The following is a 57671-nucleotide window of genomic DNA, read 5'->3' as shown; positions in this document are numbered from 1 at the left end:
GGCTGGTTAATCGCAGCACTTTTGAGAAACACTTACAACAAGCTATCAAGCGTAGCCTCAGACACGGCCGGGAGTTTTCGCTATTACACCTCGATCTGGATCACTTTAAACAAGTCAATGACCAGTTTGGCCATGAAGTGGGTGATATTTTACTTCAGGAAGTGGGTCACCGGATTGTAAAAACGGTCAGTGACGGTGATATTGTTGCCCGCATAGGTGGCGATGAGTATGTTATTTTACTGGAGAATTTTATTGAGCAACATGTCAGGAATGAGGCTGCGCTTGCGGAGCAATTATTGAGTCACCTGTCGGGCGCCTACCTTATTCGCGGTAACGAGATCTACATTGGCCCCAGTATTGGGATCGCACGCTTCCCGGGAGCTGGCGAGGACAGCGTTAGTGTTCTAAGGGCGGTTGAACTGGCTATGTACCGGGCCAAAAAGCAGGGTGGGCAGAACTTTCAGTTCTTTACCGAAGAGCTGCATTTACAGGCTCTGGCATCACTGGAGCTGGAGCAAAAGCTCCGTGTAGCCATAGAACATGATGAGTTTACTCTGTTTTATCAGCCTCAGTGGGATATTGCCAATAACCAGGTCAGCAAAGTTGAAGCGTTGTTACGGTGGTTTCCGGCGGATGGCAGCAGACTGAGTCCTGATGTGTTTATACCCAAGCTTGAAGAAATAGGACTGATCAATAAAGTCGGTGAATGGGTCGTCGAGCAAGCTTGTCGACAGGCGAAGAAATGGCGAGAGGAATACACTAACCCACCTTGTATTGCGGTAAATTTGTCGATGGAACAATTACGGCGAGAGGAATTGCCCGAAATGGTATTTTACCTGCTGCAGAAATATCAGTTACCAGCCGATGCCATAGAAGTTGAGGTAACGGAGGGAATGATGATGCAAAGTCCACAGCAGGCAATTGAGATCCTAAACGCCTTTCAGCGTCTGGGAATAGCAGTGGCGATTGATGACTTTGGCACGGGTTACTCGTCGTTTAGTTATCTGGTACATCTGCCGATCAACACTTTAAAAATTGACCGTGAGTTTATCCGCAAACTGGGAGAAGATGAAAAGTGCGAGATGGTGGTGCGGGCCATTATCAGTCTTGCACATAATATGCATTTGAAAGTGGTGGCTGAAGGGGTCGAAACAGAGCAGCAGCTGGCGTTTCTGCTTGAGCAAAAATGTGACCATATTCAGGGATACTATTTTGCAAAACCGGCACCTGCGGCACAAGTTCGACTTGAACCATGAGCTCGGGCAAGTGCCACCAAGGGTAAATGGATCACGATGGCCTGGGATGTAATATAAAACACCCAGTTAATTGCTCTGATCTGGGGATAGTAGCCCAGGCCCCCATTGCCAAAGATCCAAAACTGCCCGATCAGCGCATCTGCGACCGTGGCAAGTATCAGTGCGGCTGCCAGACTATATCTGGGCGTCTCAGGGAAGTTTTTATTGATCAGCAAGCATAAGCCGAGCAGTGCGGCCTGCGCAATAAATACAGCATAGAAGCCAGTCATCAGAGAGACGTACCAGCCACTCCCGGGTATGTGCATATTTAAATAGCTGAGTAAACCCAGCGTTGCCGTAATCAATGTAGCAATAATAAAATAGCGAGTCTGGCGAGCAGAATAGTCCATCAGGCGCCAGCAAGCGATAAACATTAAGGTATAGCCTGGCACAAAAAACCACACAGAGTCTGCCAGGTAGTCATGTTTGACCACATCACCATGTTGAAAGTAGCTCTGTGTCAGGTTGAAGTTAGTCACGTCGCCAGCCAGGCAAAAGAGTAAAGAAAAGACCATCAGACTTGCAAGAAATCGGTTTTGGCGCGTATTTTTATAATGACAGACTGAGCGCCTTATCATTATGCTGTTGATGAGCAAAACACTCAGAGTCATGGCTTCGAAACTGAGCACCCAGGTGCGGGTTACTCCCTCCACAGACCAAACACCGAGCAGGGTTAACAGCAAGTCGAGTATCGCACAGGCGATGATAAAAACACTGATTTTGAACGAATTCCAACGGATTTCCATCCTGAGTCCTTGTTCAATTGCCAAAGATGAAGGTACAACTTTTAACAGGATTGTCGATGCAAAAGCAATGCTTTTTGTGTAGATTGCCAGAGTTGAGAGGAAAACTATGTCGCAATTTAAAACCACACTGTCTTTAGCTTTGTCTGTCTGTGCCCTGGGCATGGCGATTTATGGTCAGGTTACCCGGCCACCTACACTGGCCATTGAGTCTGGTCACCCTGAGTCACCTCCGTTTCAGGCGACTCAAAGCGAACCGCTTACTGCCAGTCGTATGGGCGAATACCGTCCAGAGCAAGCAGATATTCAGCAGTTAACAGAGCAAATTCACTATCTTCAGGGGCGCGTACTCGAGTTGGAAAACCGTGCGTTTTCAACATCGCATTCACCTCAGTCCCTTGAAGAGTCCGTGTTGGCAATTTTGGAAGAAAAAGAACAACAAGAGCGTGCTGCGCACAGAGAAAGTAACCCGGTTTATGGTTTTTATGAAGACTTACCCGACGACTACGAAATGCGCCTGAAAACTGATCCTGAGTATGCGGATAAACTCAGCGGGCAGCTACAACAAAAAGTGCTGAATGAGAGTTTGCCCGTGATTGAGCGCCTGTCGGCGATGGGTCAGTTGCAGATGAATATGTATGTGTTAAATCGCACTCAAATGGATGCTATGAGCTACGATACCGTGGACGCCGTTATAAAAATCAGTCGCGGCCAGTATGATGATAAGTTACGTGTTCAAGCGTTAGACGTGGTGGCGCAAACGCCAGTGGTGGATGCACGTATTGCACGTTCGTTGCTGGATATTGTGGAAAAGGAAAGTAACGACTATATGCGAGCAACGGCGGCAGAGGGCCTGATGTCGCAGTATTATCAAGCGAATGACGAGCAGTATCCGGGTCTCAAACGTCAATTGGCGAATGATATTCTGAAGTTGTACAACAATGATGTTGATAATCAGGTATATAACCTCATGCAGCGTATGATAGGAGATGAGGATCTGCTGGAACAGATCCGTAAAGATGCCAACAAATAGCCGGGTGCCGCCAAAGGCACCTGTTCTGCCTCGAAAATCTGCAAATTTGTTTCTAAATACCATAAATACGTCTATTTTTATGTTATACATATTAAAGAACAATGCTAATAATTAGTGCCGTCGCCTGGAATAGGTCAGACGTCGGCAAAGGAAGGTGTTGCCATGTTGCCGTTGCGGCTTTCCATAAAACACAAAATTACCCTTGGCTTTGGTGGCATCGGTATGCTGTTGGTCATTGCCAGTGCCCTGGCTTATTGGGCGCTGTTGGAGATCCAGCGTGCCAATCATAAAGTAACTGACACTGCTCAACCTATCTTGCACGCAGCCGAGCAATTTCAACAACAACAATTGAGGATCAGTAATCTGGTTTCCAAGGCATACAGTGCGGACGATGAAGCCAGTGTACGACAGATCCAGCAGACTTTTGGTCAGGCTGAATCCCGTGCTCAGCAGCTGCTGGCAGATCTGGAAAATCGCTCGACAGATAATCCGGGGGTGGTACAGCCGCTGCAGCAAGTAGCTGAAGTCCGTGCGGCGTTACGGCAATTTTCAGAGGCATTGTTCGCGGCGCGGTTGAACCAGTTTCAGGCAACAAAACACATTCAGCAAGGGATCACTGACTTCTTCGATTACAGAAACGCCGCAGGCGCTGCCATGCTGGATATCGAGTTAATAGAAACCACGAACAGTCGGCTAAGGGATGAGGTGGCAGGAACCGGGATCCGAATTGATGACCTGCTGTTTACACTGGAAAATAATGTGCAGTCTCTTGCGCAGGTTGGTCCTGATAAGCTGGCCACTCACCGTGAAGACGTGGGTTTTATCGTTGATAACATCAGTGACAACCTGGCCTATCTGAAGCGCCAGTCGGTCGGCTTGCCAATTGAGCCCTTGTTACAGCAGTTTGAGCCAGCCTGGGATAATGTAATGCGTCAGCTGAAGGCCCCGGGTACTTTGTATCAGGCGCTGGAGCGCCGTCACGCGGGCCAGAAAACGGCGATTCAAAGCTATCACAGTGCAGAACAGGCCTTTGCAGCACTATTTGCCCGAATAGATATAATTCAAAATCAGGCACAGAGTCAGTTTGATCTGTATCAGCAAGAGTCTGATCAGTTGATTGAGCAAGCGCAAAATGCGGCTCTGATGTTGGTACTGGTATTTGCTGTTCTGGCGATTGGGATAGCACTGTCCACCAGCCGAGCGATGTTGATCCCGCTTGCAGCCGTAAACAAAATGCTCAGATATATAGCCGATGGTGATTTTTCCCGGCAAATTGTTAAACGTCAGGATGATGAGTTTGGTACGCTGACCGACAACATAAATCAGGTAAAGCAAAATCTCAGCAGTCTGTTGGAAGAAATAGATACTCAGGTGCACGAACTTAAAAGTCTAGCCGGCTCGTCGCTGGAACGTAGTCAGACTTTGACCCGCCGGGCAACGGGCCAGGTTGAGCGCACAGACAATGCCCTGCGTATTGCATCTACAATAGCCAGCAGTGCGGTCGATGTGTCTGAGCAATCAGAACATGGCGTCAGTGGGCTTAAACGAGCTCAGCAGTTAAACCAGGAAACGGCGCGCAGTGTCACGCAAAATAAACAAAAAATCATGTCGCTGAGTAGCACTATGTCCGAATCTGTGGGGGCGATGGAGGGGCTCAGATCGCACAGTGAGCATATAGGTAAAATACTGGATACAATCGTTGCAATTGCTGAGCAGACCAATTTATTGGCATTGAATGCAGCAATAGAGGCTGCAAGGGCAGGTGAACAAGGCAGGGGATTTGCAGTGGTTGCCGACGAAGTAAGGCAGCTTGCGATCCGCACACAAAATGCGACTCAGGAAATTAATAAAATGATTGCGGCTTTGCAAGCCGATACGCATGCGACAGCTACTTTGATCCAAAACGGTGAGCTGGATGTACGAGAATGTGCTGAGCAAAGTGAGGTGTTGGCAAACAATATGGCACAGGTAAGTGAAGCCATAGAGCAGGCTACGGCACTAAGCGAACAGGTGCTTGGTGCGGCAAACCATCAGGCAACACACTGTGAAAACATTGCGAGCCTGATGAAAGACGTGCAGGAAACAGCCGCTCGTAACTCACAGGAAATGGGCTTTATGGCCAAAGACAGTGAGTCTTTAAGCGGGTTTGCAGCACGACTGACACAGCTGATTGAGCGCTTTAAGCTCTAATTTTGATTCCGCTCGTGGTCATGGTCAATGTGGCCCAGTGATCGTGCTGGGTCGAGCTGATCTCTCACCCGACGTTTCAGAATTTTGGCTTCCGGAAAGCCACCATCACGCTCCCGGCACCAGATCAAGGTGTTGTTATAATGGATCTTAAAGACGCCTTTACTGGCCGGAACCAAGGCGACCTCTGCTAACTCATCAGCAAAGGTCGACAGTAACTCTTGTGCCAGCCAGCCGCTGCGAAGCAGCCATTGACATAAAACACAGTACTGGATTGCTATTTTGGGTTTGCTCATATTGGTTCCTGATTGTCATCTATGCTTCGGGCATGTTGCACAAACTCTGAATAAATTGAATCTTTGATCAGCCTGTCGGGTGTAAAAGCGTAGTAGTTTTGATAGACGTTTTCGATAGCCCCAATAAAATTCACGTCATAATGCCGCTCTATTTCCTCGCGAACAGACAAAGGCGCCGGGAATACCCCAAACCCTTGTTGTCCCAGCGCTTTCATTAAAGCGCTGTCGTCTACGTGACCTGCGACAGAAATTTCGATTTTGAGTTCATTGAGCCAATATTGAATGGCGCTGGTAACCGGACTATTCTTTGCTGGCAATATGATTGGTGTGTCGGCTAGTGCAGCTGGGAAGTTATCACAAGTCAGAGCCTGATCTTGTTTCCTACCGTAAAAGCCAATCTGGCTCTTGCCAATTTCATGGCAGAAGAGCTTAAACGGGGCATCACTGTCTAAGGGTTTATCCGCTAACACCAGGTCCAGTTTATGCGTTGCCATTTGCGCCAGAAGTTCGGCTTGTTGCCCGTCTATACAGTGCAGGTTTGAGATGCGCTCGTTATCTATTAATGGTGCCAGCCATTTTGATACCAGAGATTTTGGCAGGGCATCGGAAATGCCGACTTTCAGGGTGCGATTGATAGAGGCCAGATCGCCTTTAGTGGTTTCCAGCCACTCCTCGGCAATGGCAAACATATCATCAGCATACTGCTGCGTTAGCTGCCCATATTCCGTCAACCGTAGTCCTCGTCCTTCTCTTAAAAACAATGATTTACCAAGGCGCTGCTCCAGGCTTGTGATCTGGGCACTGATGGTCTGTGGTGTCAGGTGCAATATTTTGCTTGCCGCGGCAATACTCCCGTGGCGACTTACCTGCCAGAAGTAGTACAGGTGGTTATAATTGATGTTCGTTATCATTCGTAATATTCGAGGTTTCGCTAAGAATTAATCAGCTTTTTTCTTTTTAAATACATTAGTAGATTAGCCTCATCGACGCAACAATATGAGTTCAATTCCCAGTAATTAACTGGTTTTGCACAAGAGGTTGATAGCAATATGAAACTAAATTTCAGAGCAACGGGAAAACGCATTGCAGAGGCGACTAAGGCGCAGCTCTCTAAGTTGGCAGCCAACAAGTTTATGAGATATGCGGCCCATATTCGCAAAGTGCGAATTGATGTGGATGAGCAACCCTGTCAGCGCCACGGTGTTTTGACTATCTGTAAAGTAGAAGTGTTATTGCCAGGATTACCCAGTGTATCTGTTCGGGCCAAAGGCAAGAATATGATGCAAGTGATTAAACGTGCACTGCGAGACAGCGAATTGCTACTTGCGCGTCAGTTTAACAGAGCGGCGTAGCGATTCCCCAAGCGCGGCGACCAGCTTTAGTTGAAAAGTAGAAAAATTATCCGACCCAAACTGAACCAATAGGAGGTGGCGTCCAGGTTAGAATATGATTATGCAGTATTTACAGTTATTCCCAAGCACTTGCGGCGGCATGGAGGCCGCGCTTTATCGTTTTTTCCTTCATTACTTTTTTAACAAGCCTACCTCTTTCACCTACTAATTTGGTTATTTGGCATGAAAATTAGCCAAATAAGGTAAATAATGTACCCGAATTAAAATTCAAACCGATTAAGTTATTAATAAAATGTTTATTGATGGTGACATTTAGATTGATTTTTGCTATTTTCAGGCACTGGTATTGATCAACATTTTTATTTTCAAGGACGTAGTGCATGCAGTATATCGACGATACCAGTGCTCAGGACAGCCAGCTAGAGAAAAAACACAACTACAAGCTCTACTTCCTGATCATCGCTGGTGTATTTATTTCATTGTATTTTGTTGTTCCTCAGATACTTGCCTGGGCAAGTGGAGAGAGTGCTGTCAGAATGGACAACATTCATGTGGCGCAAGTGCGCCGTGGTGAATTTATCAGGGACATTTCCGTACAAGGTCGTGTGATCGCAGCGCGTCGCCCTACTCTTTACAGTCCGGCAGAGGGCACTGTTACTTATTTGGTAACAGCCGGTGACTCAGTCGCAATTAATCAGCCGCTGGCTCAGATAGACAGCCCTGAGCTTAAAAGCTTGCTGGCACAGGAGCTGGCAGAGTTAACGCGTCTCGGAACTCAGCTTGAGCGGGAAAAAATTCAGGCAAAAAAGCAAGACCTGGCGCAGGAAAATTATCTCGGTAAGGCAATCGTGGCGCTGAACGCTGCTAAGCGTGAAATGCGTAGAAACGAAGAAGGTAAGAAAAATCAAGTTGTTAGTGATATAGACTATCAAAAAGCCAAAGATGAGTTAGAAAATGCGCAGCGGGAGCACCGTCTGGCGGTAAAAGAGGTCGCGTTGCTGAAGGAAAGCCAGAAGTTTGAGATCCAAACCCGTGCGATTGAATTACAGGCGCAGCAGGTACTGGTTGATGAATTGCAACGGCGTGTTGCCTCACTGGAGATCCGCTCTCCGGTTAATGGCATTGTTGGTAATCTGAGTGTTGATCAGAAAAACACTGTAGCGAAAAACCAGCCACTCCTGAGTGTGGTGGATTTGTCACACTACGAGGTAGAGGTCAATATCCCTGAAAATTACGCTGACGACCTGGCATTGGGTATGCCCGCTCAGATTACTTTAAATGGTCGGGCGTATGAAGGTGAATTAACCGCCATTTCACCCGAGATTGTGCGCGGTCAGGTGGAAGGTAAAATCCGCTTTAAGGAAACTGAAATTACTGGCCTGCGACAAAATCAGCGTCTGACCAGCCGCATTGTGTTGGAAGAAAAAACGGGCGTTACCTACCTGCCCAGAGGCCAGTTTGTTGATGCATACAGTGGTAAATATGCATATGTCCTGGATGAGGACAGTGCAGTGAAAAAGCCTATAAGTCTGGGATCGAAAAGCCTGGGTCAGGTAGAGATCCTATCCGGGCTGGTTGAAGGCGATACGGTCATAATTTCTGACACCCGCATGTTTAATAGTGCCGAACGTGTACGAGTTGTTCAGTAATTTTATCAATGCGATAGCACTATCATAGCGATGGTGGTGCGACCCGGCATTATTTCCGGGGGACAAGATGATGGAGGAAGCAAGCTGATGAGATACTATTTCAAACTGGCCTGGATAAGCTTCAAACAAACTCCCCTATTAAGTTCCTTAATTGTGGTCACGATTGCGGTCGGTATTGCAGCGACGATGACCACCTACACAATCAATTACATGATGAATCAGGAGCCGGTGCCCGGAAAAGCCGACTCACTGTTTCTGGTCCAGCTCAATAGCTGGGGCCCGCAAAAAGCGTATTACAGCCAGGGTGAGGAAGAGCGGGTACCCCCTTATCTGACCTTTCAGGATGTTCAAAACCTATGGCGTGCGAACCGTGCCCAGTCCCACATTCCCATCAGTGGGTATCGTGATCAGCTGAAGCTGCCGACTCAATCTGACTCTGAAGCAAAAACCGCATTGGTACGTTCTACCAGCCGGGATTTTTTTAGTGCTTTTAATGCCCCCATTAAATTTGGAAGTGCCTGGTCAATTGATGCCGATCAGCAAGGAGAGCGAGTGGCAGTGATCGGTGCTGAGGTCAATCAGCGACTCTTTAATGGCGAAAATTCAGTGGGCCAGCATATTGCGTTAGGCGGGTTGGAATATCGCATTATCGGGGTCATGGACAACTGGCCTATTCTGCCTCGCTTTTATGGCGAATCCATGCATGCTTTTCGTAAACCCAGAGATGTGTTTATTCCGTTCGAAACCCAGGTGCGTAATGGACTTTGGTCGTCAAATTTACAACCGTTTGAATGCTGGCAGGACCCGCAAGACAGTTCTTTTGAGGCACTGATGGCGTCGGAATGTGTGTGGATTTACTTTTGGGTTGAATTGCAAGACGCCAGTCAGCGTCGCGCTTATCAGGAGTTTCTTTATACCTATGTTCAGGAGCAACGCGCCTTGGGTCGGTTTCAGCGTAAAATCGTTAATAAGCTGAGCACCCCCCGTGAATACCTTACTGAGCGTGAAGCTATTTCCGATGATAGTTTGGTGGCGCTCGGGTTGTCACTGTGCTTTCTACTGTTGTGCTTGCTCAATAGCACCAATCTCATGATGGCCAAGTTTCATGGCAAGGCCAGTGAAATTGGTTTGCGCCGCGCTGTGGGTGCCAGCAGGCAACAGGTGTTTGTTCAATTCAGTGTAGAAACCGGGTTGATGGGGATCTTTGGCGGTGTATTGGGCCTGTTACTCGCCCAGCTGGGACTCACTGTTTGCAGCCGGATTTATCAGCATTTGAGCAGTGATTTGATGCACATGGATATGTATATTCTGGTGCTGACACCACTGGTAGCGATATCGGTGAGTGTGCTTTTTGGTTTGTTGCCTGTCTATCGTGCCAGTTGTATAGAGCCTGCCAGCCAACTCAACAGTGTGTAAGGGGCAATCATGCGAGACTTGTTACCCATTCTTAAGACGTTGAATCATAGTCGTACTGCGCCTGTGTTGTTTGTCTTGCAAATAGCGGTCACGTTTATGATTCTAGTCAATGCTGCCTATCTGGCATTACAAAAGCAAAGCTTGTTGTCCCGACCTAGTGGCCTGGACGAACAAAACACCTTTTTTGTCCTCACTAATTTGCCGGGTGACGCGTCTGCCAGAGCGTCCGATATAGAGCAAGATCTGCTGGCATTAAAGGAGGTGTCCGGGGTTCGGAGTGTGTCTGTCACCTCAGGCGTGCCGTTAAGCGGCTGGGGAAACTTCTTGGAGGTCGCGACTCAGGCTGAGGGGGATTATGATACCTTCAGTGGGTATTACGGAGGCGACAATGCGCTGCTGGACACCATGGGGCTGGAACTGGTAGCAGGAGAGGGTTTTGAGCAAGCCCCTCACTATGCCGAAACTGACGGGTTTCGGGTGGCGACAGAAATCATGATTACACAAGCGCTTGCTCAATCACTGTATCCAGATGACTGGCGTCAGGTGGTAGGCAAGACGATATTCATTGATAAGCGCCCCCAACAAGTCCGTGGTGTGGTCAAAACCTTGCAGGCCGCCTGGAGTTTTTGGGTGGTTGTCGAGCACAGTGTGTTGGCACCTGTGATTGAAACCAGTGAGTACGTGTATTATCTGGTACGCCACGAGCCGGGCCAACAGGCCCGGGCGATGGCGGATACCGTAGAGTATCTGATGCGCCGACATGGACGTAAGATCGAGGAATTAAAGACGTTTGAACACGTCAAAGCACAAAGTTATCAGGCTGAATATGCGGCGAGTATGACGTTACTCTGGGTTGTTGCTTGTCTCTCTCTGGTTACGGCTTTGGGTATATTTGGTCAGGCACGTTTTGCTGTGACCCGGCGGCGTCGACAAATCGGGATCCGTCGTGCACTGGGTGCACAGCAAGGGCAGATTGTAAGTTACTTTATGCTTGAAAATGCCCTGCTAACGGTATTTGGTGTCGGAGTAGGTTGTATTGCGGCAATCCTGCTAAATGTACAATTCAGTAACTGGTTTGAGCTGGCTACTGTACCACTTGACTTTTTTGCCATTGGAGCGGTGTGTATGGTGCTACTAGGTCAGGTCGCGACACTGGCACCTGCATGTCGGGCTGCCAGAGTGTCTCCTGCAATTGCAAGCCGTCTTGGCGAACCCAGATAGACGGGCATGCTCACGACTTGCTATGATATCGCCTGGTAAGGCAAATCGTAGTCACTATGTTAAAGCTATCAAACAATGTCGAACTGGCGGCATGGGAAATTGAATTGTCGGCTATCCGTTCACAAGGTGCGGGTGGCCAGAATGTCAACAAGGTCGCTTCTGCCATTCATCTGAGGTTTGATATTCAGCGCTCCACACTACCATCTTTTTATAAAGAACGCTTACTCGCGCTACAAGACAACCGTATCAGCAAAGACGGTGTGATTGTGATTAAAGCTCAGAACTTTCGCACTCAGGAGCAGAATCGCGAAGATGCGCTGGCCCGATTGAAAGCCTTGATCCTCAGTGCAATAAAAGTAGAAAAAACGCGCCGGGCAACTAAACCCACTCGAAGCTCACAACGCAAGCGTCTTGATAGTAAGAATAAACGGGCGCAGACTAAAGCGATGCGTGGTGCTGTGAAGTTTTAATCTGAGTACGAGTTACGGCACAAGCGGCAATCTGAGTGTAAAACGGGCACCACCCAGCTCTGAGTCGTCAATGAGACAACTGGTACTGTGCCAGGAAAGAATTTTACTGACGATGGCCAGGCCCAATCCAAATCCGCCGGTTTCTTTATTGCGGCTCTTATCCAATCTGGAAAACGGTTGAAATACCTGTTCACGTTTGGATTCAGGGATGCCCGAACCATCGTCTTCCACACTAAATACCGCCATATTTTGCTGTTTGCTCAGTGTGATCCGAATGGTGCTCTGACCATACTTATCAGCGTTTTGCAGCAGGTTCTGAATGACCCGGGTTAACTGGTGAGGATCGCAATGAACCGGGAGCTCATTGGCAATGCTCGTTATCAGTTGTTTGTTGGTTGTGCGTGCCAGTTTGTCAAGCTGGTCCAGTATCAGTGGAGCCAGGTCACATTGCTGCATGTGCAACTGCTGATTGGCAAACTCCAGTCGGGCATAGCTGAGCATTTCGTCAATCAGCACCTCCATTTCTATGACGTCTTCTTCCATCGCTGCGACCTGTTCAGGTGCTTTGGGCGCCAGCATCGCCAGGGCAAACTTCAAACGTGCCAATGGAGTTCTCAGTTCATGAGAGACTGCATTAACCAGTTGCTTTTGGTTGCTCATCAGGCTGGCTGTTTTCAACGCCATGCTTTCAATTTGCTGAGTCAGAGTATAGATGGCTGAAAACCGCGACCTGGTTGTTGTGAGGTCAAGCGAGCCAGAAGCCAGCTTTTCGGATGTCCGTTTAAGTTGAACCAGGTCAATCCAGAGCGGTCTCAACCAAATGACCAGTAACAAGGCCAGTACCGAGTATGAGAGGAATTTGATAGTGTACTGCTTTACTCTGGCTGACTTTGCCGGTGCAAACGGACCGAGTTGTACGACAGAGGTACCATTGTTGGCCATAAAGAGTAGCTGGGCGTTTCCTGTATCATCAAAAGAGGTGATGATTTCACCTTGTCTGAGTGCCGTCAACTGCTCAGGTAGCCAGGCTACATCTTCGTATGGAAACACGGTCAGCTGTGGTTGCGCAGTGAGAAAAGAGGCAAACTCGTCTTCTTTGATGTAGTTGAGTGCTTGCTTATATTGTTTGGCTACCGCTGTTGCATGTCGCAGGTCGTCAGGAGCTTGTTCAACCCAGTTTCGCCATATCGTCTCACTGCCCAAATTGATCGCAATAATACTGGCAAATACCACAATATAAAGGCTGACAAGCAAACGCAGCATAGTGAATTAGTCCCAGGCGGATTTCGAGCACAAATATCCCTTACCCCAAACAGTGATCAGTCTGTAGGGTTGTTCCAGGTTGTCATTGAGCTTTTTACGCAATCGGGAGACTCGTACATCCACGCTACGATCCAATCCATCGTATGGTCTTCCGACGACCTGGTTATAAATATGTTCGCGGCTAAGGGTATCACCAGCATTTCGGGCGAGCTCCCACAGCAGATCAAACTCGTAACTGGTCAGGTCTATTTCTTGCTCATTTAAATAGGTCTTGCGGGCAGCTTTGTCGATCCGCAACTGGCCAAGTGTTAGTTGGTCGGAACTGTCAGTTTGTTTACCCTGGCGGCGTAAAAGTGCATTTAGTCTGGCCAGTAACACATAGGGTTCAACAGGCTTGATAACATAATCGTCAGCGCCAATTTCCAGACCTCTGACATGATCAAAGTCACTGTCTTTAGCGGTTAGAAATAGCACAGGCCCCTGGTAGTCAGGTCTGATCCGGCGGCAAATTTCGAAACCATCCAGATTAGGCAGCATAATGTCGAGGATCACCACATCGGGTTGTTCACTGATGATTTTATCCGGTGCCAGTGCGCCATCATGGATCAGGGTCACGTTATAATTATTGCTCTGTAAAAACTGTCCGGTAAGTTGAGCCAGTCTCTCATCATCTTCTACCAGTATGACTTTGATCATTAGAATAAACTCCAATCTGTTTTAAGTTTCCTGCGATACTTAGTGCTGACGACAGCATTGACTTTAACCGTCTTTTTGGCAAGTGTGTTTTGATATGGATCTCTCAGGCTAAACTCCATATTTTGTGCAAGCTTGATAGCCAGCTTAATGCTGCCCTGGCGACTGTCTGCCCAGCAGTGCAGCTGAGTGTTTGCCTGATATAGACAAAGTTTTTCCGGTTTGCCATGTTGCCAGTTGACCCGGATCGTCATCTGGCAGGTCTGTCCTTGTGTTTTGACCATACAGACTTGAGGTTTTATCTCAAACAGCGGCGGAGGCTCTGATGTGGCTTGCGCCGAATGCGAGCACCATATTAATGTCCCCATAGACAGGCTATACAGGGCAAGGTTAAAACGCATACACGCCTCCGATGAAGACAGAGGTTGTGTAGCCTTCGTCGACGATTGGGCTATTTGCGATGCTGGAGCCGAGCCATTGGTGTTTTGCCGTGAATTTAAATTGCCAGTTTTTGCTCAGTCGGTGATTGTAGGCTACCCCGAAATAAGGATTAAAGGTACTGTTTACCTGGTAGCGGTAATGTGCGAGTTCCGTATCTCTGTGTGTGATGCCGTAGTAATAACTGCCTAACTTTGCGTCTTTATAATCGACCCCAAATTTCAACTGGAACTGAGCAAATTTAGGGTCTCCAAAAGGCAGCTTGTAGCTATATTCTACAGAGCCGTGAAAACCATTATAAATGCCCCGTACATCGTGTAGTAATCGAGCCTTCAGCTTGTGTTGTTCAGAAATATACCAGTGTGCCAGTATGCCACTGTCGATAGCCCATTTACGCTTGGCCAGGTCATCAAAGGTAAGGGAAGGGGGCACGACCGTTTCCTTATCTTGATCTAAGTCTGTATCAGGTACTTGTACACTGACATCATTGGGTACATTGACATTGTCCCCGCCACTGGCGCTATCCCCGGTGGAGACTTCTATCTGAGGCAAGTTGATTTGCTCATTGATGTTTGGGGAAAGTGTATTTGAGCGCAATACCGTACCGGGTCTGGAGCGACTAAAGAAGGCTTGCTCTGAATTGAGTTCCGCAATCCAGCTTACATCAAAGGTCCGGTGATCGTAAAATGTGTAACCTATGGCCGTATTGTCAAGAAAAAAGCGGTCACTATAATAGCGCACATAGGGTAAGACGATAAGCGGCGAATGGGTGCCATCTTTTAGCGGATTGGTTGCAACACCTGCGCCCAGTGCTACCGAAATTTCCCATTGGGACACTGCAATGCAGTTTTCTGGGTTGGTTTCACAGTTTGCCAAAGCCATGCCGCTAAACAACACAGAACCAATCACACCTGACAGACGTTTCACTTTTACCCGCTCCCTAATTTAAACACTTGTACTTTACCAATAAAATTACTAATTACCATAAAGGGTTACATTAAATAACATTTCCAATAGCTGGAGTAACAGCAAGTCTTTGGCATTTGAGTAAAGTTAGATACATACTTAATCCCAAGGAGACAGCCAATGTTATATTCTACTCAGCTAAAGCTTTGTGCTGCGGCGCTTACTTTATCGCTACTCGGTGCATGTGGCACAGGGGGTGATAATGCGACTTCCGTTCAGGGCCCAGGTAACGGAGGCAAGCAAACGCTGCCGGATAAAGTGCCTGATTTATCCACGGGCGAGGCGAGTGCGAAAAAACTGCGTAAGGCCAGCGCCGCGGATTTTTCGACTTATCTTAAAAATGGTATTTACCTGGCGCAAGGTACGACAAACCCGCAGGATAGTAGTGAGCAGGCGAATGTGCCGGATGCTGATGCTGCCACGCCAACGTATTCAACCACCAATGTACAGGAGCAAGCGGTTGACGAAAGCGACAGAATTAAATACGACGGTACGTATTTGTATGTTGCTAATAATGCAGATTTTCAGGCCGCGCAGGGAGAGCATAAGCAGTCTGTACGCATCTTAAAGCGTGACGAAAGTGGTGCGATCAGCTCATCAACCAGCCTGATCACTAGTACAGATTTCTATGCGAAACAGCGATTGTATTTACAAGAAAGCAGCCTGGCCGTTGTGCTCAGTAATGACAGAGGTGGGTTTTTTATTACTCCCATGTCTACCGCTGAGATAGCAGTAGATGCAACATCTATGCCCTTCACTGGTTCTCAGGACTTCGCGCTGACGCTGGTTGATATTAAAGACCCTTCACAGACGCATATCACCCATCAGTTTCGTTTTGACGGCCAGCTGGTTGATACACGGGTTATTGGTGACTCGTTTTATCTGATCAGCGAGTTTGCAGCCAGTTTTGACGGCTTTGAACAAGAGGGAGAGGACCTGAACTTATTCAATTACCAAAAAATCACTGAGACAGACATCGCTGAACTGCTGCCTAAAGTGACCGATATTAAAGCCGGAACAGAACGCTTACTGGTTGATCCGGCGACTTGTTATGTGCCGGATGAAGCATCCAGTCTGCATGGGTATCACCATATAACATCCGTGACTCGATTGTCACTCAGTGATCCAGATTCGTTATCCACGACCTGTATCGCCAGCCGAACTGAGGGGATCTATATGTCACAGAACAATGTCTATCTTTATGGCTATTATTATGACACCGAGGAAACTTCTTTCGATGAGGCAACTCAGACGGTGATCCACCAGTTTAACCTGGCTGAAAAAGCGGTAAGTTACACTGTGTCGGGCAAAGTGGCCGGTCATTTAGGGCGCAGCAATCATAACCTCAGGTTGAGTGAACACGCCGGGGTATTGCGTGTGGTGACGTCACGTTTTACCGAGGCAAATGGTATGTTGCACAAGCTCTATTTGTTGGAACAGCAAGATGATAGTCTGGCGGTGGTAGCTCAGTTACCCAATCAAACACGTACCACACCAATCGGCAAAGTCTCAGACAATGGCTTGGTTGAAGAAGATATCTATGCTGTACGCTTTTTTGAAGAGAAAGCCTATATCGTGACGTTTCGTCAGATTGACCCTCTGTATGTCGTGGATTTAAGCGACAAGCGCGACCCTAAAATAGCCGGTGCACTGGAGATCCCGGGCTATTCGGCGTACCTCCACCCTGTATCGGCGCAATTACTCATAGGTATTGGCCAGAACGTACAAAACTGGTTTCTGGACGGCCCTTTGGAAAATGAGGGTGACTTTGGCGCTAAAGTGAGCCTGTTCGATGTCAGTGACATGAGTGCGCCGTCATTGGTTGATGAAACAGTGTTCAGTGGCGGGTTCAGTCCGGTTGAGTTTGATTATCACGCTTTTAGTTACATAAAACATAGTGATGAGGTGTTTCGAATGACGCTCCCTGTGGAAAGCTGGCTTTCTGAGAATGACAGTGAAAACAGTGTGAGCTGGTATAAGCGTAATGAGCTGGCAGCATTTGAGGTGCACACAGGCGAAACGCCGAAGTTGTTGTATATGGGCAGTAGTGTGGCTGAACAACAGCCAGAGGCGGATAATTCTCAGTATGTGTGGGCCGGTGATGATCGCGGCATCTTGCACGACGATCATATTTACTACGTGCATGGTAACTTTGTCTGGTCAAGCCTGTGGCAAACGCCACAAGACAGCACGGGGCCATTTTAACGTGAGTTCACGCAGCCAGGTTCACTGTGTGCTGGCTGCGTGATACAGGTTAGAATGGTGTGATCAGGCCCAGCTTTTGGTCATGGCACCACTGTCCGCCGATCAAATAGTTATCTTTGAGTGTGCCCTCATGCTCAAAGCCCAGGTTGGTTAGCAAGTTAAATGAGGCTTCATTCCCCTCTGTAACGGTGGCTGTCAGTTTATGGTAACCACACTGATTAAACGCAAACTCAATCACCGCGCTGGTCGACTCTTTGGCGTATCCTTTACCCTGATGCTCAGGAGTGAGCATAAATCCTAGCTCCGCTTGTTGATAAGGAACCCAGCTCGATAAAAAACCATGTAGTCCAACCGGTTTTCCAGTGATTTGTTCCTCAATAAGCAAAGTCAGCCACGCATCGCACTCTTTCTGCCAGTCGATTAGGCGGCTGTCAAATTGTTCTCGGATGTGACTTTGCTCAGGGATGTCCCTGATAAAACGCATCACCTGAGGGTGCTGATGGAGGCGAAGAAAAAACGGCCAGTCATATTGAATGAGTGGTCTGAGCCGCAGTCGGGAGGTTTCTATCACAGTGTAATCCTTTTGATACTAGCTGCTATTGGGTTTTGAGTAATGCGTTAATGGCAACAATTTGCTTAATGCTGTCCATGTTGTCGCCATGGACACAGAGTGTATCTGCTTTTAGTGGCAAAGCCTGGCCACTGGCCGTGGTGACTGTACCGTGCCTCAGCAATTGTTTTACCTGTGCCAGTACATTCGCCTCGTTGTGAACGGCATTTGGCTGGCTACGCGAACTGAGTTGCCCTTCGTCTGTATACAGCCTGTCCGCAAAGGCTTCAAACAGTAACTCGACCCCGAACTGCGACGCAAGACGGGCATGCTCCGCTTGTTTTGCTGTTGCCAACACCATCAGTTTAAGTGGCTTTGGAAAGTCACTGAGCGTTTTGAGTACCTGAGTGAGTATGACGTCATTGCGCATCATGTCGTTGTACAGGGCTCCGTGGGGTTTTACATAACTCAGTGTCATACCTTGCACCTGCGCCATGCCGTCCAGTGCGGCGATTTGATAATGCAATGTGTTTCTGAGGTCAATGTCACTCAAAGCCATGGAACGACGTCCAAATCCTGGTAGATCGGGGTAACCGGGATGTGCACCAATGCCGACATTGTGTGCTTTGGCAAGTGAGAGCGTGTTTGCCATCACTGTGGGATCTCCGGCGTGAAATCCGCAGGCAATGTTAGCCAGGTCAATGTGGGGCATAACCTGGCTGTCGAGTCCCATTTTCCAGGCACCGTAGCTTTCGCCCAGGTCGCAATTTAACAGCATATATTACTCTTCTGTTAGGTTTTTTCAGACCTTAACACGGATTGAAGCGCAAAGGTTAGCGCCATACGTGTAATGAAATGCACTGTATCTGTCCATCGGCATTAGCGAATCACCAGGCTAAGATCTGCTTTGTCTGTGACTAACAAATGTTGCGGGCTATTAATAATGCACAACTCGGGCGCTGCCCGGGTGATAGCCAGGTGAGCAGTTAAGCTGGTTGTCCAAAATACGGGCAATTTATGCGCGGTAAAGGCGAGCGGCTCGCCAAAGTTTGGCTTGCTGAGGTTTTTTATACCAATGTCACCGGGCTCACCAAAGTGTACCGGAATACCATGAGGCACCCGACTGACTGAACCGGCCTGAATGGCTTTGATCAGCTCCTGTTTATTCATTGGGCGCATGCAAACGACTTTATTACCACCAAAGGGCCCTACCAGGTTACTTTCGAGATTACTGATATACATAGGTAATGAGTGTGTTGGGTTAGCCAGAGGGCTATGGATACCAAAGGAGTTGAGTACAGTATCAAAGGCCAGGTAGCTGGCCAGCGCAAAGGTGACAAAGTCATCTCGCCATAAATGGGTGATATCAGACACTTCTTCTGTCAGCTGACCTTGTTTGAGAATACGATAACGGGGCACATCCGTACGTATGTCAATATTCTGGCCCAACTGATCCAGATGATAATTACCCGGCATGATACTGGTTGCGAGCAAAGGGCAGCAATCTGCATTGTGCTGACAATAATTCTGAAACTCGAACGCATTTGCCTCGGGTAGGATCAGAATATCACATTGAGTAAAGCCGGGCACAAAGCCGTTGGTGGGGCCGGAATAATCACCGGCCCGGATCATGGCGCGAATGGCGTTAGGAGCCGTGAGTGATGCCTGTGGGTCCATACATGTCCTCATCAGATAAGTGGCTGATTCAACAACACCTCACTCAATATTATAGGCAGCTACGATTAATCTGCCTGTTTGTTTAGCGTGACGGGGAGTATTCCTTTGGCTTTTTCCTGACCTAAAATAACTTTAGCAAGTGCGGTGTATGCCGGCCCACTGACTTCCCGTGTTGTTTCAACATCGACATTATAGGCGTAGCTTGCCAGCACAGCCTGGCTGTAAGGGGCAAACCGGGTGATTTCATAAGGGGCACGCAAACTGATGAACAGGGTTGGTTTATGGTGTGACTGCGCAAAGGTTAATAACTCTTTCAGAGCATCAGGCTGGGCCCGGGCTGCTACTGAGAATTGCGCCAGTGTGGTCACATCTTCCATACCGCCTATTTCTACGGCACTTTGTGCAGGCGTCGCGTGACCGGCAATGATCCAGTCGGCATTTTCTATATCTGCCTTTGCCCGTGCAGGGTTGAAACCTTGCAAACTAGACAATGTAATGGTGAGTGGATGAGAAGAGTGTGCCAGCAGCGCTTGTTTCAGCGCGAGGGCTTTTTGTTTGTCTGGCATGATCAGGTGAATGTGTTGGTTGGCGCGGGTTGCCAAAGGCAGCAGTTTATCATTTTTAACTTCAGTGATTGCGGCCAGTGCCAGTTCGGCTTCCAGTTTGCGGTGTTGTGGATTGCCCAGCACCGATTGGGCAATCGTCGAAGACAGGTGGCGCTTTGAGGGTAAAAAACGGGCCTTAAGTGTCTGTATTCTCTGGGCGGACGTCCTCAGCTCGGTGGCATCAAGCTGGCTTGAGGCGCGCAGGCATAGATTTTCCATAAACTCTCTGAATCCATGGATATCTTGCGCACTGCGGATCGCAAAGGGCATCAGTGCAATGTCTACACCCGCTGCAAAGGTTTCTATGACGGCCTGCTCGGGTTCAAAAAAGTCGCTGATCCCAGCCATATCCAGCGCATCTGTGATGGTGACACCCTGGTATCCCAGATCACCTCTGAGTAAGTCGTGCATAATTTTGCGCGACATCGTCGCCGGACGGAGCATTTTTGCGCCGTGTTTGTTGAGTATTTGCGTATCGTCCAGTGCTGGGTATTGGATGTGTGCCGTCATTATCATGCCTGGCGCTTGCTGCTTGATGATCGTGGCAAAAGGCGCGATGTCCTGTTGGTGAATTTGAGCCAAAGTGTGATTTACGCGTGGTAATCCGGTGTGGCTGTCAACATTAGTATCGCCGTGGCCAGGAAAGTGCTTAATGGCGGATATTACTCCTTGTTGCTCGAATGCGTTGACTTGTGCAGCGCCCAGCTTTGCGACCATTTGGGGATCTTCGCCAAAAGACCGGACATTAATAACCGGGTTATCCGGGTTGGCATTTACATCAACGGTTGGGGCAAAGTTGACATTGATCCCCAGCACTGCCAGCTCTTTACCTATGGCCGATGCGACCTGATGCGCATAGTGCGTGCCATGCTGGGCATAGCTGGCGCCAATACTCATATTACCAGTAAAGGAGGTGGCTTCAGCCCGGTTGATTCTGGCAACCCGACCGCCTTCCTGATCGATGGCAATAAATGGCGGCTGCTCCGTTGCGCCATGTAATTGTTCAGTTAAAGCAACGATTTGCTCTATGTCCTGAACGTTTTCAGCAAACAGGATCACACCGCCAATCTGGTATTCGTGGAGCAGGTTTTTTAACTCCGGCGGTAAACTGGTCATGGGCTCCCGGCACTGAGCCCCTTTGCCTTGTTGACAAAAGTATCGTAAATCAAGCATCAGTTTTTGGCCGATCAAGGCGCGCATTTCAGTGGCAGATTGGGTACTGTGGCTCGGGGTTGTGAGGGTCATGAGCAAACCTATTAACGTGAAGCGAAACAAGGTAATCATTATAAATATGCTATTTTTGCTGGCACTTTATCATGCCACAGCGCTAAGATGGAGCCAATTCAGTTTAATCGTTTGCCGGTTATAGCATGTACAGGTGAATGGCCATTGAATATAAAAAACTAAAAGGAGAGACTATGACACATCATACACTGAACTATGTGGAATTTGCTGCAGCGGATTTAGCGGCGACACAAGCATTTTTTGAGTCGGCGTTTGGCTGGCAGTTTCAGTCATATGGTCCGGAATATGTGGCATTTTGTGAATCCGGACTGGAAGGCGGCTTTTTTCAAAGTAATCTGGTAGCCAGTCAGGCACAAGGTGCGCCATTGCTAGTGCTTTACAGTGACGACCTGGAGCAGACGCAGCAAGTCGTAGAGCAGGCTGGCGCCACCATTAACAAAGCAATATTCAGCTTTCCCGGTGGCAGGCGGTTTCATTTTATTGAGCCCAGCGGCAACGAGTTGGCAGTATGGAGCGATAAGTGATCCTCAGGTAGCGATTCCGACATCCAGCTTTGCAAACCACTCCAGGAATTCAGTCACGGCCTCACCTTTGAATAAACGGCCGTGCTGAGGTGCCATAATCTCGATGTTGAGTTCTTTTACCCGCGCTATCCAGTTGGCTTTTGCTCGATTAGATGGCATCCAGCGGCGATGAAAATATTCCATATGCTTTACATGAGCGCCAAAGTCTTCGACAAAAATTGGCGCATTGGTTTTTTCCAATGCTGCACCGACGTCACCACTCATTAATATCTTTGCCTGTGGATCATAAACATGAAAGTTACCAGAGGAGTGCAGGTAATGCGCAGGTATGAGTTTCAGGCTGATATCATTGAGGCGGATATCACCACCTTCGTCTTTGATCCCTTGATACTTAATGTTGCTCATACCAAAATGGCGAATAAACCCTTCCCACAACCAGGGGGCATGCAGCGTGGCGCCGGGCAAGGCCTTATCCCAAAGTCCAAGTGAAGAAATGATATCCGGGTCCTGATGCGAGGCGAACAAGGTCGTGAGTTCTTGCAGCTCAATATGCTGTAATATAGCTGCCAGCATCGGTGAAAAAAGTTCAGTACCGCCGGGGTCGAGTAGCACGGCCTGCCCTTTGCCTTTGACCAGGTATTGGTTGGTATCAATAATTTTTTCCGGCTTACCTTCATCTCGACCGAACATGAGCCAGCTGTGACTGGCAGCCTGGTACAATTGTGTTGCTTTCAATGCAAAGTGCCTCTCAGAGTGTGGATTTCGTTTAGGTTGACGGTGACCGATTGCTTGATTGTTCTGGCTGCACTGGCAATAAAATCAGAAACCGACTGCAGACTGTCACTGAATTCTCCCGCATTTGACGCCTCGACCCGACTGGTAACCGCAATGTATTCTGCGCTTCGCATCTGCTTATTTATCTCTTCAAAAAAGCTCTCCAGTTCCAGCAGGGCGATTTCCAGCTTTTTGGTCTGCTGCTGTCTATCCAGTTTAGCTTTGTGCTGTAAAGTCACAAGTTGCGGGGTCGACATCAGAATTGTGGCATCACCAACGTGAATGTCGAACTGGGTACTTCTGACCGCTTCAAGGGCGATTTTGAACAACTGATTGGATAGCGTGGAGATATGCGTTGTGGTTTTGATTGTTTGCTCTGAAAACTCGTCAATAAAATTGGTGATTGGCTTAAAGCCTGAGGCTGAATCCCCCGCTCTGAGCGCAACAACACGGGCATTTTTTGCGGTTAACGAGAGGTTTTTAGCTTCGGCCAGGATTGCATCAAGGTTGGCAATAATACGCGCAACGCGAATGAAGCTATCTACTATGTTCTTGTCGCTCAATGCGAAACTCCACTGTCAACAGGTTGCTTTCAAGACACTAGAATAAAATGCGCCGAAATTCCAGAAATCGGCATAATTGGATATACCGCATTTATCTTAGTCGGGGCTTTAAACCCTTTCATTAACAAAGGCTTCAAAAACACCTGGTTGTATTACCAAAGTATCGCGATAGCGACTACGCTTGATAAGTGCAACATTAAACAAACGATCGGAGTCTGAGTGAAACTCTCTGCTTTGCAATATTGTGTGGGCTTGTGTTTGTCTGCTTTGGTGTGGCAGGTGAGCGCCGCGACTCACCCACCTTCCATGTTTGACGTGCTCATTGGCTGGACAGCCAACCCGGTGGCACTGGCGCTGATCATTGGTGGCCTGCTGGCGGTCATGGCTGGGGGGATCGTTTGGTTTGTGAGCCGTCAGTCAGGGCGGCAACAAAGTAATGACCATCATGAAGCGCACCACTTTTATCTGGAGGCATTTCAGGCCAACCCCGGCTTTGAGTTTGTGTTTAGCTCAGATGCCAGCCTGATCAGCATGAGCAACGGGTTGACCTCTGCGCTGGCAAAAAGTCATAAAGCACTCTTTGCGTACAATTTACATGAGCTGCTGGAGCCCGAAAGCTGGGCGCGGCTGGCTGCCTGGCTGGAATCACCTAAAGATGGTCAGGTGGTCAAACTCACGCTCGTCAGTACACAAAGCGAACGAGTGACGGGGTTGTTTGAATTGCAAAGCTCTGAGCATCGCAATCTGCACTTGGCTCGTTATTTACACTTATCACCGCATCTTGGTCAGGCAGATACGGACAGTGAGTTACTGGCGGTAACCCTGAGCTCGATTGGTGATGGTGTTATCTGCTGCGACGTGAACAGCCATGTGATATTTATGAACCCGGTTGCCGAGGCGGTGCTGGCGCTGCTTACTGAAGAGGTGAAAGGGCAGCCAATCAGCGAAGTTATGCCGCTCTATCATGAAGGGAACAATCGCCCCATTGAAGATCAAATGGCAGTGTGTATGCGTAATCAGCAAACGGTTAGCCTGCCGGATTCTACATGCTTTCGCAACCATCTCGGGCTGGAATTTGCGATTGATGACTCCTGCTCTCCGGTATACAACAATTCAGGTAAAGTGATTGGTGCCGTGATGATTTTTCAGGATGTGACTGAGTCACGGGCACTCAAACGTAAAATGAATCATCTGGCTCACCATGATGCCCTGACAGGTCTGCCGAATCGACTGCTGCTTCAGGACAGGTTGATCCAGGCGTGTAAACGGGCGTTACGCAACCGCCACCAGTTTGCTGTTGTGTTTATGGACCTCAATAAATTCAAAAAAATCAATGACTCATTGGGACATGATTTTGGTGATCTGCTGCTGAAACAGATTGCACAACGGCTGACCGACGCCATTCGGGCATGTGATACTGTGTCCCGAATGGGGGGTGATGAGTTTGTGTTGTTACTGGATGCTATAGAAGACAAACGGCATGTTGGCAGCGTCATTAAAAAAGTGCTTGATAGGGTGTGCGGTCAGTATGAGATCAAAGGAGTAGAAGTACAGGCGACTCTGAGTGCCGGTGTGGCTTTGTACCCAGATGATGGCGATAACGCTGAGGTGCTAATGAAACATGCAGACAGCGCTATGTATCGGGCCAAGAAGTCCGGCAAAGGGGGCTTGCAGTTTTACTGCTCGCAACTGGACGATGAAGCTGAACAGAATCAGGCACTAGAGCAGGCCATTTTAGACGCTATATCACAGGACCAGTTTGTGCCTTATTTTCAGCCCGTTATTAATGCAGTTGATGGTCATATTGTCCAGCTGGAGATGTTAGCACGCTGGCACAAAGAGGGCGCCTTGGTTGAAGCCAGTCGCTTTATCAGTGAAATAGATGATGTGGGCGCGTTGATGACTTTGCAGGTTAAGCTTTGGGGGCAAGCATTACGCCACTTTGCCCAGTGGCAATCACGATATCCTAAGCTCAGGTTGAGTATCAACCTTGCAGTGAAAACGTTGCAGCAAGAAGAAGCCCTGCAGGTACTCAAGAGCTGTCTAGCCTCATACGAATTGCAACCTCAATATATTGAAATTGAAATTACTGAAAAGCAGCTATCGGTATTGGGCGCTGAGTTGAACTCGGTGGTTGATGTTTGGCGTGAGGCTGGCTTTACACTGGCGATTGACGATTTTGATGCTGCTCATACCAGTATTGGTCAGCTTCATGCGTTCAATATTGATGTTCTGAAACTAGACCCGGGGCTGCTGGACGGGTTAGCAGGGGGTGAGACAACGAGTGTGGTAAGCTCGATACTTACCCTGGCCAGTAATCTTGACATTGTGTGCTGTGCTGAGGGCGTAGAAACAGCTGAACAGGCCAGGTTACTCGCCAGGATGGGTTGTCCTTTGCTACAGGGTTACTATCTTGGCGAGCCGCTCAATGCCCAGGACCTCGATACGTATCTGACGCATCATATTGAGTTATAACAGTTAGATTCTTCCCAATTCGAAGCCTAAAAGTTGTTTTAATTTTCCAGTGCTAAGCGGCACGTAAGTTAATATTTCCGAATTGCGAATGGTGGCTCAGGTTTAAGCACTGGGAACGGCGATTAAACTGTATACCTGGGAAGATGGATTTGTGGCTAAGTTTAGCCGTGCGCGTAAAGAGCTGTGCGCCAGGTTGGTCATGGAGATTGAATTTTAAATTGGAGTGTTCAGGCTATACTCAAAGAACAAGCTTGGGAGGTATATTGCCAACAGAGGGCTTGTCAGGAGCAGGCGCGTGAACACCAACACTTTATCAGACGAACTGGTCGTACAATGGAACGAGCTATTAACTCGGGTGGCTGAGTTGCTGGAGGTACCAGTTGCCTTGATCATGAAACTTAATGGCGCCCAACTGGGTGTGTTTAATAAAAGTCTCAATAGTGAAAACCCCTATGAGATTGGGGACAGTGAATGTTGGGAGCAGTCCGGATTGTATTGTGAAACCGTAATTAAAACCCAGTGTGAATTACGAGTTCCCAACGCGTGCAAAGACCCAAAGTGGGATCATAATCCGGATATCAAGCTGGGTATGATAGCCTACCTTGGCTTACCTATTAAGAATGTCGATGACTCTGTTTTTGGCACAGTGTGTGTACTGGATGTTAAAGAAAATAGCTTTGACGGTAAAACCAGAGCCATGCTCAGTTCACTGAAACACCTGTTTGAGTTGCAATTGAGAATGCTGGCGGAACAAAAGGAACAAGACCATAAAGAGGCATTCAAGGAGCAGACATTGATGACCATGGGATTGGCTCACGAACTCAATACTCCTTTGGGTGTGAGTGTAACTTCTGCGTCCATGTTGGTGGAGTCAGCCAGCCGGCTTCTGCAGGCATTAGATGACGTGCCAGAGACCATGAATGAAGTCCGCAAACAGGCAGATTGCATTGGACAGGCAGCAGCCATACTCTCACGCAACTTGTATCAGATTGACGATAAAATTGATCGACTTAAGCAGTCTATTGTACAGTGCCATAATGGGGTTTCGACAATATGCCGTATTACGGATGTTTTTAATTCCCTGGCAGAAGTATGGACGCCTTCTTTGGCTGAGCAGGGGATCAAACTGGAAATTGAAACCGACCCCAGCGCAGATATTTTACTCCACCTGAAGCCCGCAAGTTTGGTTGAAGCCCTTAATCACCTAATTACCAACGCAGTTGAGCACGCCTTCGATGGGGTTGAACTGCCAATTATCAAAATTAGTGCAAAGGTTAAACATCAGGAACTCAAACTCAGGGTGACTGACAATGGTGCAGGCGTAAGCCTGGCCCATCCGGAAGATATTTTTGCGCCATTTTACTCTACAAAGACCCAGGTTGCAGGGTCGGGGCTAGGCCTGGCACATGTCAAACGCATTGCGTTGAATGATTTGAGCGGTACAGTGTACGTCAGTCGTTATCAAAATGGTCTGGGTGTTGTACTAAGGTTTCCTGTGTCCAGCTCGATTTCACAACTGTGAGCTGGCGTGCGAAGAAACTTTATTAAAGACCTTTTTGTGCCTTGATGGTTGCGATAGCCAATGACAGTTGCGCCGCCAATGAAGCATGTTTCTTATGCAGTACATGATAGGCTTTTGAGCTAAACAGGTGATGCACATTCAAATGCGCGAGCGAGTCGGGGAGCGGCCACTGAGTTGAGACCACGAAGATGGCGTAGTCAAAGCGGTGCACATTCAGCAATTCAGGTAACTTACCTAAATTGTTAATCTGATAGAAATGATTTCTTTGCGCTTGAGGGTATTTGGTGAATAGCACCCGTTTGGATTGATCGGTAGCGACTATGGTACTTGGCGTTGCCACCAACACTGAGTTGTTGCAAGGTACACTCGCAACGCACAGGAGCACAAACTCTACTTCCGTTAATGCCGGGCCCACAGAGATAACGTCTTTAAACGGGGCGAATATCTCTTGTGCCAGAATAACATCCCCATCGGTATGCTCCGCCGTAATTTCGTGTAGGACACGGTGTGCGGGCATGGCAATAAAGTTAGCTTTGATGCCGGCCTGAGCATAAGCAGCCCGGACTAATGGCAAGGCCTGATCGCGGACGCTGGGGTGTTGCAGGTAGGATATGGTTAATGGGGCAGCACTCAGCGGCACACTGATAGCGTACAACACAACAACCTGGGTCAATCGCAGAAAAATATCTTTGAGCATAAAAAGCGCCTTCGTGGTTCTGCGCCGAATTATACCCAGTTTAGTTGCAAAGCATAGTCTCTAAAGGTGTTATTTCCGGTTAAATTAACCACAATTTGCCTTCGATCATATACCTGCTAAATAGACAAATTAAAAAAGGTACACCCTTGCCAGCTCTGCCTTGAAAGCGACTTGTTAGTGTCATTAAGAATTAACAAATATGATTAAAAATTAGTTGACTTAGAGGGGCAGCCCGATAAGATGAACGTAGACAGAATTTGGGTCAGTGTTTATAAATCTCCATTACGTTGTTGTATAAGTTTTTGCTTGTAGTAGTACCGTCCTGAAGTTTTATCACCGGCAAAATTTAGGTCTATGCGCCCACATGGGCATAGGTTTGCCAGTTTTTTGTATAGAAGGATCCTTTGCAACAGGGCAGAGGTTAGCTTTTAGGGATTGGCATCATTTTAATATTCAGGATTTACTATTATGTCTAATACTTTAACAGGTACCGTAAAGTGGTTTAACGAATCAAAAGGTTTTGGTTTCATCGCTCAGGAAAATGGCCCAGATGTATTCGCACACTTCAGTGCAATCAAAGGTGACGGCTTCCGCACACTCGCTGAAGGCGAGCGTGTTGAGTTTAAACTGACTCAAGGCCAGAAAGGTCCTCAGGCAGAAGAAATCGTTAAGCTGTAATTAACGGTTTATGCTTGAAGAGAAAAAGCAGGCTAAGGCTTGCTTTTTTTGTGTCTGTAACCCGGCACAACATACCTTTCACTTAGCTGGCTGTGGTAAGATCGCATCATAATCCCCTGATGTGTTTTACTCCATGGACCTGACTCAATTCTGGCAACTCATTGCCATCGACAACCAAAGTAAAGATAAAGCGGCACAACTAAAAACCAGGCTGGAAACACTGCCTGATACAGACATTGCCGATTTTGACACTCACTACAGCAAGCAACTCAGACGCTTATGGCACTGGGATATCTGGGGTGCAGCTTATGTGACCTGCGGCTGTAACAGTGAGTATGACTTTCTGGATTTCTGCAACTGGTTGCTGACCCAGGGCGAAGCCGTGGTAGAGCAGGTGCTGGCCCAGCCTGATACCCTGGCAAGCATTGAAGATATGCCCCTGCGCGACAACCTGCCTTATCCCTATTGCGACGAACTGGACCTGACAGCAGGGCTGCTCTATGAGCAAAAAACGGAGCAGGAGCTGCCCTATCACAACACGGTGAACTATGCACCACAGGGCAAACAGTTTAAAAATAAACCCAAAGTGTTAAAGCAAACCTACCCACAATTGTTTGCTAAGTACTGGCAGGGGTAATTTACCCCTGACTTAAAGGGTCTGGCACTGTTTTTGTAGTTACGAGTCCGATGTATGTAATGTGTAAAGCGCCGGTACAGGCAGATTATTAACTGCACGCCGGCCGCTGTGATTGAAAGCGCACATAGCTAAATGCGCTTTTTTTCAATCTCGCATAGGTGGTTGCTTGTACCACAGTGCTGAAAAAGCAAATAGACTTTCCGAAAAACCATGGAGACTCTTTTTAACGTATTGAAATATAGAACAAATTGCTACCTTTTTAATTTCTAATGTTTAAATATCAGAGATAATCCTATTTATATACAAAAAGTACCGTACCACATGGTCCTTTTGTATTATGCTTGCCTGCATTATCAGATAGTGTTGAGAGTTCAGAAGTGAATATGAAAATTTAACAGGTTGTTTGTTTTTTGTTTCATTTTTAAGGTTTGTCCATTACGCTTTTATTACGCAATACGTTAGGTTTGTATCCTTGTTCAAAAGTGGCTCTAGCTACAAATTGTTAGCGCCGAACTAAGTGTCAAACTTAAAAGGAAACTGTCTTATTTGTAAACAATATGAATTCAGGGAGAGAGTGAATGCCGATAAAAAAAGCCTCTTTGGCGGCCTTTCTGTGTGGTGTCAGTTGTCTGAGCAACGCCGCGACACAGTGGGTAGACACACATTCATTATTAAACCAAAAGCACCTGTGGCATGAAGTTGAGAACCAGCTTAAGAAACAGGCTCGAGCCAAAACCGCTGACGTGGGTGGAGCACTTAGTGATAACGGATTACGTTATCAGCGGGTGAAAACCATAGGGAATATCAAGCGCTTCGAACATTACCAAGTTTATTATCGTGGTATACCAGTCATCGGTGGTCAATTTGTACTATTCAGAGACAGTACCGGTAAAGTCTTGCAGGGGCTGGGTGCAACTTTGAGAGCGCAAGAGCTACCTGGTGCCACTGATGGACGTTATTTCCGTTTGCCCTCGGCTGACATAGAGCAACGACTGATGGCAGGTTCCGACTTAACGCCCGAGACCAAATTGAAAGATCTCAGGCGTGCGTATTTGACTTGGCAAGGCCGTTTAATGGGAGTGTTTCAGGTCACAGCTACGTCGAAGGAGGGCATACGCACTCTTACCATCGATGCGGATACCCTGAATGTCCTTAAGTCTGATCAAGGCATTATGCACTTTTCCCGTGAAGAGCAAGGCGCAGAGCAGCTTTCTGGTGACGGGCAATACGTTGCTGCTGGTGGCATAGGCGGCAACGAGAAAATGGGGGCTATATGTTATTCACCGCAGCCTTCGACAATGGAGGCTTGCCTCAGATATCAATATGATGAAACGACCAGCCCTTCAACGGAACTACTTTTTAATGATGTCAGCGACACTGCTCGCCCGCTCATTTTTGCCGACTTTGATGGTTACCCCTTTGTTGTTAGAAAAGAAGGAGGGCGCTGCTTTCTAGAAAATCCGTATGTGCAGACAATTGACAATCTAATTCATGAAACAGAGCCTAGTGAATTTGACTGCAATGATAAGCTTGAAAATTTTGATCGAAATATGGTCGATGAACTTTATTATCACCGGTTTAGTTATGGTCCTGTGAATGATGCCCATTTTTATGGTGGGCTGACCATGCAGTTTTTTCACAAACAGCTGGGTGAGCTATTTCCAGAGCAAGACGCTTATTGTGCTGAAAACGGTTACTGTCTCAATAAACTAAAACAGAGAGTACATCAGAATTTTTTTGGCATGAACAATGCGTATTGGGATGGTACCTATACTAATTTTGGTAGTGGCGACAGCTATTCTAATTATGCGCTAACTGTGTCAAGCGTAGTTGCCCACGAGTCAGCGTATGCGTTGACACACTGGAATAGTCAGCTGAATAGCCAGGGGGAAGCAGGCGCTTTTTATCAAGCGTTTTCTGATATTGCCAGCCTTGCCGTGCTGGACTACTTACAGTACAGAGTGTCTGGCAGCTTTAGCACCTCAGAGCCATTTTTATCACAAATACTGGATGACACCGGTCGCCCGCAAGACGATAAAAAGTGGTGGCTCGGCTGGGATGTTAAAACCCAGGACGTAGGGCACCGCTATTTTGCACTTCCGTCAATGGATGGCCGTGGCATTGACCATCTGATCATGTATCGTGCGAACATGTCGAGCTACAGCGTGGGTGGTATTTTCAGAAAAGCGTTTTATGAGCTGGTAAAAACCTACGGCTGGACAATCAAAGAAGCGTTCAAGTTATATCTGAAAGCGAATGTATCCTGCCTTCCGGCCAATGCCAGTTTTGATGATGCTGCAGCCTGCTTGATACTGGTTGCAGATTCGGATGTGGTGAATAAGCCCGTACAGGAAGCACAAAATAATGTTGATGGGGCGTTGCATCTGGTGGGGCTGGTGGCGCAATCATCGGAGATTTCCAGTCTGGCAGTCACGGCGGTACCTCAGTATGACGAGTTCAGGTATTTAATTGGGACCCTACCTATTAGTGAAATAGAGCGTATCCTTGTTGATTGGGGTGATGGGGCCACTGAAGGCTGGTCCCGTGATTCCGGTAGTGCGATTTATCCGTTTATACAAAGGGCGCATGTTATTGAGCCTGATTTACTGACGCGCTTTAAGATCAACGTAGTCAAAACAGACGGTGAGGAGTTGCTTGCTTACCGTGATTATTATTCGCGCACTCTGGGAGTGGTTTGCCCACCGTGGTTTAGAGAAGAAAATGCAGAACCGATGAGTCATGTGTTGATTAATGGTCACAATTTACAGTTACTGCCACAGAACTATCAAGAGATTTTGGACCAGCCCTTGAATTTATACCTTAAACAGCGGAACACCATTGAACTCGGTGCCTATTCTGTTGGTCAAGAAGTAACGGTATTACTGGATACCAACCGCAATGGTGCTTATGAAAAGCAAGAAGTCTATCTAGTCGAAGAGATAATGGATACTGGGCTGCTCACTTTTTCTTTGCCTGAAGGCTTCCTGCCGGGCAAAATAATGATGCGTGTGGTTGTCGGCTCCAGATATGGTTTTTTCTTTTCATGTGGTGAAGTAGATGAAGGCCAAGTTTTCGATGTAAAAGTCGATTTCCAAAGTGCGGACGAGTGGTCGCCCACTGATTTTAACTTTGAAATTCAAAGCGGTAACAAAGTTAAATTCACTAACAGTCTTATGCCAGATAATGAGCAGCCTTCGGGTGATGTTGAGCAAGCGGTGAATACAAATGGCTCAGCGGATGTACCATTCACCGACGCTATCTCGTATCCTTTTGGTATTCAGACTTGCTTTGAGTTGGTATCTGAAACGAGTCCACTACTTTATACACATACTGATTTATCAAGTTTATTAACCTGTCAAACAAAAAAGCCATATCACGAGCCAATAACGCGCTCCACCTGACTTAATTGAATGAATTGCTGTAGGGTTTCGCCGGCATATCGTTGGCGGGACCTGAGCGTTTGCTCAAAAAACTCTCCATATTAAGGGAATAAAATATGAAACCTCTGTATTTATCCATTGCTCTTGCACTGGGGACGGTATCCGTCATGCCTGACGCTTTTGCTAGTTCATTACAAGCGGCCAGTGATGCAGCTTTCCAACAAGACATGCTGATTAAAAATGAGCGTTTAAAAGCGCGACTGGCACGGCACGGTCTGAGCAGAAAAAACCGGCCTCAGTTATTTTCGCTGATTGAGCAAAGGCTGGAGCAAGACACTTTGGCAACAGAAAATCCGAGCCTTAGCGCATTACAAAACTGCTCGAGTGGCAGGCCTGAACTGTGCTCTTTCTTTAAACATATGGGTATTGAAGTCGCCACTAGTAATGCAAATGGTGAGTCCTATTTTGTGTTATCTGCGTTAAACAGTAAAACGGTGTCGACCGATTATACACTGATAGATCTGCATCTAACCAATGAGAAAGGCAAGCAGCTCACTAAACTGGCATACAATGAATACTTTGGCGACGGGCAGGAGGCTAAACGTAAATCCGTATACTCCTACGCGAAAGTACAAGATATTTTCTCAAAGCTTGCTGCTTCAGAGCGCATTTTTGCGGATGGTTGGGTCACGGTAGTTTACAGGGATGCTAATAACAAGCAGGTTATGGAAGACCGTAATATTATGGTGGAGTATTCAAAGGATACTTTGCTGGCAAAGTTAGGCAGCTTTGCTCAGCCGAGAGCTGGCGTGTCTGGCACTGAGGGCATCTCGCTACTTCCTCTGGCGGGGCGAGATGGTTTTGAAACAGCCATTCAAAAGCCCATTGATAACCGCTCTGAAGGCGGTGCGGATGTGCCTGATGGTAAGATCATTATTTGTCTGAATCGAAATTATGGCGATTGTGATTATGAAAATATTTACGCACCAGACACACCAACCAGTGAAACTAAATTAAAGGTCCCGTTTCAAGGGAGCTTTGATGTGACAGGTAAGGTGACACGTATCTACCTGCCGGATTTTACGACACTGGAAGTTCAGGAAGAAAACGGTGCAATAACCCTAGTCGAGAGCCCGGTAGTTGATAAACCTGCTTTCATGAATCACGGGACCAATATCTTTATCCAGACGAAGGAGGGGGGTGGAGCCGTAGCAATTGGTGATTCTGATTATCAGGATATCAGCGACCTTTTTGCAAAGAGTTTGAAACTACAGTACGGCAAGTTTGGTGTAATGGATAAGACGACTATATCCTGGGATATCCCGCAAGATGAGGGGGTGTTTGGAGACGCCACATTATTTGGCAGATACCAGGATACCCACTGGATAATGAACTTTGCGCTTGATCATGTAATACGTCCAGGCAGACCGCCACTAACGGCTTCTTTTGTGATTGGCTCTACGGACATGGACAGTGGCTGGAGTGATATAGGCCACCCTCAGATGCAAATTGTCTACAGTTGTCTGGCCGAAGGCTCACTAATCACGTTACCCAATGGTAAGCAGCTTCCTATTGAGCGGCTTGAAGTGGGCGATCAGGTGCTGGGTGCCAGTGAGTTTGCGCCATCCAATCATCTTGCGCTGACGATTGAAGATATTTCTGTGGGTGTTGAAACCATTCCTATGGTCCAACTCAAAACTAAGTCGGGTAAAACACTCTTATTGACTGAGTCTCACCCTGTTGTGATGCAATCAGGCAACGCTGTGTGGGCGAGCAAGGTCGAGCAAGGTGCGCAGATCTTAACCGAAAACGGGCTCGAAATGATCACCCATATAGAGGAGGTTGAGTTTACCGATAAAGTATATAACCTCCGCCTGGGGCGCAGCAAAGATGACCCGGATTATCAACCAGGAGAGTCTTTCAGCATGTTTGCCAATGGCCTGCAAGTGGGTGACCTGGCAATGCAAAGCGAGCATGAGTTTAGCAATAAGGTAGAAACGACAGAAGATGTACTAAATCGTCTGCCACAGGCATGGCACCAGGATTATCTGAACAGCCTTAAGCAAATAGTCATGGATTGACAAACCAGGGCCCGACAGGGCCTTTCATGGAGATAAGATAATGAAAATACGTAATGTGGTTTCGTTTATGTTGTTATTGGGGGCGGCTTTATTATTGATAAAAGCGCATGCTCAGACTTTAGCTGTCCATGAAGTAGAAGAGCGAACGGCCATAGGTCAGAGCAGAGACCTTGTGCCGCTCGGTACAGCCTATCAAAGCAAAGGTGGGCTTTTGTTAGGGCTGCAATCAGTTCTTGGTCGGCAGGTGGAACACCTTGGAAACACCCACATAGATTTCAGAGTGGGTGTTGACCTGAGCTATCAGCAAGCCCTGAAACTGGTCGATGGTAAGGTTGATGCGGGTTTTGACTTACCGGCAGTGAGAATGGATGCCGGCGCAAACTACGCCAAAGATATCAGTGCAGACAGATATACAGGTACTTACACTGTTTATTCTTCAATCAAACCAAAGTCTAGCATATTGGTTCCTATTGACGATACAGGGTATCAGCCGACATTGGCCGCGAAAGAATTAGCAACCGCGTATCCCGGCAATAAGGCAAGCAATCTGGGGGATGGATTCGTTCAGGGCTTTGCGTACGGCTCAAATGTCGTGATTAACATGAAAATTGAGTACAGGAATGAAACGGATAAGCGTGCAATCGGAGGCTACCTGAGCGTTGACTGGATTGGCAAAGTTAAAGTCGACGGTGAACTTCAGAAAATAGCCGAAGATAAACGAAAGTCAGTGAAGATCACGATAAGCGGCATGCAAAGTGGGGGAGACCCAAACAGGTTATTGCAAGTCATACCGAATGGCATTATGCACTGCACATTGCTCAATCCTGAGCCCTGTTTTAACTTGTTTGAAGCGGCGGTGCATTACCTAAAAACGGATTATATTAACCAGTTTGATTCATTGGCTGATTACAACATCACCGATGTTTATACTACCAGGTATTTGGATTCAGGCGCAGGCCTTCAGCCACTAATCCCCGACAATGGCTATGCACCGGTCAATTACCTGACTCGCTTGATCATTAAAGAGCTAACGGCACGCTGGATAGAGGAGCGGCTGGTGTATCGGCGTGCAAAGAATCTGCAACGTTACTACGCGTCTCAATTTTCTGCAGAGCAACTTATGCAACTACAGGATATTGAGAGCAAAAGTCGTGCTAACGCCAACTTGTTTGCTGATTTAGTAGATTATTGTGAACGCAACCCAGAAGGCAATCATTGTATTAATTACGAGGCGGATAATCTGGTTTATTTTCGTGATTATAGCGCCATCAGTGATGTACTAAGATAAGGATATCCCATGCATATAATCAAATTTTTGTTGGCTTTACTCTTATTGGTCGCCGCCTTAAATGAGCGGGCTGAGGCTTCAGTGCCAGGCCATAGCAATGACACGCATCAACAGGCAAAGTTCAGCGAGTTAGGTGATTTACTCACAGTTGAACAGGCACAAGGCCGATTTGCCTGGCTAAGCAAGTGCTACGATGGTTTGCTGGTCGAGCTGTGGGAGCGGATGTATGAATCGACTGATGTTGTCAAAAAAGAGGAAAAGCTTCGCCAACTTAAAGCGTTGTGGCTTTCCGATACTGCGTTGGCAGCAGGTAAAGCACAATACGTGACTTTTGCAAATACCGATTTTACTAACCCTTATCAGTGGTATGCGGGGACCAGCGCGAATGAAGCGTGTACCATTATGCCCCCGGAGTATGAGCCAATAGCGCTAAAGACGACAGTGTTGCCAAGATCCTATTGTGAGAATCGCAGTTATGACCATGAATGGGAATGGATCTCAGAAGTCACAGTCGATGATTTCACGCACCAATCTGAAAAACATGCACATAGCATAGTTTCGGGCAAAGTGCTTGTATTGCGGGCTAATCAGGCATCAAAAGTCACCATTAAGCCGGGCAATAAAGAACCTGAGTTTCCATCGTATGTGGCAGCTCGGGTATGGCTTGACTGGAATCACAACGGTCAGTTTGAGTCTTCAGAAATGGTCTATCGCTCTGCATCATCAGGAGTTTTCCGGTTTTTGCTAGACGTGCCGGCAACGGTACCAGAGGGCTTGACGTTAATGCGCGTTGCTACTGATGCTGGTGGGGGGTCTGATAATGCGTGTACTCGTATTCACTACGGTGAAGTGGAAGATTACCTGGTAACAGTTCGTTAAGGAAGATGATATGAATCCAATTTACTCTACATTATTGGCACTGAAGCTTGTAGTGGCCAGTGGTTATGCGCAAAGTGCAGATACCCAGGTGACCGATAGCGCCTTGACCGGCTCAGTTATTTCAGGGTTGATAAATGACCACATTGAAGTGGGTACGGCTTATGACAGCCAAAAGAAACGTTTTCTAAATGTGCAGCCAGTAAGTGGTGTTATTGATGAAAGCTTTGGTAACACTGAGCTACAGTTCAAAACGGGCATCGACATGGGTTATGACGACATGCTGAGCATTCTCAATGGCAGTGTTGATATCGATGTGAACTTTCCTGTAGTGCGAGTATCGGCTGGCGCTTCGCTTGCAAAAGAGATGGCGTCCAGCACTTATTCAAGCTCTTATACTTTCAGTGCATCCAGCACTCCGAAAAAGCGCTTGCTGTTGCCAGTGAGTCAAAATAGCGGATTTACTCTTTCACAAGTTGGCGACGAGATTGCCAGTAACCACCAGACTCAGTTGCAAACTTTGGTCGGCGATGAGTTTGTTACTGGTATTGAGTATGGCGCAAATGTACTGGTTAATTTAAAGATTGATTATGGCAGTAACAAAGATAAGTCAGATATAGGGGGCTATCTGGATGTGGATTTGTATGGTGGGGTATTCAATGTCGGCGGGCAACTAAAGTATTTGCAGAGCGACATAAAGTCGTCGGTCAAAATAACGGTAAGAGCCGTCCAACAAGGTGGTGACCCAAAACAACTATTGACCATCATACCTAACAATATCATCACTTGCTCTTTGGATAACCCAAAGCCTTGTTTTGATATGTTTTATGAGGCGGTCAAGTACGCAAAAACGGGCTTTAATAGTCAGCTGTCATCGCTGAGTGATTATAATGTTGTGCGTTACTATACGACGCGTTACGACAAATCCTCTCTGGCACTGCGCGCATTGGTGCCCGATTATCAGGTAGTCAGAAATGCAACTAAGTGGCTGATCACCGATCTTGAGGATGATTTTAAACAAGCCATAATGGATGAACAAAGAGCGGTTAATTTGCTCAACAGTTATTATGCTTACTTGCCTGAGGCACAGCGTTTGGCGGTAGAGCGCATTAAAGGACTGGCCTACGACAATGCCTGGTTTTTATTCACAGCTGCCCGGTTTTGCCGCGACAACCCATTTGGCTATGCCTGTGAAAATAAGGTGCTGGAAATGAAAAACGCCTGTGTTCAGAGAGGAAAGTCCTGCCCCGCCAGCTACGATATTACTGACTTACAATTACCCTCTAGTGACGGCCAGGATTGGAAACAATGTGAACTGGCCCGGCAAGAGGCCGTTCGCTCCGGGGTCGTCTCAGAAATTAATAGTGCACGGTTTCGCAACCTAAGGTGGGCTCCGACGTTCATTGATGCAAGTGCACCAGCTCGAGGGATCCTGAATTGGCGATTGTGCGAGGGGGCATTAAGCACTTACGGTATGACATTTCAGCAGTAGGAAAAGCACATGCCTGATTGCAGGCATGTGCTTTATAGCAAGATGACTGTCTTTAGTCATTTCAATCTGCTGGTAAACTCATGCCTAATACAAGCTGAGCATATTTTGGCATCTGAGCTGGTACTATTGGATGAATTATGTGACTCATTTGGTTTTGTTTTTTAACTATTATGTTACAATGATTGCAGTCATACGGGAGCCGTGAGTCGCAGTTTAGCAATGAGGTCTTGGCGTCGCGTATGGCTCAATATCACCATCAGGGAGTGACTATGTACAAAGTAATGACCGGTCTTTTATTTATATTAACTTGCACAGTATCTGCAAGTGACGCCCAGTACTTTTGGCGATTCGGCGATGGTTCAGTATCGCATGAAGCAGAGCCTGAGCATGAATACACACAACCCGGTATTTATACGGTGACCCGAGAAGTATATCAGGACGGAAAATTACTGGAATCTTCTCAAAAGCAAGTTGATCTTATTTCTCCAAAAATTGTAGGGCTGGTTATTTTGCAGCCAGCTGAAGTGGTACAGGGACAGAACGTCGAATTTCTGGCAAACCTGACATCCAGCGAGCCGCTTGATTTGCACTACCAGTGGTACGTTGCTGGTGAACCTATCAATATAGAGGCTGGTACTGGCAAGTTAACAACCCGGTTTGCAGAGTCTGGCGATATCGAATTGTCGGTTGATGCGATGTGGCAGCAAACCGTGGTTTCGAGTGCAAGCACGCAGTTGAAGGTCATTGAAGCTGATAGTGACAATGAAAAGCCTGACGATGGAAATGATAATCCAGACGACAATAATGACGGTGATTCACCTGATAACGGTACTGGTGATGATGGAAATGGTTCACCGGGCAATGACAAAGGTAGTGACAACAAAACACCTGATAACGGCAATGCAAAAGGAGGCGATTCGGGAGGTAGTCTGAGTTTTCTGATTTTGTGTATGGCTGGGGTTTTCATTAGTCGCAAACGTGACTGATATCCACTGGCTTAGGCTTGATGACAGCTACTCGTTTTTAAACAGGTGGCTGTCCACTCCCGATTTTGAATCTGCATTTAATTTATTGTTTTAAAATGGTTTAGTTTGTTACTCATAGAGCGCCTTACGATATAAGGGCGTATCAACCAGTTTTTGATAGGCGGTACGCAGCCTGGTGACCAGTTCCGGGGGGGTTGCTAAGCTGGCTGCCAGATAACCCCTGACGCTGAGTGCGTCAATATCCAGCAAATAGCGAAAATGATTGTCCGGTAAATTCATTGTCTGCGCCATGGCGTTAATATAACGTGGGTCGTCCACAACCAGCTCTACTTTATTGGCCGCCAGTAACCGGTAGGATTGTTGAATATCAGCGGTTTCGATAAATTCAAAGCCCAGTGAATGTAATACCTGCGCTGCTACATCCTCTCTTTGTACCGCAAGCCGGTATTGCTTGGCGTCTTCCAGCGTTTTAATTTGAATTTTTCGGGGCGATTGGTTTGTTACAAAACCGAGGTTAAAAAGCGCTACAGGGCCAATCCACTGGAACAAAGCTTCCCGCTGTGGGGTTTTCGCCATACTGTAGATTAGGGTGTTGGGCTGACTTCTGGCGCTGTTCAACGCGCGTGCCCAGGGGTACATGTAAAACTCCCCCTCAAGCGCAGCTGTATCTAAAATGGCTTTCACCAGTTCCGTGCTTACACCGGCGACCTGATCGTTGAGCCAGGTTTGATTGGGTGGGGATAACTCAGTGACGATAGTAAGCTTAGCCCAACAATGAAAACTGCTCAGGAATAGGGCTAGCATCAGGGTAACGACTGTTTTTGCCATTAAAAACATACCTGTTAGATTAATATCGATAAAAGTGTAGCAGCATCAGAGTATCTTGCCTGTTTAGGCAAAGCCTTAGCCCGGCTACACCTAAAGTAGCCATAAATTTCGTGAATACCCTCTATACCCAAAATTGTCGACAATCTGCCGAGGTTCAGGTTGACGTACACGTAAAGCAGCACTATATTGTCTACAACTTTTAACAAGACCGGAAGGCAAAGACATAATGAGCTTTATGCATGAAAGTGCCGTAACTGCTTCTGATAAAGCATTTTTCCGGCTTAGAAAAGAGATTGTTGAAGGTGATATTCCGGCTGGCTCCAAGTTGAGTGAAATGGAATTGTCGACAAAGTATGAAGTAAGCCGGGCGGTTGTTCGGGAAGCGATAAACCGCCTGGAAGCCTGTCATCTGGTTGAGCGTCGTCCGAATGTGGGGGCCAGAGTGGTCTCGCTGAGCGAAGAAGGCCTGATGGAGCTGTATCAGGTGCGTGAAGCCCTTGAAGGCATGGCTGCGCGTCTGGCGGCACAACACATGCCAGATGAAGAAGTTGCTAAACTCAACAGCCTGTTGAACGAGCAGTTCGACGAAGTCAAAGGCGGCGAATCTTATTACCAGGAAGCGGGCGATCTGGACTTTCATTACCGTATCATTGTCGGCAGTCAGAATCAGCAGCTTATTGCCATGCTAAGCAATGGTATTTATCACCTGGCGCGAATGTATCGGGTACAACTCGGCATGGCCGGGCCGCGCGTCACAACAGCCTACGACGAACACAAACACATAGTGCGTGCCATCGCAAATCGGGATGCCGAGCTGGCAGAAATGCTGATGCGCCGCCATATTCAATATTCTAAAAATAATATTGCCACCAAATTAACGAAACAGCATCAGCCATAATTGGGGAGACACACTTATGAGTACAGGGATCATCAGCGCAGGTAAAAGATTTCGCGACGCGCTAAAAGCCAATCAGCCACTACAGATAGTTGGCACGATTAACGCCTACAGTGCCATCATGGCGAAAAAAATCGGTCATCAGGCTATCTACCTGTCTGGCGGCGGTGTTGCGAATGCATCTTACGGTCTGCCTGATTTGGGCATCACCTCTTTAAACGATGTGATTGCAGACGTTCAGCGTATTACCTCTGCTTGTGACTTGCCCCTGATGGTCGACATCGACACGGGCTGGGGTGGCGCATTTAACATTGCTAAAACCATTCAGGAGATGCAAAAAGCGGGTGCCGCTGCCGTGCATATGGAAGATCAGGTTGCTCAAAAGCGCTGTGGTCACCGTCCTAACAAAGAGATTGTGTCGACAGACGAAATGGTCGACCGCATCAAAGCAGCCGTAGATGCGCGTACCGATCCAGACTTCTTCATCATGGCGCGTACCGACGCATTCGCGCAGGAAGGCCTTGAAGCGGCCATTGAGCGCGCCAAAGCCTATGTTGCAGCTGGTGCAGATGGTATTTTCGCAGAAGCTGTTCAAACCGAAGAACATTATCGTGCATTTGCCGAAGCGCTGGATGTGCCTATCCTGGCGAATATCACCGAGTTCGGTAAAACAGAGCTGTGGAACAAAAAAGAGCTGGGAGAGTGGGGCGTCGACATGGTGCTTTACCCGCTGAGTGCGTTCCGCGCAATGAACAAAGCCGCAGAAATGGTGTATCAGTCAATTTTAGAAAACGGCGATCAGAAAGCCGTCATCGACAGCATGCAAACTCGTATGGACTTGTATGATTATCTTGGCTATCACGAGTATGAGCAAAAACTCGACGCATTGTTTGCGCAAGGTAAGAACAAATAAAAAGTTTAAAGGATAAAGATAAAGCCGCGTTCTTGCGGCTTTTATCACAATGAAATTAACCAGCAGGTAAAAATTCAGGAGACAACAAAATGGCTAAAGTATTAAGCGGTGCGGGCCTTCGCGGTCAGGTTGCAGGTAAAACGGCACTTTCAACAGTGGGTAAATCAGGCTCAGGCCTGACCTATCGAGGTTACGACGTAAAAGACCTGGCTGAACACTGTCAGTTTGAGGAAGTCGCATATCTGATCCTAAAGGGTAAACTGCCTAACCAGCAGGAGCTGGACAGCTACAAGGCACTACTAAAATCTCAGCGTGGTTTGCCACAGGCATTAAAAGAAGTGCTGGAGCGCATTCCGGCCGACGCACACCCAATGGACGTACTTCGCACCGGTTGTTCTATGTTGGGTAACCTGGAAGGTGAGCACGACTTTGAACAACAGCAGGCCATCACAGATCGTATGCTGGCCTGTTTCCCAAGCATCATCTGTTACTGGTATCGCTTTAGCCATGACGGTGTGCGTGTTGATGTTGAAACAGACGACGATTCAATCGGTGCGCACTTCCTGCATATGCTGCATGGCGAAAAACCAAGCGAGTTACATGAGCGCGTTATGCACGTTTCGCTTATTCTGTATGCAGAGCATGAGTTTAATGCCTCTACCTTCACTGCACGTGTGTGTGCTTCTACCCTGTCAGACATGCATTCTTGTATCACAGGTGCCATCGGCTCGCTGCGTGGTCCTCTGCACGGTGGTGCGAACGAAGCGGCAATGGAAATGATTGAGCGTTTTGAGTCGGCCGATCACGCTGAGCAGGAAATGATGGGCATGCTGGAGCGTAAAGAAAAGATCATGGGCTTTGGTCACGCTATCTACTCTGAGTCTGATCCGCGTAACGAAATCATCAAAGGCTGGTCTGAAAAGCTAGCTGCCGATGTGGGTGATACCGTTCTTTATCCGGTTTCTGTACGGTGTGAAGCGGTTATGTGGCGCGAGAAAAAATTGTTCTGTAATGCGGACTTCTTCCACGCATCGGCTTATCACTTTATGAAGATCCCAACTAAGCTGTTCACGCCTATCTTTGTGATGTCGCGTTTGACAGGCTGGGCAGGTCACGTAATGGAGCAAAGAGCAGACAACCGTATCATCCGTCCGTCAGCGGAATATACTGGTGAGGAATTGCGTCCGGTTCCAGCTATGTCTGAGCGTTAATACCCAAACTTAACATTCGTCACTGTATGGCACAGATCACCGACAATAACCATAAAGATCTGTGCCGTTGAGCCAATGAGCAATTCTGGAAGTAGTTATGAACAGCCAATTTCGCAAAAAATTACCTGACTCTTCGCTGTGTTTTTACGACACGCGCGAAGCAGTCGAAGCCATCAAGCCCGGTGCGTATGATGGCTTGCCTTATACCTCTAAAGTCCTGGCAGAAAACCTGGTGCGCCGCGCCGAGCCTGAAAAACTCAACGATTATCTGAGTCAAATTATTGAGCGTCGTCGTGATTTGGATTTCCCCTGGTTTCCGGCACGTGTGGTCTGTCATGATATTTTGGGCCAGACAGCGCTGGTAGACCTTGCCGGTCTGCGTGATGCCATTGCTGAAAAAGGCGGCGACCCGGCCAAAGTAAACCCGGTGGTGCCAACTCAGCTGATCGTTGATCACAGCCTGGCAGTAGAGCACGCCGGTTATGAAGAAAACGCCTTTGAGAAAAACCGGGCGATTGAAGACCGCCGTAACGACGACCGCTTCCACTTTATTAACTGGACCAAAACGGCCTTTAAAAACGTTGATGTGATCCCGCCGGGCAATGGTATTTTGCACCAGATCAATCTGGAGAAAATGTCGCCGGTTATCCAGGCGCGTGATGGCGTGGCATTCCCCGATACTCTGGTTGGAACCGACAGCCATACCCCGCATGTGGATGCACTGGGCGTAATTGCCGTGGGTGTAGGGGGTCTTGAAGCCGAGAGTGTGATGCTGGGTCGTGCTTCTTATATGCGCCTGCCGGATATCGTGGGTGTAGAGCTGGTCGGCACACGTCAGCCAGGGATCACTGCCACAGACATCGTGCTGGCCATCACGGAATTTTTACGTCAGGAACGCGTGGTTTCTTCTTACCTGGAGTTCTTCGGCGAAGGCTGCGAGGGTTTGTCATTAGGTGATCGGGCAACCATTTCGAACATGACTCCTGAGTATGGCGCCACGGCTGCCATGTTCTATATTGACCAGCAAACCATTGATTATCTGCGTCTGACCGGCCGTGATGACGAGCAAATCAAGCTGGTTGAGCAATATGCCAAACACACTGGGTTGTGGGCCGATGCTATGACAGGCGCTCAGTACGAGCGTGTGCTGAAATTTGATTTATCTTCGGTTGGCCGTAACCTGGCCGGTCCGTCAAACCCACATCGCCGCGTTGCAACCGCAGACCTGGCTAAGCAAGGTATTGTGGCTGATTACGAGCAGCGTGAGGGCGAAATGCCGGATGGTGCGGTGATCATTGCAGCCATTACCAGCTGTACCAACACCAGTAACCCGCGCAACGTGGTGGCCGCTGGTTTGCTGGCACGCAATGCCAACAAACTGGGTCTGAGCCGCAAGCCGTGGGTAAAAACCTCATTTGCGCCGGGCTCTAAAGCCGTGCGATCTTACATGGAAGAAGCGCAGTTATTACCAGAGCTTGAGCAACTGGGTTTTGGTATCGTGGCGTTTGCCTGTACCACCTGTAACGGCATGAGTGGAGCACTGGATCCAAAAATTCAGCAAGAAGTGATCGACCGCGACCTCTATGCCACAGCCGTCCTATCGGGCAACCGCAACTTTGACGGTCGTATCCACCCTTATGCCAAGCAGGCTTTCCTGGCATCACCGCCTCTGGTTGTGGCATATGCGATTGCCGGATCAGTGCGTTTTGATATCGAAAATGGCGTGCTGGGCCATGACCAGAATGGCAACCCGGTTACGTTAAAAGACATCTGGCCAAGCGATGAAGAGATTGATGCAGTAATCGCACAGAGCGTGAAACCGGAGCAATTCCGTGCCGTTTACGAACCTATGTTCGACCTGAGCGTTGACTATGGTGAAGACAACGATCCGCTCTATCAGTGGCGTGAGATGAGTACCTATATTCGCCGTCCGCCATACTGGGAAGGCGCGTTAGCAGGTGAGCGCACCATGAAAGGTATGCGACCATTGGCGATTCTGGGTGACAACATCACCACAGATCACTTGTCGCCTTCAAATGCGATTCTTGCCTCCAGTGCCGCTGGTGAATATCTGGCAAAAATGGGCTTGCCCGAAGAAGACTTTAACTCGTATGCAACCCACCGTGGCGACCACTTAACGGCGCAACGTGCTACCTTTGCTAACCCCAAACTCCTTAATGAAATGGTGTTGGAAAACGGTGAAGTGAAGCAGGGTTCACTGGCGCGTCTTGAGCCCGAAGGCAAAGTCACTCGTATGTGGGAAGCCATCGAAACCTACATGGAACGCAAACAACCGCTGATCATCGTAGCCGGTGCCGATTATGGTCAGGGCTCGTCGCGCGACTGGGCAGCCAAAGGCGTGCGTTTAGCCGGTGTAGAAGTGATTGTGGCTGAAGGCTTTGAGCGTATTCACCGTACCAATCTGATTGGCATGGGTGTGTTACCGCTGGAGTTCCAAAATGGTACAACGCGTAAAACACTGGAGCTCGATGGTACTGAAATCTACGACGTCGAAGGCACACGTACACCAGGCGCTACGCTTAATCTGATCATCCACCGCAGCAATGGTGTACAGCTTGAAGTGCCTGTGCTGTGTCGTCTGGACACAGAAGAAGAAGTGTCGATTTACGAAGCCGGTGGCGTGCTACAGCGCTTTGCCAAAGACTTTCTGGAAGCAAACGCTTAACCACTGTATTCTTGCTCCGCACTAACTGTGGAGCTTGTCTGAGCAGAGTGCATCCGCAAAGGGTGTTCACTCTGCTACTTAGGATGAAAACTATGACTTTCAAACCTCAACTACGTGTGCCGGCGACCTATATGCGCGGTGGCACCTCCAAAGGTGTGTTTTTTAATCTCAGTGATTTGCCCGAGGCGGCACAAGTGCCGGGTGAAGCGCGCGACAGACTGCTGCTACGCGTAATTGGCAGCCCGGACCCTTATGCCAAGCAAACCGATGGCATGGGTGGTGCAACCTCCAGTACCAGCAAAACCGTGATCCTGTCGAAAAGTGATAAAGCGGACCATGATGTCGACTATTTATTTGGCCAGGTCGCGATAGACAAACCTTTTATCGACTGGAGTGGCAACTGTGGCAATCTGACCGCCGCGGTGGGTGCTTTTGCTATTAGCAACGGCCTGGTAGATGCCAGCAGAATACCCGAAAACGGCATTGCCGTAGTACGGATCTGGCAGGCAAACATTGAAAAAACCATTATCGCTCATGTGCCTATGGCAAATGGCGAAGTGCAGGAAAGTGGCGATTTTGAGCTTGATGGCGTGACTTTTCCAGCCGCCGAAGTGGTGGTGGAATTTATAGACCCGGCCGACGGCGATGCAGATATGTTCCCAAGTGGCAACCTGATCGACCAACTGGAAGTGCCGGAGATTGGCACGTTTGATGTGACTATGATCAATGCCGGGATCCCAACCTTGTTTTTCCGCGCCGAGGACTTAGGTTACACCGGTGTGGAGCTGCAAGAAGCGATCAATGGTGACGACGCGGCGTTGACCCGATTTGAGCAGATCCGCGCTTACGGTGCCGTAAAAATGGGCCTGATTGACCACATTGACGAAGCCAGGGTACGTCAGCACACCCCTAAAATTGCCTTTGTATGCGGTGCTAAGGCGTATACCGCATCCAGTGGCAAAGCCATTTCACAGCAGGACATTGACCTGTCTGTTCGGGCCCTGTCTATGGGTAAGCTGCACCATGCCATGATGGGCACGGCCGCAGTGGCGATTGCCACGGCAGCTGCTATCCCCGGTACATTGGTGAACCTGGCGGCAGGCGGTGGTGAGCGCAACAGCGTTACTTTTGGCCATCCTTCGGGCACTTTGAAAGTGGGCGCAGAAGCCGAACTGGCAAATGGCCGCTGGCTGGCAAAAAAAGCGGTGATGAGCCGCAGCGCCCGGGTGGTGATGGAGGGACATGTCAGAGTCCCACAAGAACAAATTTAGTGATGAAAATTGGCCCGGTTAATCCGGGCCTTGTTTTTTAAGGAAAGAAAAAGATGTACGAAGCGTTATTTTCCATTGCTCTGACCACAGCATTGTTACTTGGCTCGCCAGGTCCTGCCCCCTTAGCGTTGGCCGCTGTTGGTGCCAGCTCAGGTGTGCGACAGGGAGTTCCTTTTTTATCTGGTATTTTGCTCGGATTACTGGTGGCAATCGTGGCTGCGGCGACGGGCCTGGGTGCATTACTCTTAAGCTACCCCAGCCTGAGTACCGTATGCCAGATTGTTGCCATCGCCTATTTGTTTTATGTCGCCTATAAAATTGCAACCAATCGCAGTGGACTATCTCATGCAGAAGGTAGTGAGGTTGGGTTTCGGGATGGCTTTATTTTGAACCTGCTTAACCCAAAAGCTTATGCAGCTTGTATTGCCATATTTGCTAACAACAGCGTGCCTGATGTTAGTCCCCTGATTGGCGCTGTGTTGGCAGCGATCACCTGCTTTATAATAGCCATTCTGGTGGATAGCCTTTGGCTGATTTTCGGTGGTGTATTGCATCGTTTCATTAAAACACCCGAACAGTTGCGCAATTTACGTTTATTTTTTGCCTTTTTGTTAACCTCTCTGCTAATTTGGATCAGTACCACGCAAATCCTTCACTGAGGATGTCATGGAGCGTTTTCATTCCATTTCTGTCGATACTGAGCGTCTGAATGATGGCTTGTTAATGCGCTTTACAGCACTTGGCAAGGTAAGCCATGCAGACTATATGGCCATTAAGGCGGTGATCGACAGTGCATTAAGAGTGGCTACCGGGCAAAAAATAAGGCTGCTGGTCGACGTCACTGAATTTGAGGGCTGGGAGCTGCATGCAGCCTGGGACGATGTAGCACTGGCACTGCGCCACAGCCATGACTTTTATAAGATAGCGGTATTAGGCAACAGCCGTTGGCAAAAGCTTGCGGCTATGGTGGGCAATTGGTTTGTTGAAGGAGAGTCTCGTTACTTTGAAGAGAAAACTCAAGCCTTGTCATGGCTGATAAAGTAACTGCCCCGGACGTGAGTGAAACGTATATAATGAACGATGAGGCGTTAGTTAAAGGCTAAAGTAAATTTATGAATACTCTATTTATCACAGGTGCAAATCGTGGCATTGGGCTTGCGCTCGTTAAACTGTATCTTGAGCAAGGCTGGAGAGTATTGGCAAGCTGCAGAGCACCGCAATCTGCCGATGCGTTGTGGCAGCTGGAGCAGCAGTTTAGCCATTTGCAGATAGTCGCGCTGGATATCACTAACTATGCGCAAATGACAAAACTCGCCGTATCGCTTATTGATGTGCCCATTGATTTGGTGATAAACAATGCCGGTGTGTATGGCCCGAAAGGTTACGCGTTTGGCGACTGTGATGTAGAGCAGTGGAAGCGCGTCATGGAAGTCAATGTGATTGCACCATTAAAATTGGCGGAGGCATTCACCCCGCAACTAAGACTGGGCAAGTTAAAGACCTTTGCTGTGCTATCTTCTAAAGTCGGCAGTATGACCAATAACACCAAAGGGGGCGGATACATCTATCGCAGCTCAAAAGCGGCGTTAAATTCGGTGATCAAGAGCCTTTCCAATGATCTGTTACCGGAGGGAATAAAAACCGTGGCACTGCATCCGGGCTGGGTTAAAACCGATATGGGTGGGCCCAATGCATTGATCTCTGCCGAAGAATCTGCACAAGGCCTGAAGCAAGTGCTGGATGAACTGCATGAAGCGCAAAGCGGCGGGTTCTATGATTACCAGGGACTGGCTATTCCCTGGTAACAGCACTAAGTCACTTGTTTAGGAGAACTTGTCCTGAATTTGAGCCAGATGATAGTAACCCAGCTGACCAAAACGACGAAGTTGTGCAAAGGGGATTATCGGTAAAGGCCGCTGGTAAAGGGGTAAATCAGGCACCGTATCGTTCATGGCAAGTTGGGCCAGCCGGTAGGCCGCCTGGGCGCTAAATGACACGCCTGAACCACAGTAACCCAAAATATACCCAACATTCTCTTCAAAAAAGACATGCGGCATATCATCCAGTGCTGCTGCAATGTAACCGTGCCAGTAATAATCGTGTGCTATGCCTGTCAGGCACGGAAAACATTCGGCAAGAGCCGCTTTGAGATGAACAAGATACTTGGTTTTATGCTGATCTTTGGCAAATACAGCGCCTCTGCCTCCAAATAACAGGCGATTATCAGGCAGTAATCGGTAGTAATACTTTAGCCTGCGGGTATCCATCACGACCTGATGTGTTTTCAGGCCTGTTTGTGTCAGTTCATCATCGCTGAGCGGGCGTGTAACGAAAATGCTGCTGAGGATAGGCAAGTAACGGTTGTCGATCAGTGGGTGGCTATGTTTATTGTTATAAGCATTACCGGTATAAAGCAGCTTATCTGCACTGATTTCCTGATCGTTTACACTCAGCTGGTGGCGCTGACCGTGTTTAACCTGGCTGGCCAGGCTCTGTTCAAACAAGGTAACGCCTGCTTTAATGGCCATGTCACGGTAACCGAGCAGCAGCTTGAGCGGGTGCAAACCAAAGCCATTTTCGTAGCGCATGGCACCATGGGCGTGGTGATTCAGCATAAACTGCGCGTCAAGTTCTGCCTTGCTGAGCAATTGACTGCTTTCACCGCCAAAATTATCTGAGATAAACTGCGCAGCACTTTGCAAGTTGGCATAAGCCTGAGCGTTGTGTGCTATCTTCAGGTAACCCGGTGCCTGTGCATCACAGTTGATGTGATGTTCATCAATGAGTGCTCTGACCCGGTTAACGCCACCCTGAAATTCATTATAAACGCCCTGGCTAACCTCCAGCCCCCAACGTTTTGCATAATCGCCATAACCAAGTCTTCCTGAGCCCGGCAAAGCAAAGCCGGCGTTGCGGGCACTGGCACCAAAACCCACCTGATTGGCTTCAAGTACACACACCTTTTGCTGATAGTTTTGAGCGAGATAGTAAGCACTCAGTAACCCTGTAAAACCACCACCAATAATGGCGACGTCAAAGTGCTCTGATGTTTGTGGTGCGCTCAGGGGGGCAGGTAAAGGCTGTGTGGCAGCCCAGTAACTGGGGGCAAACGGCTGGCCCTGACAATGGGGAGCGTGGAGTGGATCAAAAGCGTGCATCAGAACTCCAGTACCATTTCAGCTGCCTGACAATGACATTCTGTGTCGCAAAGCGTACACCGATACCCCTCATACAAGGTGAGATCTAACCAGCGATCGTCGTGCACTTTGATGAGTTTACCCCCCGCTTTGGTGAAGTATTTTACGGCACCATTGCCCGGGCTTTGCTGCCAAAGGTGCGATACACCTGCTTTTGCGCCTTGTTGTTTCAAGACCGCGACAGACGCTTTGAGTAACCTGGGTCCAATACTCTGTCCCTGTGCATCTGGGTGGACAGCAATACATTTAAAGTACGCCATATGCTGCTCATCCACTGGCCACAATGCCGGGGAGCACCACTTATCTACAGGCCATTGACCGGCACTGTAAGACGTTCTGAACCCGACTACCTGATTAGACTCATCAATGGCGACAAACGAGGCGTTTAATCCATGCTGAGTGCCTAGTTTATGCATCATTTTAATGCCGTCCAGATCCAGATAGTTCTCGCCATGCACCAGGTTGCCAAGCTCTATCACTGCCGGGTAATGAGATGTGTCGAGAGGGATAATTGAGATCATATGCTACTGCCAATAGTCATTTACGTACCGACTATTTTGCAGCATTTCTCAATTGAAAACAAAGCTGTTCAAAAAAGCTGTACAAAATAGGTACGAAATTAGTACGTTTTATACTCTTGTGTTGTTGACAGCGATGTCATCTTGGTAATAATTGTGACAGCAGTGTGTCTGATGAGGTTGTTGCAATGATCTCTGAAAACAGGCTGTGCAGCATAATGATAATAATTGAAATCCGGGTGCCCGCAGAGCACTCAAACACAACAACATGTAAAGGATGTCCTATGAAGAAACTTAATTTTGTCAGTCTGGCCGTGATGGGGTGCCTCAGTGTTCCTGCACTGGCGCTGAATGTACAACCTGACCCGAATAATTCAGGCGCATATTTACTCGATCGAGCAGGTCTTCAGGCGGCTGAGTCGACGCTGACGGCCAACCCAATGTATGCAGTCTGGGCAAAGGCATTACAAACTCGCAGTAATACCCTTGTTGATGCGATTGTCCCCGGCGCAGCCAGTAATCCGGGTAATGTCAAACGCGTAGAGCGCGTATTTGGTCAAAGTGAATGGGATTTTTTAACTCAAATGGCGGCACCTGAGTATACCTATACACGCTTTTTACGCGCCATTGGTAAGTTCCCTGCTTTTTGTGGTGACTATACAGATGGTCGTAACGCGGATGCCATTTGTAAGAAGTCTATCATTACGGCATTTGCGCACTTTGCCCAGGAAACCGGTGGCCACATTGCGAAAGACAATGTGTCGGATAACCCACTGAGATTGGAAGAGTGGCAGCAAGCGCTGGTCCATGTACGTGAAATGGGCTGGTCAGAAGGACAACCTGGCTATACCACAGGCTGTGGCCAGAATGACTGGCAAAACCGTCGCTGGCCGTGTGCTGACGGGCAAGGGTATTTCGGTCGTGGTGCCAAACAGCTGTCTTACCACTTTAACTATGGCATGTTCTCCGAAGCCATGTTTGACGGTGACGCAACCGTGCTGTTAAACAATCCAGCTCTGGTGGCCGATTCCTGGCTCAATCTGGCTTCTGCAATCTGGTTTTTTCTGACGCCACAGGCACCAAAGCCGGCGATGTTACATGTGATCGACCGTACCTGGGTGCCGTCTCAGACTGAGCTGAATGCGGGTATTGGGTATGGTTTTGGCACCACAATCAACGTCATTAATGGTGGTATTGAGTGTGGGGAGCATAACAAGAATAAAGGCCAGCCTGTTAATCGTATTCGCTACTGGGAAGGTTTGTCTCACTATTACAACATTCCAGTGGAAAGTGATGAGGAAGACACCTGCTGGCAGCAAACGCCATTTGGTAGTTTGAATCTGGATGGTGCCGGCGAAGTGTTATACACAAACTGGGAGGCAAACTGGGAGTACTATGCTGACCGCCCGGGTGGATTCTCGTTTGAATGTAAGCTGGTTGGCTATCAGACCGCTTATTCTGCGCTTGTGGAAGGGGATTACGAGAAATGTGTCACCAACTTCTATGGGTCACACACAGGGTGGCCGGTAGTTACAGTCGTAGACAATCTGCCACCACCAGATGACAAACCTCCCGTTGACAATGTTGCAGCGTGGGAGGCAAATAAGGTTTACCTGAAAGGCGACAAAGCCAGCTTTAACGGCAAAGTGTATGTGGCTAAGTGGTGGACTCGCGGCGATGAGCCAAACGGTACAGGACCCTGGGAGCTGGCTCCGGCTTCTTAATGCTGTAGTGCAAAAACAGTGCACTTAGCCAAGCTTATTGCCAGGATCACGAAAACGATAGGTGCTCCTGGCATACACTTTTAAACTTAGGATAAAAGGTAAGCTTCTTCTAAATGTTGCCTGCGCCCTCAATTCAAGAGGGACAGATTATCTGAATTGAAGGTTATCCGTGGTTAGGCTAAGGGCATATTGGGAAAGCAAAATACGATATTTGATGATGTGGGCAATGGCTAAGTTGTCGGTAGCTTAACAATTGTCAGTTCATTAAAGCGATTGCCGGGTAGGACAAACATGACTGAGATATATCGCGTACCTAAAAATTCTAAATAAACTACAACTCCCGGACCCAGTCGTTCCGATCGGCATTTTAACTTGATGAGGCGCGATAATATGGGGTTCCTATCTGAATGAACTAATTAGCTTTCTATTATCATTAGCAATGCTTGTATGTACTTGGTAATCATAGTGTTAAATTAAAATTTATTTTATGTTCCTTTTTAGGTATTATTGTACCGATAACTCTCAATAGGACATTCTAATAGTGAAATTCTCTACACTTGCACTCTCTGCTTTTCTCATCATTTTCGCGGGCCAGGCGGCAGCAAGCTGCAATAAATACAGCTGCGAAGGGGTATCAAACGTTGTATTTTCTTCCGTGGTTGCCAACACTGCGCAGGTAAAAGTGAAGTTCCCTCAGGGTACCAATGCCACTTTGGCATGTAACCTTGACCAGGATGAAGCCGCAGCGTTGAATAAAACCAGCGAAAACTATCGTAATATGCAATCTATGCTGTTGACTGCGGTTGCAGCTAACCTGCCCGTTAAGCTTACCTTTAATCAGGCCTCAGCCAGCTGCCAAATCGACGAAGTTGAAGTGAAGGTGGTTGAATAACACCACAGGCCAGATGTCGATACGGCTACATCAATCTGCCCAATTCAGAACACGCATTCGGTTACCCGGATTCTGTGAGAAACACTTTGTCAGTCACTTCATGACACCTGTAACGATTCAGGCGAGAAAACGCGCGTCCTGATTGTGTCAGTGACAGACCTGTTTCTTCAAATTGAATGTGTGCCAGTGCAGACAGGTATCAACGCGAGATAAAAATCAAAGTGAGCAAACATGTTTAAGTACAAAGGAACCCTGGCTTTGATGCTGGGGGCTTTTAGTGTATCGGGACAGGCCAGCCCGGTCACCCCCAGCAGTGATGTCTGGGGAGACAGTAACGGTTATCTTTATTATCAGCAACCTGTGAAACAGGTGACCACGGCGGATGACGCACCGGTCAGTATTCGTGTACACAACGCCATGCCCTATGTGCGTGTGGTAGAAGCAGCGAATGGCTACAGACTGGAATATCTGTCAAAAAAGGACTTTACGGCACTGCGTGGCGAACTGGATGTCATCGGTAAGCGTCTGCGCAGCGACTTTGACGGAGATGGTCAGCCCGATATCCTGATGCAGTCCGACCTTGGACATGAATTGCTCATATCAAATGGTCAGGTACGCCCTTACCGTATTGGCATCGACCTGCGTGACATCGGAGCGCAGATGCAGGTACGCGATGTGAACTATGATTTTCGCAGCGACTTTGTTAACCCCTCTGCCGAGCTGGTGCATTATGCCCAGGCTACGGGCCTGAGTTCGGCCATTAATACCAATGATTATGTGGGCTCACTGCCGGCTGAGAGTAATGTTTCACCCAGCGGTGAGTTTACCTACTCCGTTCCCATCACAACGGGCGAATCAACGGGCGGACTGAAGCCGTCGGTGTCGCTCAGCTATGCGTCTAATCCTAATAATGGTCATGTGGGTGTGGGGTTTGCGATTGGCGGACTCAGTGCCATTACCCGCTGTGAGCAGAATATGGAGACCGACGGCAAGGCCGGTGCGGTCAACTTTGATACTAACGACCGCTTCTGTCTGGATGGACAGCGCCTGATTGTGAAATCCGGTCAGGCGTATGGTGCCAACAACACGGAATACCGCACCCGTCAGAACAGCGGTCAGAAAATCATTGCTCACACCTCGAACACCAGCACAGGCCCGTATGCCTTCACGGTGACGGATGTGCAGGGCAATAAATATACCTATGGTAAGTACAGCAGCACCTCGGATGCTTTGATTAACGCAAAACAAGGCAAGGCATTTACCTGGGCACTGAAGCGTGTTCAGGATGCCTCGGGCAACTACTACACTTATCATTATACCAAGGTTAGTGGTAGCCTTGAGTATTACCCGACGGCAGTCAAGTACTCAGGGCATGGCACGGGTGGTACCCGCAATGAAATTCGCTTTATCTGGGAAAACCGTCTGGATAAACATAAGGTGTCTTACCTTAAAGGCAACAAAATAGGTCTGACCAAACGGCTGAAGCAAGTTGAGTCATACTATTCTGGGAACCTGCTGCGTAAATATAAGCTGACATACAGCTATATCGGCACCGGAGTTACGCAAAGTGCGCTGCAAAAAGTGCAGGCCTGTTCGTCGGACAACAGCTGCTTATCGCCGACAGAGTTTAACTGGAACGCACGCGGTAGCATTCGTCTGGGGTCAGACATTGGTCGTGATTACTCCAGAAACAGCCGCTATAAAGCGCACCAGTTTATGGACTTCAATGGTGATGGCCTGACCGACATCGCGTTTGTACGCAATGACCGCGGCAGCTCGTCAGATCATTTATACATGATCCCGAATACAGGCAATGGCTTTGGTGATGAACGTCGTTTCAACGACATTGCCACGAAAACTTTCCGTAAAACCTGGAAAGTCATTGACTATGATAAGGATGGCAAAGATGACATCCTGTATATGAAGGGTAACAGCCAGTACTGGCAACTGATGCGTCATACGTCAGCAATGAATTTCAGGTTTTCAGAGCTGAACAGGATCAGTAAGCCGAGCTCGGATGATAACACGCGCTTTTTAGATATCGATGCGGATGGCTATCCTGAGCTGCTGCACTTAGTGGGTAACAAGCTGTCTTACCAAAAAGGAACTAAAAATGGCCTGGCCAGTGGTACAGCAAAAGCGTTGAAGTTCAACTTGTCGGCACCAAATGGCTCAACGGCGACTATGTTGTCTTACGACAAAGAAGACAACACCTTCCAGGCGATGGATTTTAATGGCGATGGTCGTGCCGACTTTCTGGCACAAGTACGTGTGAGCACCTACACCAGCGGTGGTGGTGGTGGTGGCGGTGGCGACGGCGGTGGTGGCGGTGGCGGTGGCGACGGCGGGGGCGGCGACTGTGACATTGAAGGCATGTGCGAAGACCCGGTTGGGATAGAGCCAATAGAGTCTTTTTCAGCCAGCACACAACATTTAGTCTCTAGCACGGCTAATCTGGGCGATAAATTCGGTGGCCAGGTAGAGCGCCTCGATGGTGGTTCAACCTCACTCAACAGTGAATCAGCACCTATTACGCCGGTGAATCTTAGCCAGCTGAATTCGGTCAATATGGTAGGCGGACCGGCCGCCACCGCAGCACTCCAGGCGGAGCAGGCACAGCTACTGAGCCAGGCATCAGGTCTAATCACTACACAGGGTTATTCATATGTAACTTACTGGAAAGTCCTTGTCTCAAAGGGCAGCGACACCTTTGAAGAACTTTACTCTCTGGGGAGTACTGGTGCATACAAAGACATTCAGGCGGTAGAGCTGAATGGCGATGGTCTGGCAGATATTCTGTATCGAACCAATAGTAATGACTGGTATGCGCGGATCAATACCGGCACGGGGCTTGGCAGCGGGATCAAGTTGTTTAACTATGACAAGCCAAGCCTGAAGGTTTTTGATATCAATGGTGACGGGATCCCAGAAGTATACCGGGAAAATCACGGAGACCATTTTTATTTTTATAACGGCACGAACTTTACCCACCGAAAAATGACTTCGAATGGGTCTAATTATGACTTTACGACCTACATGGACGTCACAGGTGATGGTGCCGCTGACAAATTGGTATTTCAGGGGCGCATGGGTTTGTATCAAAACTCGGATGCGCCAACCAACCTGATCACGTCAGTACGAAACGGGTTTGGTGCCTATACTACAGTGTCGTATTCGACGCTGAACAACCGCAACATTTATACGCCGCATAATGATGCACGCACCAAGAGCTGGGGCAATGGTCGTGTAACGGACATGAAATCAGGCGCACGCGTAGTCAGTACTTTTACAGCAAAAGGCGAAACCATTAAGTACAAGTACCACGGTGCCAAGGCGCAGGTGGGCCGTGGCATGCTGGGCTTCCGTCAGATTGAAATGGAAGCGGTGAATGGCGGGACTAAAGTTATCACAACTTATCGTCAGGATGGCGATTATCGGGGCAGTCCGGAGCGGGTTCAGACGTATGTGCGTTATGGCAGTGATACGTCCACTGGCGGTGATTCAGGAGGTGGTGCAGGTGGTGGCTCCGGCGGAGGGTCGGGTGGCGGCGGTCCTGTTGACCCATGCGAAGAATTTCCGGAAACCTGTAACTGCTCCTGGCAGCCCGGTGAGCTTTGTGAGGCACCAAAATTTGCACCTATTGATACTCTGACAGCAACAGCCGAGATCTTTAGTGCAGCAGAGGGCATTTCTGCTGAAGGAATACAAGCATCGCCTGTACAGCTAAGCAGTACGCAGTTTGCAACGCTGTCAACCGCGTCGGTGAATACCAGTATCTGGCGTTTGAAATCAGATATGACGTCAACTTTTGGTCGTAAGCAGGAAACGCGCTTTGTTACTGGCAACAGCACCAAACCTTATCTGGTCTACCCGTCCAGAACGGTTACTAAAACCTATAATACGGATGTTAGCAGCCAGACGTTGATTGCGACCAAAACTAAAGACGTAACGGTGGACAGCTACGGTAACCCATTAACGCAAAGCAGTAAGGTTGATTCTAACAATGGCTATGCAAAGACAGACACAACGAACACCTATAGTTACAGTTATTATGGCGGTCGGGTTACCAAAACGGTCGAGACCAAGCGATACCTAAACCGTCTAAATGGCACAAGCAAAGGGAATTATCAGAACATATATGGACGCTCCAGCGATGTCAAGCCGAGAAGGCCTGCGAGATAGCGCATTTTCGTTATCTCGTTCGTTATTTTACCCGCTTTGCCATGCCTGATGTTTGGTCCAGTCCGCTATAAATGTGT

The 57671-nt window shown here is 48.1% G+C and carries 48 protein-coding genes (1 of these 48 running past the window's edge); 31 read left to right on the top strand and 17 right to left on the bottom strand.

All coding sequences use genetic code 11. From position 1 onward, the window contains the following. Positions 1-1256: the 3' portion of an EAL domain-containing protein gene (locus MHN33_RS20050; protein ID WP_239400718.1), read on the top strand. Its footprint begins 877 nt before the window's first position; the window shows 1256 of its 2133 coding nt (coding positions 878-2133); the start codon falls outside the window, past its left edge; its stop codon occupies positions 1254-1256. Here the strand turns inward: MHN33_RS20050 and MHN33_RS20045 are convergent. Next, positions 1208-2041, bottom strand: coding sequence for a hypothetical protein (locus MHN33_RS20045; RefSeq protein WP_239400716.1), 834 nt, complete (start codon positions 2039-2041; stop codon positions 1208-1210). The two genes, MHN33_RS20050 and MHN33_RS20045, sit on opposite strands and share 49 nt — an antisense overlap. Positions 2042-2147: 106 nt before the next feature. Between MHN33_RS20045 and MHN33_RS20040 the strand changes: the two genes are divergently transcribed. Further along, positions 2148-3071 carry a hypothetical protein gene (locus MHN33_RS20040; RefSeq protein ID WP_239400714.1) on the top strand — a complete coding sequence of 308 codons (924 nt, stop codon included), beginning with the start codon at positions 2148-2150 and terminating at the stop codon, positions 3069-3071. 162 nt (positions 3072-3233) lie between these two features. Next, positions 3234-5261, top strand: a complete 2028-nt coding sequence (locus tag MHN33_RS20035) for a methyl-accepting chemotaxis protein (protein WP_239400712.1) — start codon at positions 3234-3236, stop codon at positions 5259-5261. Here the strand turns inward: MHN33_RS20035 and MHN33_RS20030 are convergent. Then, positions 5258-5554 (bottom strand): SelT/SelW/SelH family protein, encoded by a 297-nt coding sequence (locus MHN33_RS20030; protein ID WP_239400710.1) that lies wholly within the window; start codon positions 5552-5554, stop codon positions 5258-5260. The two genes, MHN33_RS20035 and MHN33_RS20030, sit on opposite strands and share 4 nt — an antisense overlap. Beyond that, entirely contained in the window at positions 5551-6465 is a 915-nt protein-coding gene (gene nhaR / locus MHN33_RS20025; protein WP_239400708.1) for a transcriptional activator NhaR, read from the bottom strand. Before nhaR ends, MHN33_RS20030 begins: the two co-directional genes overlap by 4 nt. A gap of 138 nt (positions 6466-6603) precedes the next feature. Between nhaR and MHN33_RS20020 the strand changes: the two genes are divergently transcribed. From MHN33_RS20020 to arfB, 5 genes are all read left to right on the top strand, one after another. After that, on the top strand, positions 6604-6906 hold the full coding sequence (locus MHN33_RS20020) for a hypothetical protein (protein WP_239400706.1): 303 nt from the start codon (positions 6604-6606) through the stop codon (positions 6904-6906). Between the two features lie 380 nt (positions 6907-7286). Then, positions 7287-8555: an HlyD family efflux transporter periplasmic adaptor subunit gene (locus MHN33_RS20015; protein WP_239400704.1), complete on the top strand. Its 1269-nt coding sequence runs from the start codon at positions 7287-7289 to the stop codon at positions 8553-8555. Between the two features lie 87 nt (positions 8556-8642). Continuing rightward, complete coding sequence (locus MHN33_RS20010; RefSeq protein WP_239400702.1) at positions 8643-9971, top strand: ABC transporter permease; 1329 nt, start codon at positions 8643-8645, stop codon at positions 9969-9971. A gap of 9 nt (positions 9972-9980) precedes the next feature. Beyond that, entirely contained in the window at positions 9981-11192 is a 1212-nt protein-coding gene (locus MHN33_RS20005; protein WP_239400700.1) for an FtsX-like permease family protein, read from the top strand. Positions 11193-11248: 56 nt separating this feature from the next. Next, positions 11249-11662 carry an alternative ribosome rescue aminoacyl-tRNA hydrolase ArfB gene (arfB, locus tag MHN33_RS20000; RefSeq protein ID WP_239400698.1) on the top strand — a complete coding sequence of 138 codons (414 nt, stop codon included), beginning with the start codon at positions 11249-11251 and terminating at the stop codon, positions 11660-11662. Positions 11663-11674: 12 nt separating this feature from the next. On the opposite strand, the gene MHN33_RS19995 is transcribed toward arfB, so the two are convergent. From MHN33_RS19995 to MHN33_RS19980, 4 genes are read right to left on the bottom strand one after another with little or no spacing between them, the layout of a single operon-like run. Continuing rightward, complete coding sequence (locus MHN33_RS19995; RefSeq protein WP_239400696.1) at positions 11675-12925, bottom strand: ATP-binding protein; 1251 nt, start codon at positions 12923-12925, stop codon at positions 11675-11677. Between the two features lie 6 nt (positions 12926-12931). Further along, on the bottom strand, positions 12932-13621 hold the full coding sequence (locus tag MHN33_RS19990; RefSeq protein WP_239400694.1) for a response regulator: 690 nt from the start codon (positions 13619-13621) through the stop codon (positions 12932-12934). Then, the gene (locus MHN33_RS19985) at positions 13621-14019 is read right to left on the bottom strand and encodes a DUF3019 domain-containing protein (protein ID WP_239400692.1); all 399 of its coding nucleotides are present in this window, start codon (positions 14017-14019) and stop codon (positions 13621-13623) included. Before MHN33_RS19985 ends, MHN33_RS19990 begins: the two co-directional genes overlap by 1 nt. Continuing rightward, entirely contained in the window at positions 14009-14983 is a 975-nt protein-coding gene (locus MHN33_RS19980; RefSeq protein WP_239400690.1) for a MipA/OmpV family protein, read from the bottom strand. Before MHN33_RS19980 ends, MHN33_RS19985 begins: the two co-directional genes overlap by 11 nt. Positions 14984-15142: 159 nt before the next feature. Between MHN33_RS19980 and MHN33_RS19975 the strand changes: the two genes are divergently transcribed. Continuing rightward, complete coding sequence (locus tag MHN33_RS19975) at positions 15143-17227, top strand: beta-propeller domain-containing protein (RefSeq protein ID WP_239400688.1); 2085 nt, start codon at positions 15143-15145, stop codon at positions 17225-17227. Positions 17228-17276: 49 nt separating this feature from the next. Here the strand turns inward: MHN33_RS19975 and MHN33_RS19970 are convergent, their stop codons facing one another. The 4 genes from MHN33_RS19970 to MHN33_RS19955 form a co-directional block, all read right to left on the bottom strand. Next, positions 17277-17798, bottom strand: a complete 522-nt coding sequence (locus MHN33_RS19970) for a GNAT family protein (RefSeq protein ID WP_239400686.1) — start codon at positions 17796-17798, stop codon at positions 17277-17279. Positions 17799-17823: 25 nt separating this feature from the next. Then, positions 17824-18555 (bottom strand): 5-oxoprolinase subunit PxpA, encoded by a 732-nt coding sequence (locus MHN33_RS19965; protein WP_239400684.1) that lies wholly within the window; start codon positions 18553-18555, stop codon positions 17824-17826. Positions 18556-18656: 101 nt separating this feature from the next. Then, positions 18657-19454 carry a DUF1445 domain-containing protein gene (locus MHN33_RS19960; RefSeq protein ID WP_239400682.1) on the bottom strand — a complete coding sequence of 266 codons (798 nt, stop codon included), beginning with the start codon at positions 19452-19454 and terminating at the stop codon, positions 18657-18659. A 65-nt stretch (positions 19455-19519) separates the two neighbouring features. Next, the gene (locus tag MHN33_RS19955) at positions 19520-21304 is read right to left on the bottom strand and encodes a glycoside hydrolase family 3 protein (RefSeq protein WP_239400680.1); all 1785 of its coding nucleotides are present in this window, start codon (positions 21302-21304) and stop codon (positions 19520-19522) included. Between the two features lie 173 nt (positions 21305-21477). Between MHN33_RS19955 and MHN33_RS19950 the strand changes: the two genes are divergently transcribed. After that, positions 21478-21828 carry a VOC family protein gene (locus tag MHN33_RS19950; protein WP_239400678.1) on the top strand — a complete coding sequence of 117 codons (351 nt, stop codon included), beginning with the start codon at positions 21478-21480 and terminating at the stop codon, positions 21826-21828. Positions 21829-21831: 3 nt separating this feature from the next. Here MHN33_RS19950 and MHN33_RS19945 read toward each other — a convergent pair whose 3' ends face one another. Both MHN33_RS19945 and MHN33_RS19940 read right to left on the bottom strand, forming a co-directional pair. Continuing rightward, positions 21832-22563, bottom strand: coding sequence for an MBL fold metallo-hydrolase (locus tag MHN33_RS19945; protein WP_239400676.1), 732 nt, complete (start codon positions 22561-22563; stop codon positions 21832-21834). After that, positions 22560-23165, bottom strand: a complete 606-nt coding sequence (locus MHN33_RS19940; protein WP_239400674.1) for a chemotaxis protein — start codon at positions 23163-23165, stop codon at positions 22560-22562. Before MHN33_RS19940 ends, MHN33_RS19945 begins: the two co-directional genes overlap by 4 nt. 219 nt (positions 23166-23384) lie before the next feature. Here MHN33_RS19940 and MHN33_RS19935 point away from each other — a divergent pair, with 219 nt between their 5' ends. Then, on the top strand, positions 23385-25640 hold the full coding sequence (locus MHN33_RS19935; protein ID WP_239400672.1) for an EAL domain-containing protein: 2256 nt from the start codon (positions 23385-23387) through the stop codon (positions 25638-25640). 295 nt (positions 25641-25935) lie between these two features. Further along, positions 25936-27162, top strand: a complete 1227-nt coding sequence (locus MHN33_RS24070; protein WP_239400670.1) for an ATP-binding protein — start codon at positions 25936-25938, stop codon at positions 27160-27162. A gap of 22 nt (positions 27163-27184) precedes the next feature. Here MHN33_RS24070 and MHN33_RS19925 read toward each other — a convergent pair whose 3' ends face one another. Beyond that, positions 27185-27859 carry a hypothetical protein gene (locus tag MHN33_RS19925; RefSeq protein WP_239400668.1) on the bottom strand — a complete coding sequence of 225 codons (675 nt, stop codon included), beginning with the start codon at positions 27857-27859 and terminating at the stop codon, positions 27185-27187. Between the two features lie 468 nt (positions 27860-28327). Between MHN33_RS19925 and MHN33_RS19920 the strand changes: the two genes are divergently transcribed. From MHN33_RS19920 to MHN33_RS19885, 8 genes are all read left to right on the top strand, one after another. Next, positions 28328-28537, top strand: coding sequence for a cold-shock protein (locus MHN33_RS19920; RefSeq protein ID WP_010380108.1), 210 nt, complete (start codon positions 28328-28330; stop codon positions 28535-28537). A 133-nt stretch (positions 28538-28670) separates the two neighbouring features. Further along, the gene (locus tag MHN33_RS19915) at positions 28671-29174 is read left to right on the top strand and encodes a DUF4240 domain-containing protein (RefSeq protein ID WP_239400666.1); all 504 of its coding nucleotides are present in this window, start codon (positions 28671-28673) and stop codon (positions 29172-29174) included. Between the two features lie 578 nt (positions 29175-29752). Next, positions 29753-32575 carry a M4 family metallopeptidase gene (locus MHN33_RS19910; protein ID WP_239400664.1) on the top strand — a complete coding sequence of 941 codons (2823 nt, stop codon included), beginning with the start codon at positions 29753-29755 and terminating at the stop codon, positions 32573-32575. Positions 32576-32670: 95 nt separating this feature from the next. After that, the gene (locus tag MHN33_RS19905) at positions 32671-34635 is read left to right on the top strand and encodes a Hint domain-containing protein (protein WP_239400662.1); all 1965 of its coding nucleotides are present in this window, start codon (positions 32671-32673) and stop codon (positions 34633-34635) included. A 40-nt stretch (positions 34636-34675) separates the two neighbouring features. Further along, a complete protein-coding gene (locus MHN33_RS19900) occupies positions 34676-35923 on the top strand; it encodes a hypothetical protein (protein WP_239400660.1) in 1248 nt (415 codons plus the stop codon). 9 nt (positions 35924-35932) lie between these two features. After that, a complete protein-coding gene (locus MHN33_RS19895; RefSeq protein ID WP_239400658.1) occupies positions 35933-36802 on the top strand; it encodes a GEVED domain-containing protein in 870 nt (289 codons plus the stop codon). A 10-nt stretch (positions 36803-36812) separates the two neighbouring features. After that, positions 36813-38291, top strand: a complete 1479-nt coding sequence (locus tag MHN33_RS19890) for an internalin (protein ID WP_239400656.1) — start codon at positions 36813-36815, stop codon at positions 38289-38291. Between the two features lie 269 nt (positions 38292-38560). After that, positions 38561-39277: a PKD domain-containing protein gene (locus tag MHN33_RS19885; protein ID WP_239400654.1), complete on the top strand. Its 717-nt coding sequence runs from the start codon at positions 38561-38563 to the stop codon at positions 39275-39277. Between the two features lie 108 nt (positions 39278-39385). Here MHN33_RS19885 and MHN33_RS19880 read toward each other — a convergent pair whose 3' ends face one another. Further along, on the bottom strand, positions 39386-40105 hold the full coding sequence (locus MHN33_RS19880) for a transporter substrate-binding domain-containing protein (RefSeq protein WP_239400652.1): 720 nt from the start codon (positions 40103-40105) through the stop codon (positions 39386-39388). Positions 40106-40331: 226 nt separating this feature from the next. On the opposite strand from MHN33_RS19880, the gene MHN33_RS19875 reads away from it, so the two are divergent. The 8 genes from MHN33_RS19875 (at position 40332) to MHN33_RS19840 (ending at position 48886) form a co-directional block, all read left to right on the top strand. Continuing rightward, positions 40332-41003: a GntR family transcriptional regulator gene (locus MHN33_RS19875; RefSeq protein ID WP_239400650.1), complete on the top strand. Its 672-nt coding sequence runs from the start codon at positions 40332-40334 to the stop codon at positions 41001-41003. Positions 41004-41034: 31 nt separating this feature from the next. Beyond that, positions 41035-41913, top strand: a complete 879-nt coding sequence (prpB, locus tag MHN33_RS19870; protein ID WP_125717407.1) for a methylisocitrate lyase — start codon at positions 41035-41037, stop codon at positions 41911-41913. A gap of 89 nt (positions 41914-42002) precedes the next feature. After that, the gene (gene prpC / locus MHN33_RS19865; protein ID WP_054013548.1) at positions 42003-43124 is read left to right on the top strand and encodes a 2-methylcitrate synthase; all 1122 of its coding nucleotides are present in this window, start codon (positions 42003-42005) and stop codon (positions 43122-43124) included. Positions 43125-43221: 97 nt separating this feature from the next. After that, positions 43222-45810, top strand: a complete 2589-nt coding sequence (acnD, locus tag MHN33_RS19860; protein ID WP_239400648.1) for a Fe/S-dependent 2-methylisocitrate dehydratase AcnD — start codon at positions 43222-43224, stop codon at positions 45808-45810. A 92-nt stretch (positions 45811-45902) separates the two neighbouring features. Beyond that, positions 45903-47081 (top strand): 2-methylaconitate cis-trans isomerase PrpF, encoded by a 1179-nt coding sequence (gene prpF / locus MHN33_RS19855; protein ID WP_239400646.1) that lies wholly within the window; start codon positions 45903-45905, stop codon positions 47079-47081. Between the two features lie 53 nt (positions 47082-47134). After that, the gene (locus MHN33_RS19850) at positions 47135-47740 is read left to right on the top strand and encodes a LysE family translocator (RefSeq protein ID WP_239400644.1); all 606 of its coding nucleotides are present in this window, start codon (positions 47135-47137) and stop codon (positions 47738-47740) included. A 7-nt stretch (positions 47741-47747) separates the two neighbouring features. Then, positions 47748-48125 carry an STAS/SEC14 domain-containing protein gene (locus tag MHN33_RS19845; protein ID WP_239400642.1) on the top strand — a complete coding sequence of 126 codons (378 nt, stop codon included), beginning with the start codon at positions 47748-47750 and terminating at the stop codon, positions 48123-48125. A gap of 68 nt (positions 48126-48193) precedes the next feature. Next, positions 48194-48886, top strand: a complete 693-nt coding sequence (locus MHN33_RS19840; RefSeq protein ID WP_239400640.1) for an SDR family oxidoreductase — start codon at positions 48194-48196, stop codon at positions 48884-48886. 18 nt (positions 48887-48904) lie between these two features. Here MHN33_RS19840 and MHN33_RS19835 read toward each other — a convergent pair whose 3' ends face one another. Beyond that, positions 48905-50239: an FAD-binding oxidoreductase gene (locus tag MHN33_RS19835; protein ID WP_239400638.1), complete on the bottom strand. Its 1335-nt coding sequence runs from the start codon at positions 50237-50239 to the stop codon at positions 48905-48907. After that, positions 50239-50796, bottom strand: coding sequence for a GNAT family N-acetyltransferase (locus tag MHN33_RS19830; protein WP_239400778.1), 558 nt, complete (start codon positions 50794-50796; stop codon positions 50239-50241). Before MHN33_RS19830 ends, MHN33_RS19835 begins: the two co-directional genes overlap by 1 nt. 284 nt (positions 50797-51080) lie before the next feature. On the opposite strand from MHN33_RS19830, the gene MHN33_RS19825 reads away from it, so the two are divergent. The 3 genes from MHN33_RS19825 (at position 51081) to MHN33_RS19815 (ending at position 57594) form a co-directional block, all read left to right on the top strand. Beyond that, positions 51081-52520, top strand: coding sequence for a chitinase (locus tag MHN33_RS19825; RefSeq protein ID WP_239400636.1), 1440 nt, complete (start codon positions 51081-51083; stop codon positions 52518-52520). A gap of 541 nt (positions 52521-53061) precedes the next feature. Then, entirely contained in the window at positions 53062-53412 is a 351-nt protein-coding gene (locus MHN33_RS19820) for a hypothetical protein (protein WP_239400634.1), read from the top strand. A gap of 231 nt (positions 53413-53643) precedes the next feature. Next, the gene (locus MHN33_RS19815; protein WP_239400632.1) at positions 53644-57594 is read left to right on the top strand and encodes an FG-GAP-like repeat-containing protein; all 3951 of its coding nucleotides are present in this window, start codon (positions 53644-53646) and stop codon (positions 57592-57594) included. Positions 57595-57671: the final 77 nt, after the last annotated feature.

The sequence above is a fragment of the Pseudoalteromonas sp. OOF1S-7 genome (assembly GCF_022347765.1).
Classification (GTDB): Bacteria; Pseudomonadota; Gammaproteobacteria; order Enterobacterales; family Alteromonadaceae; genus Pseudoalteromonas.
The sequence above is the reverse complement of the archived record's forward strand: the minus strand, read 5'-3'. Positions and strand labels throughout refer to the sequence as shown.

Excerpts from the sequence above, each read along its gene's own strand:
- MHN33_RS20045 (WP_239400716.1), bottom strand. The coding sequence starts at position 2,041 with ATGGAAATCCGTTGGAATTCGTTCAAAATCAGTGTTTTTATCATCGCC.
- MHN33_RS20040 (WP_239400714.1), top strand. The coding sequence starts at position 2,148 with ATGTCGCAATTTAAAACCACACTGTCTTTAGCTTTGTCTGTCTGTGCC.
- MHN33_RS20035 (WP_239400712.1), top strand. The coding sequence starts at position 3,234 with ATGTTGCCGTTGCGGCTTTCCATAAAACACAAAATTACCCTTGGCTTT.
- MHN33_RS20030 (WP_239400710.1), bottom strand. The coding sequence starts at position 5,554 with ATGAGCAAACCCAAAATAGCAATCCAGTACTGTGTTTTATGTCAATGG.
- nhaR (WP_239400708.1), bottom strand. The coding sequence starts at position 6,465 with ATGATAACGAACATCAATTATAACCACCTGTACTACTTCTGGCAGGTA.
- MHN33_RS20020 (WP_239400706.1), top strand. The coding sequence starts at position 6,604 with ATGAAACTAAATTTCAGAGCAACGGGAAAACGCATTGCAGAGGCGACT.
- MHN33_RS20015 (WP_239400704.1), top strand. The coding sequence starts at position 7,287 with ATGCAGTATATCGACGATACCAGTGCTCAGGACAGCCAGCTAGAGAAA.
- MHN33_RS20010 (WP_239400702.1), top strand. The coding sequence starts at position 8,643 with ATGAGATACTATTTCAAACTGGCCTGGATAAGCTTCAAACAAACTCCC.
- MHN33_RS20005 (WP_239400700.1), top strand. The coding sequence starts at position 9,981 with ATGCGAGACTTGTTACCCATTCTTAAGACGTTGAATCATAGTCGTACT.
- arfB (WP_239400698.1), top strand. The coding sequence starts at position 11,249 with ATGTTAAAGCTATCAAACAATGTCGAACTGGCGGCATGGGAAATTGAA.
- MHN33_RS19995 (WP_239400696.1), bottom strand. The coding sequence starts at position 12,925 with ATGCTGCGTTTGCTTGTCAGCCTTTATATTGTGGTATTTGCCAGTATT.
- MHN33_RS19990 (WP_239400694.1), bottom strand. The coding sequence starts at position 13,621 with ATGATCAAAGTCATACTGGTAGAAGATGATGAGAGACTGGCTCAACTT.
- MHN33_RS19985 (WP_239400692.1), bottom strand. The coding sequence starts at position 14,019 with ATGCGTTTTAACCTTGCCCTGTATAGCCTGTCTATGGGGACATTAATA.
- MHN33_RS19975 (WP_239400688.1), top strand. The coding sequence starts at position 15,143 with ATGTTATATTCTACTCAGCTAAAGCTTTGTGCTGCGGCGCTTACTTTA.
- MHN33_RS19965 (WP_239400684.1), bottom strand. The coding sequence starts at position 18,555 with ATGCTGTTAAATTGCGACCTGGGCGAAAGCTACGGTGCCTGGAAAATG.
- MHN33_RS19960 (WP_239400682.1), bottom strand. The coding sequence starts at position 19,454 with ATGGACCCACAGGCATCACTCACGGCTCCTAACGCCATTCGCGCCATG.
- MHN33_RS19955 (WP_239400680.1), bottom strand. The coding sequence starts at position 21,304 with ATGACCCTCACAACCCCGAGCCACAGTACCCAATCTGCCACTGAAATG.
- MHN33_RS19950 (WP_239400678.1), top strand. The coding sequence starts at position 21,478 with ATGACACATCATACACTGAACTATGTGGAATTTGCTGCAGCGGATTTA.
- MHN33_RS19925 (WP_239400668.1), bottom strand. The coding sequence starts at position 27,859 with ATGCTCAAAGATATTTTTCTGCGATTGACCCAGGTTGTTGTGTTGTAC.
- MHN33_RS19920 (WP_010380108.1), top strand. The coding sequence starts at position 28,328 with ATGTCTAATACTTTAACAGGTACCGTAAAGTGGTTTAACGAATCAAAA.
- MHN33_RS19915 (WP_239400666.1), top strand. The coding sequence starts at position 28,671 with ATGGACCTGACTCAATTCTGGCAACTCATTGCCATCGACAACCAAAGT.
- MHN33_RS19910 (WP_239400664.1), top strand. The coding sequence starts at position 29,753 with ATGCCGATAAAAAAAGCCTCTTTGGCGGCCTTTCTGTGTGGTGTCAGT.
- MHN33_RS19905 (WP_239400662.1), top strand. The coding sequence starts at position 32,671 with ATGAAACCTCTGTATTTATCCATTGCTCTTGCACTGGGGACGGTATCC.
- MHN33_RS19900 (WP_239400660.1), top strand. The coding sequence starts at position 34,676 with ATGAAAATACGTAATGTGGTTTCGTTTATGTTGTTATTGGGGGCGGCT.
- MHN33_RS19895 (WP_239400658.1), top strand. The coding sequence starts at position 35,933 with ATGCATATAATCAAATTTTTGTTGGCTTTACTCTTATTGGTCGCCGCC.
- MHN33_RS19890 (WP_239400656.1), top strand. The coding sequence starts at position 36,813 with ATGAATCCAATTTACTCTACATTATTGGCACTGAAGCTTGTAGTGGCC.
- MHN33_RS19885 (WP_239400654.1), top strand. The coding sequence starts at position 38,561 with ATGTACAAAGTAATGACCGGTCTTTTATTTATATTAACTTGCACAGTA.
- MHN33_RS19880 (WP_239400652.1), bottom strand. The coding sequence starts at position 40,105 with ATGGCAAAAACAGTCGTTACCCTGATGCTAGCCCTATTCCTGAGCAGT.
- MHN33_RS19875 (WP_239400650.1), top strand. The coding sequence starts at position 40,332 with ATGAGCTTTATGCATGAAAGTGCCGTAACTGCTTCTGATAAAGCATTT.
- prpC (WP_054013548.1), top strand. The coding sequence starts at position 42,003 with ATGGCTAAAGTATTAAGCGGTGCGGGCCTTCGCGGTCAGGTTGCAGGT.
- acnD (WP_239400648.1), top strand. The coding sequence starts at position 43,222 with ATGAACAGCCAATTTCGCAAAAAATTACCTGACTCTTCGCTGTGTTTT.
- prpF (WP_239400646.1), top strand. The coding sequence starts at position 45,903 with ATGACTTTCAAACCTCAACTACGTGTGCCGGCGACCTATATGCGCGGT.
- MHN33_RS19850 (WP_239400644.1), top strand. The coding sequence starts at position 47,135 with ATGTACGAAGCGTTATTTTCCATTGCTCTGACCACAGCATTGTTACTT.
- MHN33_RS19845 (WP_239400642.1), top strand. The coding sequence starts at position 47,748 with ATGGAGCGTTTTCATTCCATTTCTGTCGATACTGAGCGTCTGAATGAT.
- MHN33_RS19840 (WP_239400640.1), top strand. The coding sequence starts at position 48,194 with ATGAATACTCTATTTATCACAGGTGCAAATCGTGGCATTGGGCTTGCG.
- MHN33_RS19835 (WP_239400638.1), bottom strand. The coding sequence starts at position 50,239 with ATGCACGCTTTTGATCCACTCCACGCTCCCCATTGTCAGGGCCAGCCG.
- MHN33_RS19825 (WP_239400636.1), top strand. The coding sequence starts at position 51,081 with ATGAAGAAACTTAATTTTGTCAGTCTGGCCGTGATGGGGTGCCTCAGT.
- MHN33_RS19815 (WP_239400632.1), top strand. The coding sequence starts at position 53,644 with ATGTTTAAGTACAAAGGAACCCTGGCTTTGATGCTGGGGGCTTTTAGT.